This window comes from Sphingomonas sp. GC_Shp_6 (assembly GCF_026540835.1).
Classification (GTDB): Bacteria; Pseudomonadota; Alphaproteobacteria; order Sphingomonadales; family Sphingomonadaceae; genus Sphingomonas.
On sequence record NZ_JALNUO010000015.1, the window covers coordinates 1 to 57,671 of the forward strand.

Sequence of the window (57,671 nt, forward strand, 5' to 3'; positions counted from 1 at the left end):
GCGTCCACGTCCGCGGATCGAGTCCGACCGCTCGTGCCAGGCAGGTAGCGTCGTCGCTTACGGCGACGTCCGCCTCTTCGCGCTCGCGGGCGAGAAGGGCCTGCAGGTCCGTCTCCGGCGGGATGGCGGTCATCACGCGGGTCACGCTCGCGATGTGGTCGATGTCGAGATGTTCTGCGGCGGCAAATGCGAGTCCGGGCCATGTCGAGACCGGCGGGACGCCGAAATCGGCCTTGATCTTCGCAAATGCCGGCCCGGCCAGGAAACGCCACATCTGCTTCTCGTGCGGCCACAGATACACCGGCGCATACTGGTTCGCCTCGGCGCCGTATCGACCTCGCTCGCGGATCAGGAAGCATTTGAGCGCGAGACCGGGGAAGTCATCGAACGAAGCGCCGTGCTTCGCCACGCGGTCGCGAATGATCGCCATGTCGTAGTCGGCAGGAAGCGTGATCTCGTACTGCTTCAGGAACATGAAGGGACTCCGATTCCGGGTAAGTTATCGTTGGGCCAGCGCGGTCGCAAAAGCCCCGAGATTCGGTACGATCAGGTCGGGCTGAGGTCCGACCGCGATCGGTGCGTTTCCCGGTCTCGACACGAACGCAGCATGCAGCCCGGCCGACTTGGCGCCCATCACGTCGAACGCGTGGCAGGAAATCAACCACAGGTCTGACGGAGGGACCGACAGTGCCGCCGCGACGCCGAGATACGTTTCTCGTGCCGGCTTGTAGCGCTTCACCTGGTCGTCGATGCTGAAGAGGCGCTCGAAGTCGTCACGGATGCCGGCGCTGCGCAATTGCGTCTCGCATGCACTGGTCGGGCTGTTGCTGAGCGTGACGAGGCGATAGCCCAATTCGCGCAAACGCCTCAATCCGGCGGAGACATCGGGGTACGCGGGCATCGAGCCCAGACCGTGCTTCAGCGTCGCTAGATCCTGCGGGTGTATCTTGATGCCGCGGCTACGCGCCATCATCTCGACTACTGCGATCCCGAGGGTGCCGGCATCGGCATAGATGTCGACGATCGTCAGGGCTTCGGAATAGATGAAGAGGTTATCCAGCCAGGACCGTAGCGCCTGCCCATCTTGGAATATTCGATCGAAGACCGGCGCGAGCGATTCGGTATCGAGGATGGTCTCGACAATATCAAACACCAGAATCGGCTTGGGCCCGTCCGGCGGGGCCGGGAGGGCTGATTGCGATGTACCCGGCATTCCGATCATCCCAGCACCTGCGAGGGCTGCAAGGACCAAACGGCGGTTGGTCGCCGTTGAAAGCTGCGTCTGCGCCTCATTGCAATGGCAGCATGACTTCATCTGTGTAGGCTCCCCTGGACTTGAGCTGCTGATACCACTGCCGGACGTTGGGAAAGTCTGCCTCCGTGCCGAGAGCCGGCTCGAAGAAGGTATGAGCGTAGACACCCATGGGTATATCTCCGACGCCGAAGGCCTTGCCCGGGAGCCATGGGTCCTCCGCTAGATAGCCGTCGAGGATCCGCATCATGTCCGACGAGGCAGCCGCGGAACGGTCGATCGCGTCGTCGTCGCGCTCTTCCGGCGTCTTCCTGGCCAGGTTGACGAAGGCATCCAGTTGCGCGCGCGCGAAGCCCATCTGCCAGTCCATCCAGCGGTCGGACCTTGCCCGTGCACGCGGATCGCCGGGCCAGAAGCAATCGCCGCCATAATGGCTTGCCAGGTAGCGCAGGATCGCATTGGACTCCCACAAGATGAGCCCGTCATCCTCAATGGTCGGGATCAGTGCGTTGGGGTTGAGCGATCGATAATGCTCGCTCATGCCGAACTCGCCGCCGATATCGATGCGCTCGTAGGCGACGCCGAGTTCCTCCAAGAACCAGCTTACCTTCCGGACGTTATGGGAATGACGCCTGCCCCAAAGCCTTATCGACATCGTGTCAGCCGCCTTCCTGTGAGCGCGTATCTGGCCGGAGCCGGTCGACCTTGCTTCCGACCGCAACGATCGTGAGGCAGGCCGCAGCGATCGGCACGACCCCGAGCCAGGCCATGCCGGTCGTTCCGAGCAGGCCGGTGAGGGTCGCCACGACCCCGGCGATCGCGAAGCCGACCGCGAAGGTACCCGCGGACAGCGCCGGTACGGTCTCGTCGGTCGCCACCAACGGCTGAAGCGTGATGACGAGCGAGAGGAGCACGGCTGAACAGAACCCGGCCATGCTGGCTGCGATCGGCACGAGCGCCGCGGGACCGATGGCGAGGAGCACCGCGCCGAGCAGGAGCAGCGCTCCCGCTACGATGTAGGCCCAGATCGCGAACGCCAGGCGCTCCGCAAACTTCAGCATGAGTATCACGGCCGGCAGCTGTGCGACGTTGAGCGCGATCAGCGCCGTGCCGATCGCCGAGGCGTCGCCATTATGCCTGAGCCAGGCGGGAATGAAGCCGTTCAGCCCAAGATAGGCCGCGCCGACGGACCCCATCAGCATACCCACCCACCAGACCTCGCGCCCAGACCAGTCGGGCCACGGCGAAGCAGCGGGCGTTTTCGGGGAACGCGATCCTACCGTTGGCCGAAAGGCCGCGATGGCGACGGCCGTGGCGGCGACGGGAAGGGACCAGGCGAGGAGCTGGGACTGCCAACCGCTCTCCAGGCCCATGATCGGGCGCTGCAATGGCCAGACCACCGGGGCGATCTCGCCAACGAGCAGGCCGAACGTGTAGGTCGCACTGGCGAGCCCGATATGTCTCGCCGCCCACCCGCGGACGAGCGCCGGCATCGCAGGTTGCATGATCGCAACCCCCGCGCACATGACGCCGGTCGCGATCTCCAGCGCGAGCGGGCCTCCCACGAAACCTCTTCCCGCCGCACCTGACGCAGTAAGCCCGAGCCCGACGAGAAGGCATGTCAGCGCGCTGGATCGCTGGATCAGCACTGCCCCGGGGAGGGCACCGGCGGCAAAGACGAACGGCGGTATAGCCGTCAGCACACCGACATCCGTCGAGCCGAGCCTGAAGGCAGCGGTGATCTCGTCCAGCACCGGCGGCAGCGCGAGGACCGTCAGTCTCAGGGACGCACCGGCGCACCACAGCAGCAGCAATCGGATCGTGAGCCCGATCGCGCCCTCGCCATCGACCCATTGCCGGCTCGTCGACGTCCCGTCGGAGCCTGTCATCCTTCGGCGCCGCCATATGGCTTCGTGATAACCTCGAGATAGTGTCCGTCCGGATCGGGAAAGTAGATGCCCCTGCCGCCGTCGTTGCGGTTGATCTCGCCGGGGCGGCGCTGCCAAGGGTCGGCCCAATATTCGATGCGGCGCGCCTCGATGCGGCCCAGCACCTCGTCGAAAAGGACCTCGTCGATCAGGAAGGCGTAGTGCTGCGGCTGGACCGGACCGCTTGCCCGCGAAAAGTCGAGTGAGACGCCGTTATCGAGCGTTACGATGTCGAACGGACCGGTGCGTACCGGCTCCGGCTGGCCGAGTATGTCGGCGAGATAGCGCGCGGACTTGCCGGGATCGGTTGCGGACACGATCGTGTGATTGAACTGGACAGCCATGACGTTGATCCCGTTTTGCTGGGTGCGCTATCGCGACGAATGGCCGCGCCGGCTTTGGTGCAAATCACTCCGAGGCTGCTGGCCCCTTGCGTGATCTGCGGGCGGTTACTGATGCGCAGCCTCGCCGCCGCCTCGACCGGCGATCGCATCGAGCCCGGCCAATGCCTCGGACGTCAGGACGATATCGCCGACCGCGAGGTTCTCGCGGAGATGCGCCGGCGACGACGTCCCAGGGATGAGCAGGATGTTGTCCGCGCGGTGCAAAAGCCACGCTTGGGCCACCTGTAGAGGGGGCGAACCGAGCTCGACCGAGATGCTGTCCAAGGCTTCCACCTGAAGCGGGTTGAAGCCACCCAACGGGAAGAAGGGCACGTAGGGAATGCCGGCATCGGCGAGCTCGTCGATGAGGGCATCGTCCTTTCGGTAGGCCACGTTGTATTGGTTCTGGACGCAGACGACCGGCACGATCGAGCGGCCGAGCCTGACCTGCTCGGCCGAAACCGCGCTTAGGCCGATATGCCCAATCAGGCCTTCCACTTGCAGCTCCGCAAGGATGGACAGCGCCGCCTCGAACGAGCCCATGTCGTCGCGGGCGCGCAAGTTGACGACATGAAGCTGCTCCAGCCCGAGATTGTGGAGGTTGTCCTCGATTTGCTGCCTCAACTGGCTGCGCGAATAGGCGGGCGGCCATGAACCGTCTTCGCCGCGGATGCTACCGACCTTTGTGACGATGACGAGATCGTCGGGATAGGGGTGGAGAGCTTCCCGGATAAGCTGGTTGACGACGTGCGGGCCGTAAAAATCGCTGGTGTCGATATGGTCGACGCCGAGGTCGATCGCCTCCCTCAGTACCGCGATCGCGGCTCCACGGTCTTTGGGCGGTCCAAATACCCCGGGACCGGCGAGCTGCATGCCGCCGTAGCCGACACGTCGAACGTCCCACGGCGTTCCCGGGAAGCGATACCGCCCGGCGATACCCTCTTCGGTCATCTCGTTCTCCTGGAGTTGTGGCAAGCAATCGAAGCCGATCGCCGGTACATACTGCCGGCGATCGGTTTGCTTCGGTCGTTCAATCCTTCTTGAAATCCACGATCAGGCGGCCGGTAGTCCCACCCGCCTGGTTGAGATCCATCGCGTCCAGCAACTCGGCGCGCGAGAAGACGCGAGCGACCTTGGTCGTGATCGTGCCGTCCGCGAGTTGGTGGGCCGCCTCCTCTAGGACATCTGCCTCGGGAGCAACGGTCGGGAAGTAACCGTGATAGCCTTCCGGCACGTTGCTGAGGATCGCTGGATCCGCGAGCGACACAATGGTGCCACCGGGTTTCAGGACACTCCAGGAGCGATCCGTGGTGCTATCCGTGCCGCCCATCAGCACATAGTCGAGGACGACGTCGACGTCCTTGACCCGGTCCTCGAACTGCTCGGTGGTGTAGTCGATGAACTCGTCGGCGCCGAGGCTCGTGACATAGTCACGGTTCTTGGCGGATGCGGTGCCGATGACATAGGCGCCGGCCTGCTTGGCGAACTGGACCGCGAGCGCGCCGACGACGCCTGAAGCGCCATGGATGAGAATCTTGGCGCCCTCGGGCAGCTCTCCGGCCGAGCGGAGCGAAACCCGCGCCGACATGGCCGGGATGGGGAGGGTCGCGGCGTCTTCGTCGCTGAGATCGTCGGGCACCGCGGCCAGGACCGCCTCGTCGATCGCGATATGCTCGGCGAACGCACCGAGGCTGGTCGACATGGTCATCACCCGGTCGCCGACCTTGAAGCGCGTCGCACCCTCACCGAGCTCGACGATCCTGCCCACGAAGTCGACGCCCATGACATAGGGCAGGGGCAACGGCATCTCGTCCTTCACGTAGCCCTCGCGGATTTTCCAGTCGAACGGGTTGATCGCGACCGTGTTCACCTCGACCAGGACTTGGCCCGGACCCGGCGCCGGCACCGGCGCGTCGTCGAGCGTGATGTTTTCGCGGCCGCCATAACCGTGCAGGCGGTAGGCTTTATGCGTTGCCATGAGATCAATCCTTCAAATTACCGCCGGTGAAAGGTGCCGTGGGGAAGTCACGACGTTCCGACCTCAGATACAATACGCATCAGTAGCGTACTGTTCAAGAAGTGGGAGTAGCCTTTTTGAAGAAGCGCTCAGCCCCAGGCTGCACCGCTGGCGGCGCCTTGCGGCATGATCTCGTCGATGCGCGCAAGGTCCGCGGCAGTGAGCGTTACGTCCAGTGCGCCGACGTTTTCCTCGAGATACGTCCGGCGCTTGGTTCCGGGGATGGGAACGATGTCGTCGCTTTGGGCCAGCACCCACGCGAGTGCGAGCTGCGCCAGCGTACAGCCCTTGTCGGTTGCGATTACGCCGAGATCGTCGAGGAGCCGCGAGTTCCGGCGAATGGCATCGGCCTGGAAACGCGGGTTGTTCGCGCGCCAGTCGCCTTCGGCGACATCGTCGGCGCTGGAGAACCGACCGGTCAGGAACCCCCGTCCGAGCGGGCTGTAAGGCACGAAGCCGATACCCAGTTCGCGAAGTAGGGGCAGGATCTCGGCTTCGGGATCACGCGTCCACAGCGAATACTCCCCCTGGAGCGCAGCGATTGGGTGAACCGCATGCGCGCGTCGGATCATCGCCGCGCCGACGTTCGAGAGGCCGAGATACCGCACCTTGCCCACGGCGACGAGCTCTGCCATCGCGCCGACCGTTTCTTCGATGGGGACGTTCTTGTCGGGCGTGTGCTGGTAGTAGAGGTCGATCACGTCGACGCCGAGACGGGACAGGCTCGCATCGCAGGCCGATCGCACATGATCGGGCCGGCCATTTACCCCCTGGAAGCTGCCGTTCGGTCCACGCAGGACGCCGAACTTGGTCGCGATCGTCACTTCCTCACGATGGCGCGCTAGAAACGGCCGCAGCAGTGTCTCGTTCGCACCGGAGCCGTACATGTCGGCGGTGTCGAAGAAGGTAACGCCGAGTTCCGCCGCCCGCTCGAGCGTCGCCAGCGATTCCTGCTCGTCGCGACCCTCGTAGAACTCGGACATTCCCATGCAGCCGAGGCCGAGTGCCGAGACCTTGAGACCGGACGAACCTAGCGAACGTATTTCCATGTCGATTATCCCGTTTGGAGCTTCAGGTGGCTAGCCTCTCGAGCGACCGGTGCCTTCGTGACCGCAACCGGGCTGCCCACAGTCACGAGATCACACGCTTGACGAACCGCTGAGGCGCCCTAACTGATACGCACAAGTAGCGTATTGTTTCCGCGCGTGTTAGCGGCGCGCCGAGAGACTGGCCCAGCAGCGAGGTTGTTTATGAAATTCGCCTATACCCGGCTCGTTACCGACGACTTGCAAAGGTTGGTCGCCTTCTACGAACAGGTGCTCCGGACACCGCCCGAGGGTAACGCCGTGTTCCAGGCGTTCCGTCTCGATGGTGCCGATCTCGGTCTGTTCAGCCGCGCTGCCGCCGATCAGGTTCACGGAGGAGAGTGGAACCCGGGCACCAACCGGTCGGCCATCATCGAGTTTCTCGTCGACGACGTCGATGCGGAGTATGATCGTCTGAGCAGCGGCGCGGTCACCGACTGGCTGCATGGTCCGAAGGACATGCCGTGGGGCAACCGTTCCATGCTTTTCCGCGATCCCGACGGCAACACCGTCAACATCTTTCGACCGATCGCGCCGACCGCCTGACTACCATCGGAGTGGCATGGCGATCGTGGACTGACTATCGCCCAGGACGTTCCATCATGATCCCGACGATCGGGAGCAGGGGATGAGCATGTTGAAACTCTACACGTGGACGACCCCCAACGGCAGGAAGATACCGATCCTGCTGGAGGAACTCGGCGTCCCGTACGAGATCGAATTCGTCGATATCGGCAAGGACCAGCAGTTTGAGCCGGCATTCCTGTCGATCTCGCCGAACAACAAGATACCGGCGATCGTCGACGACACGCCCGAGGGGCCGTTGTCGATTTTCGAGAGCGGAGCCATCCTCACCTATATCGCCGACAAGCATGGCCGCTTCCTGGCGCCGGCCGGCCCGGCGCGTTGGAAGGCTCAGGAATGGCTCTACTGGCAGGTCGGCGGTCTCGGCCCGATGCTGGGGCAGGCGGCCTTCTTCGCCGTTCGTGCGCCGGAAAAGGTGCCGCTCGCGATCGATCGGTTCGTGGCGGAAGCCGGACGACTGCTGGACGTACTCGAGCGTCGCCTCGACACGGTACACTACCTGGCGGGTGACGACTATTCGATCGCAGACATGGCAGCGTATCCGTGGGTAGCCGGTGCCATAGAGATGATGACCGACGTCCTGGCCCGACAATTCGCGCACAAGCCTGCGATCGACCGATGGGTGAAAGCCATCGGTGATCGCCCTGGCGTTCAACGGGGAATGGCGATCTCGCCGCCCAAGGACGACCCACGCTAAGATGCGAAAGCTACGCCCTTTTAAGCTGCGGCGAGCCAGCCATTTCCCTTCGAAGGAGGCTTATAATGCCCGATAGGACGATCAAAATTCCAGGTCCCGACCATCCGATGACGATCAAGCCGAGCACCGAGCATATCGTTGTTCGAGCAGGAGGAAAGGTGATCGCCGACACCCGGCAGTGCCTGATCCTGCAGGAGGCCGACTATCCGGCAGTGCGCTACATCCCGCGCGCGGATGTCGACATGTCGGAACTCGTCCGGTCGGATACGCGGACCTACTGCCCCTATAAGGGTGATGCATCGTACTTCAGCATTCCAGCTGGTGGCGAACGATCGGTCGACGCGATCTGGACTTACGAGACACCGCACGACGCGGCGAGCCGGATCAAGGATCATCTCGCCTTCTACACGGATCGTGTCGATGGGATCGAGGTCGGCGACTGAGGACGCTGGCGCGCGGTCGACTACCGAAAAAGTGCATCACGTTCCCATGACTGAAGCCGGTCGGCGATCGAATGAAGGCAGAACAGGAGTCTCGATCATGGCAAAAGCCGCACTCGCCCTCACGCTTTCGCTTGTTTCAGCTGCAACGCCGATAGCAGCCGCCCCTCCGGCGAAACATCCTCAGCCGACCGTCGTCGAACTATTCCAAAGCCAAGGCTGTTCGGATTGTCCTCCCGCACAACTCAATCTCAACCGTATCGCCGACCGTCCGGACGTGATCGCCTTGTCGTTCGGCGTCACCTACTGGGATTATCTGGGCTGGAAGGACAGCTTCGCGTCGCCGGCATTCACCCAGCGGCAACGTGACTACTCAGCGCGCAACAACGGTGCCGGCGTGGCGACGCCGCAATATTGGATCAACGGACGAACAACGGTGCTCGGTGCCAATCCCGGTCGCGTTGCGCAGCTTATCTCTGCGGGCGGACCTTCGGGTGGTCCCATGTTCACCGTCTCGGGGAGCAAGGCGACGATCGGCGCGGGACGTGCGCCAGTGGGCGGCGCCGAGGTGCTGCTCGTCCGCTACGACCCAAGGACGATCCAGGTTGCGATCCGTGCCGGCGAGAACGGTGGTCGCACCATTCCCCATCGCGATGTGGTGCGCGAGCTCAGGCGTATCGGTCATTGGAGCGGCGCTCCGCTGACGGTCACCGTCCCCGCAGGCGATGGTAGCCTGAAGATTGTTGTTCTGCTTCAGGCCGGCCGTGGCGGTCCGATCCTGTCAGCTGCGAGAGGATGACGTCTCGTTGGTCGCTCGGCTGGAGGCCGGCATGATGGCCGCCGAAGAGCACGACCTCGGCGACGCAGGCCTAATCCGCGCCATACTGATCCACGCCGCGCGCGAACGACGGGTGATAAGCTATTCGGAGCTGCTCGGTAGACTTGGATACCGCTTCTCCCGGACGAAGATGCGCGTGCTTTGCCGTACGCTGGGAGCAATCGACCAGGCAGGGGAAGTCGCGGAAGAACCGCCGCTCGCGGTCCTCGTCGTACGCGGGAGCGACCGACTGCCCGGTCGGGGCTGGTGGATCGGCCGGGAAGGGCCGCAGGCTACTTCTCCGGATGCGGCGTCGTATGTCGCCGAACTGCAAGGCGCTACCTTCGCTTTCTGGTGCGGGGCGGTGACGGGTCGCGTCATGCTGGCAGTGGATAATTCGACCCGCGACTACTCGCTTTGATCGACGATTGGCTGGGTCAAGCGGAGGCAGGCCGATCCGTTGCGGGCTGGACGCGGCCGTCGAACACGATATCCGACCACGACTGAGGCGCCGATCGCGCGCGTTCGCGGTAGGCGACGCCGATCCGGCGCGGTGCTGTCGCGCGCACGCGCAGGCACGCCTTGACCAGACGGCGAGCCTGGCGCTCATCGTCGACGACATGGACGATCGTTCGTCCCGGCGCGCCGAGCCGCCCGAACGTGATCGTCACCAGCCAATCACCGAACAGGTCTTGGCCGGCTTCGACGCGGTAGCGTCTCCGGCAATTGCGAGCGGCGTCGATCGCCGCGAGTTCGATCCGGAAGCACATGGCCCATGCTATCAAGCGCGGCAGCGCGTCTCTAACGACTTGTCTGAATCACCCGGCACGAGTGATCGATCCCTTGAATCACCAACGATCGGGCGGCCCGCCGAGGGCCGCCCACGATTTTCGGGAGCCGCCCGTATAGGCGGCCCCGACCGGTCATCCGCCCTTGATACGCTGCATTCCCTCGGCCAGGGTCCACAGCGCACGATTGAGACCGACACCTTGATCGATGCCGTTGATCGGCCGCGTCGTACTGCGGCGGATTTGGCCGTTGGCATTCTGGCGGCATCCGGACAGTCCGCCGCGCAGCACGTTCTCCTGAATGACGTTGAACGTGGTCCACAGGCTTTGCCCGACATCCTCGCGGCGACGGGGATTGATGATCTGCTCGGGGCGGACGGGGCTGTCCTCTTCGCCGTAGCGGGCGACAAGGCTTGCCTCCGCCAGAACACGCTGCTCGGGTTCGGAAAGGCGGATTTCCTTCATCTGCTCGGATGCGTCGATCAGACGGGGGAAGTCCTCGGCGACGGTGAAAACGCCCTCGATGATCTGGTCCTGGATCTTGCCCTTGTGGCTGACGCGGACCTCCTCGAATCGCTCGCCCGCGATCATGCTGTTGGTGCAGACGAACCGCAGCATCCCGGCGAACATCTGATAGGCGCTGGTCCCGTCATGGCTGTTGACGATAATCACCTCGGCGGCCTCGGCCTTGCCGATCTGGTCGTCGCGGCGAAGGCGCAGCATGTGCTTGGCGTGGCCGTGGCGGCTGCCGTCGCGCGGCACCGACTGGACCGCGAAAAACGGCTGCCAACCCTCGCGGCGCAAACCCTCTACGATCTCGATCGTGGGGACGTAGACGTAGCGATCCGAACGGCTGTCGTGCGCCTCGCCCGCGAAGATCGACGGGACGTGGGCGCGCAGCGCGTCGTTGTCGAGCGGGGTGCGGCCCGTGATCTCGTGCGAGCGACGTCCGAACCGGGTGGCGAGCTGATGGTACATGACTGTTTCCTTTCTCAATCGACCGCAGGGCGATGGCCCCGCCATCAACCCTGCCTTCGTGGCGAACAGCCGGGGGCGAGGGGGGCAGCGAGAATCCGCCGGGGTGGTGCGGGCGCACCGAGCGGCACGCGAGGGAGCCACGGCCCGGCTGATTGTCGTTGCTGGGGGGAGGGGGCGGCGCGCCCCTTTCCCCGACGAGGCGAACGGATCCCGCCGGCGTCGCCGGCGTCCGTCATCCGCGTCGCGCCGGCGCGACGCCCACCAGCAACGCACCCTTGCGGCGACCGGCCGGTGCGGCGGCGTGCGCGCGAGTCTGGGGGCCAGCCGCCGCCGCACCCCCCGGGCAGAGCAAGAGTGCTCACGCGGTCACGATGACGCGCGAACCCTGTCTGCTTCGCCAGATGACGCAGTGTGCGCTCCGCTGATCCGCGTTCCTTATCGGCGCGGCGGAGCCAGGCGCCCGCGAGCGATCGTCGCCCGCATGGGACAAGACGCCGAAGGCGGCTCGGTCGGAGCGCAGTGGAGATAGAGCGCGGCCCGTCCGGGCGCGGCGTCACGAATCTACTGCCTTGACGAACGTAGCGAGTCAGTGAGAACATAGAGTGAACATATGAGTCGTAAAATCCCATGCTTGCGCCGTCGCCATCCCTCCCGTCCGTTGCCGAACTGCGCGCGCGCATCGCCGCGACCGCCGTTTCGACACGTCCGGGACTGCCGTTCGGCATCACCGATCTCGATCGGCATCTGGCGGGTGGCGGCTTGGCGACAGATGGCGTCCACGAGATAGCGGGCGCGTCACCGGGACTGTCGGACGATGCTGCCGCGACCCTGTTCGTGGCCGGACTGGCGGCACGGTTCGCGTCGAAGCGCGACGACGGGCAAGTGCTATGGGCGCTGACGCGATTCGATCTCTACGCCCCCGGTCTCGAACAGGCCGGACTGCCTGCGAACATGCTGCTGTTCGCGCAAGGCAGGGACGATGCGGAAGTGCTGGCGTTGGCGGAGGACGGCCTGCGCGAGGGCGCGTTGGCCGTCGTGGTCGCCGAAGTGAAGCGTGCGAACATGGTGGCGACGCGCCGCCTGCAACTCGCGGCGAGCGAGGGCGGCGTGCCGGTGGTGATCCTGCGGCGCTGGCGGCGGGCGGCTTCCTGTCCGCTGTCCGAGCCGTCGGCCGCGGTCACGCGGTGGCGCATCGGTTCGGTGCCGTCCGCGCGGCTCGGCCTGCCCGGCGTCGGCCGCGCCGGTTGGCAGGTCGAACTCGTCCGCCAGCGTGGCGGCGAGCCGTTTTCCCTCTTGCTGGAGGCTTGCGATGGCGAGGGTCGCCTCGCTCTTCCTGCCGCACCTCGCGATCGAGCGGCTGCGCAGGAACGAGCGGTCGCGCGCGCTGCCTGAGCGCGCCGCACCCCTCCTGCCGGTCGACGACGACCCCGGCGCTTGTTCCGTCCCGCGTGGCGGCGGCTGGCGGCCGGGCGCGCGCTGGGCGCAGAGCGGCAAGTCGCGCGCCGACGTGGATTCTGACGTCGCCGCGCTCCCCCTCCACCAGCGCCCGCCAGGGCGCGAGCTGGGGCGGCGATCGGAAGCGGCGCAGCATCCCTTTCGCGGTCCCCTGGCGCGGCTCGATGCCGTCGCCCTGCCGTCGGCAAAGCCGGCCATTCCAACCGCACCGCTTATTCTCGTCGATGCGGTAGGACAGCGCCAAGTCGTTACCGCCGCCTGTCCCGCTGCGCGGGCGCTCGGCTTGGGAGTCGGCATGGCCGCGACCCAGGCGCGGGCGCTGGTGGCCGATCTCGATGTCCGCCCCGCCGATCCGGACGCCGACCAGGCGCTGCGCGATCGGCTGGCGCTGCACGCGGTCCTGCACTGGACGCCCGTCGCCGCGCCGATCGGTGACGGGCTATGGCTGGACCTGACCGGCACGACCCACCTGTTCGGCGGCGAAGAACGGTTCTGCCGCCGCGTCCGCGCCCTCTGCGCGCGGCTCGGCCTGACCGCCCGGATCGCGATCGCCGGCACCCCAGGCGCAGCCCACGCACTGGCGCGGTTCGCACGCGAGCCGGTGGTGATCGTGCCGCCCGGTGGAGAGGTCGCGGCGATCGCACCGCTGCCGCTCGCGTCATTGCGAATCGAACCGGGCGCGCTGGCTGCCGCGGCCCGGTTCGGTCTGGAGCGGGTCGTCGATCTCCTGCCGATGCCGCGTGGTCCACTCGCGCGCCGGCTGGGGCTCGCGACCGTCGAGCGGCTCGATCAGGCGATCGGCCGGGTGGCCGAGCCGATCGTGCCGGTGGTGCCGTTCGAGGCGCCCACTGCCGAACGCCGCCTGCTGGAGCCGATCGGTACGGCAGACGCGATCGCGACGGTGATCCGCGATGTCGTCAAGGATCTCGTCGTCGTGCTGCGCGCGCGGGGCCTAGGCGCGCGTGCGGTCGAGCTGATCGCCGCGCGGGTCGATGGCGTCGACCAGCGTCTCGTGATCGGTGCGTCGCGCGCGACGCGCGACGCCGCGCATCTCACCCGCATGTTCGCGCTCCGCATCGAGCGGCTCGATCCGGGCCTCGGCATCGAGGCGATGCGGGTCGTCGTGACACGGGCCGAACCACTCGGCGCGACCGCGCTGGGGTTGATGCTGGCCGGCGGGAAGGGTGGGCCTGATCTTGCCGTCACGGTCGATCGCCTCGCCGGCCGGGTCGGCGAGGCGGGCCTGTTCCGCATGACGCCGGTCGAAAGCGACGTGCCGGAGCGCGCGGTCGCGCGGGTCGGCGCGTTGAATGATGCCGGCATCTGGCCGCGCTGGCGTCGGCCGGCACGGCTGCTCGCGCGCCCCGAACCTTTATGGGGCGTGGTCGCGCTGCTGCCCGACGCGCCGCCACGCCGCTTCTCGTGGCGCGGCGACACGCATGTCGTCGTCGCCGGCGACGGCCCTGAACGCATCTATGGGGAGTGGTGGCGCCGGGACGGGGAAGTGTGGGCGGTGCGCGATTATTACCGCGTCGAGGCGGAGAGCGGCGCGCGGTTCTGGCTGTTTCGCCGGGGCGATGGCGTCCAGCCCGCCACCGGCGATCTGAGCTGGTGGATGCACGGGCTGTTCGGGTGATGGCCCCACCCACGCCAACCTACGTCGAACTCCAGGTCACGACGCATCATTCCTTGCTGCGGGGCGCCTCGTCGCCGAACGAGCTGTTCGCGGCGGCGGCGATGTTCGGCTATACCGCGCTCGGCGTTGCCGACTGGAATACGGTCGGCGGTGTGGTGCGCGCCTGGGACGCGCAGAAGGCGACCGGGGTCCGGCTGATCGCGGGCAGCCGCCTCGTTCTCGACGACGGCCGATCGCTGCTCCTCTATCCGACCGATCGCGCGGCCTGGTCGCGGCTGACGCGCCTGCTGAGCCTCGGCAAGGGCCGAGCGGGCAAGGGCGGTTGCGCGCTCGGCTGGGCCGATGTCGCGGCCTCGGCCGACGGCATGATCGCCATCCTGCTGCCGGGTGAGGCGGACACCGCGACCGCCGATCATCTTACCGATCTCGCGCGCGCGTTCGGACCGCGCGCCTATTGCGGCCTGAGCTACCGGCGACGGCCTGACGAACACATCCGGCTGCACGATCTCGACGCCTTGGCGGCGCGGTCCGGCGTGCGCGCGGTCGCGCTTGGCGATGTCCTCTATCATGCGCCGGACGCGCGACTGTTGCAGGATGTCGTGACCGCCATCCGCGAGCGGACGACGATCGACGCGCTCGGCTTCCGGCGCGAGCGTCACGCCGATCGTAATCTCAAAGCGCCGCAGGAAATGGCGCGACGCTTCGCGGCCTTCCCCGATGCGCTCGCCGCGACCGGGGACATCGCCGCCGCCTGCACCTTCGACCTCGGCGAGCTCGCCTATCAATATCCGCACGAACGGGTGCTGGACGGCCTCACCGCGCACGAGGCGCTGGTGCGCCTGACCGACGAAGCGGCGCGGCGCATGTTCTCCGGCAACGTGCCGCAGGCGCACCGCGACCAGATCACCCACGAGCTGCGGCTGATCGAGGAGCTGGGCTATGCGCCCTATTTCCTGACGGTGAACGCCATCGTCGCGGAAAGCCGCAGGCGCGGCATCCTGTGCCAGGGCAGGGGGTCGGCCGCGAATAGCTGCGTGTGCTTCGTCCTCGGCATCACCAGCATCGATCCAATCCGCCACGAGTTGCTGTTCGAGCGGTTCGTGTCGGGCGAGCGCAAGGAGCCGCCCGACATCGATGTCGATTTCGAGCATGAGCGGCGCGAAGAAATCATCCAGTGGATCTACGAAACCTATGGGCGCGATCGTTCGGCGCTGACCGCGGTCGTGCAGCGCTACCGCGCCCGCGGCGCGGTCCGCGACGTCGGCAAGGTGCTCGGCCTCCCCGAAGATTTGACCAAGGCGCTGTCCGGCCTGGTGTGGGGCTGGTCGGTCGAAGGGGTCAGCGAACAGCATCTCGACCAGCTCAACCTCAACAAGGCGGATCGCCGGCTCCGGTTGACGCTCGACCTCGCGCGCAAGCTGATTGGCACGCCGCGCCATATGTCGCAGCACCCGGGCGGGTTCGTGCTGACGCATGAACGGCTCGACGATCTCGTGCCGATCGAGCCGGCGCGGATGGCCGATCGCCAGATTATCGAATGGGACAAGGACGACATCGATGCGCTGAAGTTCATGAAGGTCGATGTCCTGGGCCTGGGGATGCTCGGCTGCATGAACCGCGCCTTCAACCTGCTGGAGGATGCGAAAGGCGTGCGGGTTGGCATGGCGGACCTGCAGGACGACGATCCCGACGTCTATGCGATGATCCAGAAGGCCGACACGCTCGGCGTTTTCCAGATCGAGAGCCGGGCGCAGATGGCGATGCTGCCGCGCATGAAGCCGGCGCGCTTCTACGATTTGACGATCGAGGTGGCGATCGTCCGCCCCGGCCCGATCCAGGGCGACATGGTGCATCCCTATCTGCGCCGGCGCGAAGGACTGGAGCGCCCGGAATATCCCAAGCCAGAGCTGCGCGCCGTTCTCGAGAAAACGCTGGGGGTGCCGCTGTTCCAGGAACAGGCGATGAAGGTCGCGATCGTCGGCGCGGGCTTCACGCCGGCCGAGGCAGACGCGCTGCGGCGGGCGATGGCGACGTTCAAGGTCACGGGCGGCGTCAGCCATTTCTACGACAAGCTCGTGGAGGGCATGGTGACACGCGGCTATCCGCGCGATTTCGCCGAACGTACGTTCAAGCAGATCGAGGGGTTCGGCTCCTACGGCTTTCCGGAAAGCCACGCCGCCTCGTTCGCCAAGATCACCTACGTCTCGTGCTGGATGAAGCATCATCATCCCGACGTGTTCTGCGCGTCGCTGCTCAACGCGCAGCCGATGGGCTTCTATGCGCCGGCGCAGGTCGTCGGCGACGCCCGCAATCACGGGGTGGAAGTGCGCCCGGTCTGCATCAATGCGAGCCGCTGGGATTGCACGCTTGAACCTGGGCGGGGCCGCTATCTGGCGGTTCGGCTCGGCCTGAAACAGGTGAGCGGGCTGGCGAATGTCCACGGCGCCGCGATCGTCGCGGCGCGCGGAATCGTGCCGTTCGGATCGGTCGAGGAAGTCTGGCGGCGATCGGGCGTGCCGAGAAGCGCGATCGAGCGACTGGCGGAGGCCGATGCTTTCCTCCGGCTCGGCGAGGATCGCCGGCAAGGCTTGTGGAAGGTGCGTGGCTTGGGCGAGGCGCCGTTGCCGCTGTTCGTGGCGGCCGACGAGCGCGAAGCCGCGTTCAACCCGGAAGGGGTCGAGCCGGACGTCGCGCTGACGCCGATGACCGACGGGCGCGAGGTCGTCGAGGATTACCGTTCGCTCCAGCTCTCGCTCCGCGCGCACCCGCTAACGTTCCTGCGCGACGAGCTGGCCCGCGCCGGCGTCGTCCGCTGCGCCGATCTGGCGGGCTTGCGCGATGGTCGGCGCGTGAAGGTCGCCGGGTTGATCCTGGTGCGGCAGAAGCCGGGCAGCGCCAAGGGCGTGCTGTTCATCACGATCGAGGATGAAACCGGGGTCGCCAACGGCATCCTCTGGCCCGATCGCTTCGAGGCGCAGCGCCGCACCGTGATGACGGCGCATATGGTCACGCTATCGGGCCGCGTGCAGCGGGAAGGGGAGGTGATCCATGTCATCATCGACACCCTGACCGACAACGCACCCATGCTGTCGCGGATCGGTGGCATGGCAATGCCGCACAATACGGGCCGGGGCGACGGCGCGCGCCATGCCGCGTCGCCCGATCGCGGCGATCCCGGCTGGCGACCGCGCGACAGCTATTGGCCGCCCCACGCAGAGGGCATGGACCCCGAAGCCGTCGTTCGGGTGAAGACCCGTGATTTCCGCTGATCGGTGGCCGATGCCCTGCCTCGCCATCAGCGGATCGTCATCGGCCTGTCGATCCACGTCCTGCGCGGCGCGATGATCCGCGCCGGCAGCGTCAGGGTCGATGTCGTCGAGGTGCGCTTGGCGTTGCGCTGCCTGCTCGCGCATTGCCCGGAACGCTGGCCGCTGGAGCTGTTCTGGGATGCGGCGGGCCAGGACAACGAGATCGGTCGCGCCCAAGGAACGACCGCAGCGTTCAACGGCATCGTTCGCCAATTGCGCCTGGCAGGGCGTTTCGAGGACGCGCCGCCCCCAAAACGGGGTGCCTCGTGACGATCGGGCGGGTCGACGATCGCGATCATATCGGCCGCGCGTTGCGGACGATTGAGCAATGCGCGCTGCACCGGCGGAGCTTGCGGCTTACCTGCCGGCGCTGCCGTTCGGTACGCGTCCTCGATGCAATTCCGGTCTGGTGGCTGTTCCAACAACGCGGCTGGCCCGACGATCTGTCGGGGGCGGCGCGCAGGTTCGCCTGCTCGGCCTGTCGGGAGGCCGGTCATCGTTCGGAGCCTACGATCGAGGTCGGTCGCGACCGGCCCGAAGGGCCGCAGCCGCCATATCAGGACGAACGCGAATGGAAGAGGCTTGTATCGCGCTACCGCTCGTGATCGGATCGCGCGAATGTGTAACCTCTATAACATCAAAGTCAGCCGCGCCGAATTCAACGCCTACTTTCAGTCGAGCGACGACTGGCGGAGCGAGCTCACGGTCGAGAAGGATTACGTCTCGCCGTCGAAGCCGGGCTATGTCGTCCGCGAGGTCGATGGCGCCCGCCAGCTCGGCGTGATGAACTGGGGGTTCCCGCCACCTCCCGGCGTGAAGCCGCTGGTGGTCAACGTGCGGAACTATACGAGTCCCTTCTGGCGCACCGCGCTCAGCAAGCCCGATCGGCGCTGCCTGGTGCCGGTGACGGAGTTTCAGGAATGGTCGGTCGAGCCGGACCCGGTGACGGGGAAGAAAACCAAGCATTGGTTCGCGGTGCCCTCGCGGCCGATCTTCGCATTCGCAGGCGTCTGGCGGCCAGTGGGAGAGGGAGCGTCGTATGCCTTCCTGACCTGCGGCTATGATGGCGATCCCAGCGGTCACGTCGTCGGTGCAATCCATCCCAAGGCGATACCGGTAATACTTCATGAAGAAGGTTTCGATCGATGGCTGCGAGCGCCGATCGAGGACGCACTGCCGCTGGCCTGCGCCTTTCCGTCCCAGCTTCTGTCAGTCGGGTAGGACGTTGAATGTCTGACGGTAGCGGTAATTCCGGAAGATCTCTCATCTGCCACGCGGATCATCTGGCCTTCGGACAAGAAAAAAGGCCCGAACGAATGTCCGGGCCTCTCCCCGTTTTGGCGTTTTCTTATGCTGCCCTAGTCGGGAACTTGATGACGTTTCCGGTGGGGCTGACCTCCGGCGCATTTTCCGCGACGAGGCGGCGCATCGGGGAAAGGACGAGCTGATCCCAAAGGGTCTTGGTGATTTCCTCCAGCTTGTCTTTCAGATCGGCGCGCTCCTCGAACCACCTTTCCAGATTGACGGCGACGCGGCCCGTGAATCCCGGCCCCGCACCCCATTCGCCGGCGCACTGTCCCCACACAGGAGACTGCGAAAGCGGCTCGCGATAGACTTCCATGCCGGCGCGCTGCACCGCTTCAAGGAAGGCGGTGCGCGTGGCGATCGCGCTGCGCCCCATCTGGTCGATCGTCCTCGCGGCAAGCTGGAGCCCCTCATCCCCCTTCATCACCGCAAGATAATCCTTGAGCGATGCAAACCATCGTTCGCTGCGCTGACGCGCGTCCTTGGCGGCACCGACGCCGATATTATGAACGACGTTCAGACCAGACCATTCGCCATTGCGGCGGGTGGCCGCCCAAAGCGTCGCGGCATAGCGAACGCTGCGGATGGTCGTCAGCGCCTCCGAATAAGCATGACGCTCGCGGGCCGGGAGTGTCGGGTGAGTCTCAAGAAAGGAGTTAAGCCTTTCGGCTACTTCCTCCATCGCCGCGACGAGAGCTTGAGCCTCATGGTTTTTCATCACTTCGTCGGCCGCGGCGCAAAGGTCGAAAAGCCGGGTTTCGACAGTCGAGCGCATCCGGTTGAACTGGTTGAACAGCGCCTCGCGCACGGGCGCGGGATCGTCGGATTGCACGTTGAAGAACACCATCGGGACGCCCGCCAGATCCTCGCCCGCAAGCTCGTTTTCCACCTGCATCTGCTTGAAGGCATAGCCCTCCGCATCTTCCATCGCGACGTCGCCAGCATCGTCCTTCATCGCGCGCGCCTCATCGGCGCGCGGGAGCGCGAGGATCGAGACTTTGCCGGTATTCACGGGCTCGGAATATGTCTGCTGCATGTGCTGCAGCAGCGACCGCGTGGTGACGCCGGGCGCGTCATTGAAGCGGGTGCAGAAGACGACGGCAGTACGCGGGTCTTTCAGACGCAAGTCGAGGTCTTCGCGGACAGACACGTCATCGACGCCCTTGGTGTCGATGATGCTGATTTCCATTTCGCCAAAGCTGCGGCCGAAATCGGGGATAATCAGGTCGATGTTCGCCGGCAGGGAAACATCGGGCAAGCGGCCGTTATTCACCTCGCGGAACGTCTTCATGACCCATTCCATCGGATGTTGTCGCGTCGCGCTGTCATACCACAGCTCGCGACGAGTCCGCTCGGGGAGGTTCATCAATTCAAAGATGCGGGTGCGGAACTCGTCTTCGCTGGAACTGGCGGCAACGAGGTCGGTGACGGGATCGAAGTATTCGATCTTGCCTTCCTTCGTCGAACGGCGGCGCGTCAGGCCGGACATATTGCGGATTGCCCGATCGTGCTCGCGGCTGACGTTGGGCGTGTCAGCCGACTCTTTAAGTTGGTTCTTCAGCACGGCCCAACGAGCGGCGCAGAAATCGGATACCAGCTCGCGCAAATCGCTTTCGGGCAGCGGCAACAGCGAAATGCCGAACTCCGGCCCGCGCTTGACGTGAACCTCGCAAATCGTGGTGCCGCCTGCACCTGTTTCGAGGACAGGGCGGTCGATAGGCTTCGACGCGAGTGTCGGCGGCACGAGAAGGTCGAACAGGAAGCTCAGGCCGGTGGACTTGCCGACGCCTATCGGGCCGATGAACGCGATGTTGTGATTCATCTTCTGCAGGTAGCTCGCGCCCTTAATCAGGGTGTCTTTGTGGCGCTCAATCTGACGACGCAGCGGCCACGGGCGGCTTTCATCCGCAAGGAAAACCTCGATGTTGCCGAGCGCTTCTTCGGCGATCTCAAGGCAGGCACGCTGCGGGTTGAAAAAGCTCGGCGGCGGCAGATGCGCCCACTCGCGGGCGGCAAACTCCTTGTAGCCGCGGGCATGGGGCGATCCCAAGGCAGCCAGTGCGTCGAGCACCTTCTCGACCTCGGTCTGGGACGTGATCTCGCCCTTTTCGACACGCGACACCCGGCTCTGATCGAGTCCGGCTTCCGTCGCAAGGGCGGCTTGGGTGACACCTAGCTCGGATCGGAATCGGCCGAGCAAGGCCCCGTGTGCTGCGTTTTCAATCTGATCTACCATGTCAAACTCCCTTCATGCTGCATATATGCACACCGCGCGTTACATTGTCAACATACATGTATTCATGCATGTTGGTCGACCACGCGGACGGAGATCAGGCCGGGGCATCGGGGATTGTTTTCGCGCACGGCACCGCCAGTCACGCAACCGGCTTGGCAGCGCGAGAACGAACACGGGACTTTCAATGGGTTACGGAGCGCGTGAGGCTCGACCCCCCTTAGTTCAGCCACCGTGATCGCGGGTTCGGTCGGCCGCGTGGTCAGCAGCCGCACTTGATGGAGGCAGCGACCGACACAATGTTCGCAGGCATGCTGCCGCCCAAGCCTGCCGATACGACGATTCCCGATCCGCTCGACGGCGAAGCGCTTGCACACATGGCGGCGGCCGATTTCGAGTATTTCTTCCTGCCAGAACTCGGGCCGAGGGTAACCATCGCCGTCGGCAGCACGGTCAACGCGTGCATCCGCCGCCGAGGCGACGACGTCTGGATTGCCCTTCCGACCGATATGGCGCGCGAGCAGATCACTGACGCTGCGCGCATGTTCTTCCATCTGATCATACTCGGCCATGAAATCGCGCACCTCGTACATCGGCATCTCTACGCCGGTCAGCAAGAGACGGAAGATTATCGCGCGCTCGAGTATTGGGCGGACTTCTACGGCGCGAAAGTCATGATGACGCTGGTTACCTTCGGTCCGCGCGTTTCTCAGGTGTTCAAGCATCTCTCACCAGCGGGCGGCTCGTTCGTCAGCGCGATGGAAGATGTCGGGGCGGCGGCGGGCCGTTTGATCGAAAGCGTTTATGTCCCAAACAAACGCTACCCCGCGCCGCTGCTGCGCGTTGGTCTCGTCAACAACGGTGTCACGTCGTTCCTACGCCACGAGTTCGCCGGCACCAATATCGACCCGATCTGGTACTTCAGCGTCTACAAGCGGATTTTTTCGGCGCCGGCCACTCGCGAGCGGATGATTTTCCATCGGGAAGAGATGGAGTTCGACATGGATCCGGTCGATCGGGCGCGGCGGTGGCATCGTGACATGCAGGGCGACAAGCCGGCGATCGCTCCCTGGCTCAAGCCCGATGTCCTGGTCTACCTACATACCAGCTTCGACCAGACCGACGAGGAGCGCGCCGCCTCCGAACAGGTGCGCCTGAAAGAGCTTCAGGCGGGCGGTCTCCTATTTGACGAGCCTGATCCCGAGGCATCGACGGCCGACCCGACGGGCAGGGGCGATTAGCAACGTCCGTGCGATTGGAGGCATGAAGCCGTGCGGGCTGGCCGACCGATCTTAGCTAGGCTCGCTTACCCGTGGGCGGAGACCGCTCGCGTGCTTTGGAAGCGAAGCGGAATAGAGCGACGGTTCCGGCACCGCCGGGTGACGCTCCACACCCTCAATTCTGGTGTGCGGGACTCGCTTGCTTACGGTGCGCTCCACGCGCGAGATGCAAAAAGGCATACGCCGTTCAGGAGGAAGGCGGGGCGGTCAGTGCCCAGCCGAACGGGTCACCGTGCTCGACATCGTCATCGCGGAGCCGATAGCGCGTTGCCAAAAACCGTTCGAGCTCGGCAAAGTCGAGACATTCGGGCGCAAGCAGGTTCCGGCCGTTCAGGAACGCGGCGAGATAGCTCATGCTGGCTACCTCTAATTGCTCATCGTCGAAAAGTGCCGGATCGAGCGACGCCTCCGGCGCTTCGGGGGTCTTGAACAACAGCTCGCCCAATTCGCGAAGGCGCTCCGGGTTGACCTGACCGTCCGCCGCTAGCCGGTGGTTCAGCGCGACGTTGCCGAGAATACTAAGGATCTCCCAATCCTTCATGCCCCGGTCGTGCAGTCGCCAAAGACGCGCCATGGCCATGGGGTCGCGCTTGATCCGCTCTAACGTGTGTCGTAGCGAAAGAAGCGTGACTTGGTAGCGGTGTTCGATATCGAGTCGCGCCTCGACCCCGTCGTATGTCGGTCCCAGACCGTCAAACCACGGCACCTGGTTAGCATGTCGTGGCACGAATTCGAACGCCGGCTGAAACGGCCCTAAACTGCTACGCTCCGCCTCGGCGAAAAGGTCGAGCGGAACGAATTCTCGGTAGAGTTCGGCATAGGGCCGGGCAACGAAGATCGGATCGAACACCGACCGGTCGAACGTTGCTATCAGCGCGTCGTGCTTTAGCGCTGAGAATGAACGGCCAACCGTCAGGAACAGCATGACGCTGTCTTTCGAGTCCTCGGGCGGACGATCTGACGCCGGCAGCGTAACGTCGATTACGCAACGCGTATCTGGCACTATCGCAACGCTCAGCGCCGTTGCCGCATCGTCGGTTGCGATCCGAAGCGTGATCGTGCCGGGCACAATCCCAAGGTCGCGTCCGCCCATCGCGCACGCCGCTAACTGGAGCTCAGCGATGAGCTGCTCGGCGCTTGGGGTGGTCGCATAGTCATTGGCGAACTCGCACCGCCACTCGATCCCGAGCGCCCCCCACTGTACGCAGCGAGTTGGGCCGAGGTCACCGAAAGGGCGATCGAGGAAGGCTTCCTCCAAACTCGCCCAAGTCTCCTCCCAACTTCCCTTGTTCCAAAAGCCACTGCGCCGCTTGGCAGCCTGCCGGATCGGATCGCTGATCTCGCGCGGCCAAGGCGCCATCAACGCGTCGAGCCGCTTGCGTGCGTCAGCATCGACGCGGTTCAGTAGGCCGAGCAGGCCGGCGAGTTGCCCGAAGTTTTCCTGCAGGTGCGGGTGAGCTGTCATGTCCAACGGTTGATGGTCATGCTCAAGATGTGCCGCGAGCAGGACGGGAAACAGCTGCATGAAACCCAGCGTGTTCCCCGCCGCATCTTCTGCGTCAACGATACCGAGGATTGAACGAACGACCATGTCCGCGGTGCGATCGGGCCGCTCATGGCGAGCGATCTGAGCGGCAGCCATCGAATGGTACTTGGACGCGTAAGCCAATCCCAACCGACCGTAGCTTTCTGCCAACAGCAGCAGCAGCCGCAGGGCCCCACCCAGATGCTCGCCGCTGAACCATTTCGCCTTCGCCCGATGCAGTTCCCTGATCGCGGCGACCGGCTCGTCGCGTTCGAAAAGGGCGAATGCCCGATCGACCGCTTTCTCGCCTGCCGCAGCGTCACCCGCCCGCTGCGCCAGCAGTTCGTCGGCCCGAGCCGCGAGATCGAGGAGGCCGTCGGTTGCTCCCCGGACCTCGATTATCTGGGATAAATGATCGCTGAATTCTTCGATCGGCAAGAGCGGCGCCTGAGCGGCGTGGGTGAGCATCTCGCCCCACAACGCGAACGCTTTTTCGGGATCAGGTTGCTCGCCAGGCGCCGCGGGCGTGAACTCCAGCACGCCGCGCATCCGGAGCAGTCCGCTGCGGCGACCGGGCCCGATCGCCGGGTCAGCCAGCCATTCCTCGAACAAACTCACGAGCTCCCGACGACGCTGGAAGAGCGCGGCCTCGTCTGTCCGATACTGATGGAGGCGCGATCCGCTAATGGCATAGGTCAAGAGGACCACCGCGTCAGTGATCTCGCCGATCGCCGCATGCTCCCCGACATCGCCGAAATAGTCGGCAACGAGGTGATCCGCTGGCGTCATATCGCACCTGCCGCGCAGATTAGCGACCGCCGTCTCGTACATGGCATTTCGCGCCAGATCGCGTGGCGCCTGCTCCGAAAGGAAGGCTGCCATCTTGTCAAGCCAGAAGCCTAGATCGGGCTTCGCGGTCTCGTCAAAGGTCGCTCGGCGCAGCCCAACCTTGATTGCGAGAAAGTCTGCTCGACTGACCGGGAGGGGCATGCGCGTCCGCCACGCCTCGCGCCGCCCTTGATAGTCTTTATCGAGTTCGCCCGCCGGCGCGACCTCCGCGGGCAGATGCAGATATTCCTGCGCGATCCAGAAGATGTCGGGCTCGGCGAGCCACTCAGCGATCGCAGCGCCATCGAAGACCTGCAGCTTTACATTCTTGGCCTCGGCCTGCTTGATCAGCCTCAACCGCTTGCCGATGGCAAGGTTCTGCTCGCAAAAGTAGACGATTTCGTCGACACCGCCGTGCTTCCCGGCGGCGTCGATGTCCTTCCGGATTTTGGCCTCGATCTTGGTCTCGAGGCTGGATGCGAAGATCAGCGTGCGCTCGCCAGTCGACCGAGCCGCGAAGCCGCCTTGGGTTCCGCTCAGCGGTGCGAGGCGGCTTGCGAACGTTTCGAAATCCCGCCCGCCATCGCCGCCGCTGCTAACCGGCCCGGTAGCCGGCAGAATATTGCTGGCGATGCGCGCACGCGCGACATGGCGGGCTAGATGTTCGAACTCGTGATGCGCGTTACGCGCGCCCATCTCGCTCAAGTGAAACCGTATCAGCGCGGCGAGCCGGACCGGATTCAAGCGCAGCGGGTCGTTCCCTGACCCGCTTACGTTGTCGAAGTTGGATGTCACGCTACCCCCGTGCCTGCGCCATGCCGCTTTGCCGCAGGCAGCATTGCCATGGTATGCGGGGCCGATGTTCTGCCGGTCGAAACCATAGGCCTTCGTAGATGAAGATGCCGTCCGCCTATTCAACCATTCACCGCTGATATGCCGCAGTGGCGCTCAACGCTCAAGCCGCACCCTAGTGGGGGCCGCGCAGGTCGATCCATTGACCTGCGGCGTCTCGGCGTCTGGGCCGTTGCTGAAATCGACCTAGTACGCCGATTCTGCTCTGGTCCGCCGCAGGCCTACCGAGACCATCCCATCCTTGAGTCTATCCCTTCACGGGATGACGACAATTTTCACCCCGACATCGCTGGCGACCTCTCGCCAAGCCTTGTCGGCGGTATGCGCATTCGCCCCGAGGCGCTCGGCCAACGCCAGCCAGAAACGATCTCCGAGTGACAATACGGCCAACTTGGTCGCCCGCCGCACCCCACCCGCTTTCACGCAAGCGGCTCATCGACAGGTACGAAGGCATAGGTCAGATATTTCGGCTGGATGCGGACAACGGGCAGAGAACCACAGTCGATCGTCAATAAGGGTATACCCTGTCGGAACATACCGTTTAAGACAGTCTTTGCGTTCCATCAGGGTCATTCTTTGGGTTATTGAACACATCGCGGAACGGGTCTAGAGTCTGATTGAACAGATGAGGTCCGGATGTCTCTTTTTGGTTACGCACGCGTATCGACGTCGGGGCAGGACCTTGCCATTCAGGAATCAGCGCTGCGCGCGGCCGGATGCCAGACCGTCCGATCCGAGAAAAAATCGGGCACGCAGCGAGGCTCTCGGACCGAGCTGCAGATCTTGCTCGATTTCCTGCGGGAGGGCGACACGCTTGTCGTGACACGCATCGACCGTCTCGCCCGCTCGATGAAAGACCTGCAAGACATTGTCTTCGAGCTGAAAGGCCGGGGAGTTGCGCTAAAGGCGACCGAGCAACCCATCGATACGAGTACGGCCGCGGGCAAGGCGTTTCTCGACATGCTTGGTGTATTCGCCGAGTTCGAGACGAACCTTCGCAAGGAACGGCAGACGGAAGGGATCGAGGCCGCGAAGGCGAAAGGTGTATATAAAGGCGGCAAGCCTAGGATTGATCCAGAAGCCATTCGCAAGCTAGCGGCGGAGGGGGTGAAACCCGCTCACATTGCTCGCCAGCTCGGTATCTCCCGCGGCACTGTGTATCGCTCTATCCCCGCCAGCTCGTCTGCGGACGCTGGGAAGTGAGCCCTGCCAACCCAATACAACCATCGGACCGGGATGGTCTTGGCCGCACCTGTCGAGCCCGCTATGCTTCTTTCCGATCACTCCTACGGCCTTCAACCTCGCTGAAGCCAAGGGCGAGAACGGCAGGGGGGACGTCTATTGCTGGTGCTAGGAAGACGAGGGCATTCGGTCGCGTCATCAACGCGGGAAACGGCCACTCGATGAGCAGTGCCATTCAGAAGCATCTATGGGCCGACATCGTGAACGCGCCTGCGCTGCCAGGGGTGTACGCGTGGTATTACAGCCCTGAGATCACCGACTACGATCTCGAACAGACGATCACTCAGCTCAAGGCGTGCCGAGACACCGACCGTGCCGCTGCTGAGGCGCTCGTCCGAACGACGATGGATAATAGGGTTTTCAAGCACTTCCGCGAGGATCCGTATCAGGCACGGGTCGAGGGACCGTTGAAGCCGACGTACACAGGAACGCTAGAGCACACATTCGAGGTTTCCAGCGGGCTGGTGCAGCGCATCGTGGACGATCCTGACCGCCTGCGGACGATCAGAGATGTCTTGGACATGTCTGCGCCTATGTTCGCTAGTCCGCTCTATATGGGGATGGCGGGCGAACTCCGAACGCGCCTCGCGACGCACAAGGCGCTGATAGAACGATATCGCCGACTTCATCGACAGGGAGACGAGCCGGCGCGGAATAGTGATGCCGGCTTCGCTTGGCAGGTCGCGAAGCGACGAATTCCACCAGATCGCTTGATAGTGTTCACCTGCACAACGGCGGCGGACGATAATACGGCAGTCGACATCGAGAATATCCTCAACCGGATATATTACCCAATTCTAGGAAGAAACTAAAATGGCCCTCGGTCTCAGCGTCACCTCTGCACTCAATCTAACGCTCGAGGGATCGGTCGGCAGCTTCAGTGTCGGTGCGGGTGGCGAAATCCAGAAGTCCGTGGAGGTGAAATACTTCCTGACCCACGTTGGACTAGATTTCGAGAACGGCGCCAATGAGGAGGTGCTGAAGCACCTTGCGCCGGTGAGGGAAATCTTCCCGACGGCCGACCTCGAGTTTGACGAGATCATGCAGCGGGATATTGACGACGCGCGCGTCTCATCGGACCTGGTTCCTTACCTGCTCGATCATAAGTCACGCGACCTCGTGAAGCTCTTTCCGCCGATCATCGTCGTAGTGCTTCCAGTGAAGGCATACGAGAATAAGCCGGCTGACTTTTATCCTCCGGTCACCACGGATGTAGAGATGACGGCTGAGGGCCATGAGGCGCAGATCACCCGGTCTGGCATCAAGGGGCAGGAAGTTTTCGAGTTTGTTCAGCCTCTCCAGCATGGAAAGTTGTATGAGCATGACCTCGTGCGGCTGCGCCTAAACACCAACAAGTCGCGACTGGTTATCGTGGACGGTCAGCACCGCGCAATGGCGCTGTTGGCGGTATATCGCAACCTCAAGCAGGACTGGAATGACGCCATGAAGGCGCCGTACAAGGACTATTATGAGGAATGGACTCCGAACTACATCAAAAGGTTTGAGCTAAAGAACATAAGCCTTCCGGTTATGTTTTGTACATTTCCGCAACTTGATGAAAGCTTTGAGGGCGAATACAACGTCAAGATGGCCGCCCGGTCAATCTTCCTAACTCTAAACAAGACTGCGCGACAGGTTTCGGCATCGCGTAACCGCTTGCTCGACGACAACGACCTGATCGCTCTCTTTCTGCGAGACACGTTGTCAACAATCAAGAAGGGGGATCTGCACGCCGGGTCCACGCTTGAGATAAGCAATATTGAACTCGATCAGGCGCATGACCGAGTGAAGATTGAAAGCCCGATCGCGATCTCGGGTGTCAATCATATCTATTACATCATCGAGCACATTGTGCTCAACAAACTTGAGGACGTGAATGGCGCCAAGCCGCGTGCAGGGCTTTACTACCTCCGCACAGATCTCGAGAATTTCGGTTCGTTTCGCCGCTTGAACGGGCGAAACCTTCTCGGAGCCGATCTAGCAGACGCAACGTCGCGGCAGTATTACACTGCTGGGGCGGGCGATATCCTGACGAAGGAGTTCCGCGAGCGGTTCGGAAAGTACGTCGTAGCCGCCTTTCAGCAGTTCGCACCCTATCAGGCACATTCGAGCGCCGTCTTCTGGCTTAGCGAACAGCTGCGGGCTCAGGCCAACACGAAACTGCGTCCCATCTTGTTCGAGGGGCAGGGGATCGGCCGCACCTTCACCGCGCACACTGAAAATCTGGCCGAGAAAATCAGATCTAAGGAATTTGGTGCCGAAGCACCCAAGCTCCAGGAGATTCTCGATCGCCTCGTTGCGACGCAGAAACTGGTCGACGAGTTCATCGGCAAGCTAAAGCACGAACGCGCCGAAAGGTTCTTAGCCAAGGTTTCGGACAAGCGCGCTTTGAGGTCAGAAGAGGGCGGCACCCATCCCAGGGTGATTGACTTCGTCAACAAGCTTTATGACAATGTTCTCACGACGGTCGCGTTCCAGACAGCAATGATCGCCGGCTTCTTCGGCGAGGTGGAGCGAGCCAACCTTGATCGGTCCAAGCAGAGCTTGGAGCCGATCGATACGGAAGGCGCCTTCAACACGTTCATGGCGGACATCAACGCCTTCTTCTCGCCCACTAGCTCGCGCGATTTTAAGCGATTGGTCGAGGTGTTCCAGGACACGCTCGAAGGAGACGTCCGGGACTGGAAGATTACGCCGTCGAACTCTACCTTCCGCCGCGTCGTATACCGAGGCGAGATGCAGCCGGCGCAGTGGCCCAAGTACAAGTATCTTTTGTTGGAAATTTGGCGTGCTTCGGGGACGGAATTAGAAGCACCTTTGGCCGCAGAGCGTGAAAAGAGCCGTCGACAAATATTCACGTCCTTGGAGCAGGAATATCAGAAGGATTTCCTCACTCGCGTTTTGAAGCGAGAGGAAAACCTTACTCCGGCTGACCGATCCGAGATCACGACCACGGCGTACGAAGCCTTCAAGAAGTTCCTTCGGAACGTTGGCTGGCTGGCTCAAGAAGTGCCTAGCAAGAAGGCCCTGGTGGAAGCTCCGGTGCCGGAGGATGCGGCTGAGGCGCCACCTGTCGAAGACGAGGCGGAAACATGGGAAGCTCCCGTCGATCCGGGGTTTGAGTCAGACGAGAACCTCTAAGGCGGCACGTGCACGAGCCAGCTTATCTCGACGGATTTGCCACCACCCCTCTGGCGCCGGAAGCGCTCGGGGCGATGGTGCTTGCGTCATCGTTTCCCGGGAACGCTGGATCGCCTCACTCAGCAGGCGCGCGAGCGAGCGTGATCCTCGATAAGGCGCGCCGAGACGTGGCGTCACTGATCGGCGCGAGCGAGAACGAGATTGTTTTTACCTCGGGCGCAACCGAGGCCGACAATCTGGCCATTCGGGGCGCCGCCATGTGGGCACTGGAGTCGGGAAATTCTCGCCGAAAAATTGTGGTCTCAACGATCGAACATAAGGCCGTCTTGGAAGCTGCGGAGAGCCTCCGCGGTAATGGGTTCGACATCGTGCACGCTCCCGTCACGGCAGAAGGCGTTTTGGACATCGAGGCGATTGGAAAGGTCATCGATTTCGAAACCCTGCTGGTCTCGATCATGCTGGCGAACAACGAGACGGGCGCGGTGCAACCGGTTGCGGAAGTCGCCATGATAGCCCGTCAGAAAGGCGCGTTAGTGCATTGCGACGCGGCGCAAGCGGCGGGCAAGATTAGTATCGAGGTCGATGATCTCGACGTCGATTACATGTCGATATCCGCGCACAAGATGTACGGACCTATGGGGGCAGGAGCGCTTTATATCGCCTCTGGAGCACCTAAGCCGCTTCCATTGTCTTTTGGCGGGAAGCAGGAAGGCGCGTTACGTCCGGGCACCGAGCCGATCTTTCTTCTCGCTGGCTTCGGCGCGGCCGCTCGCCTTGCTGTCGACCGGATGTCGCAGGACATGGCTCACAGCCGTGCGCTTGCTGACGCATTCTGCAGCGGCCTAATAGACGAGGGGGTAAGCTTCACGGTCACTACGGGAAACGCTTCGGTGCTGGCAGGAGCGGTGAGCATCGCGGTAGACGGGATATCCGCGGATGGATTAGTCTCATCTTTGTCGCCGATTGCGAGCGTATCGACCGGTTCCGCATGCACGTCTGGGCAGGTAACGCCATCTCATGTACTTATCGCGATGGGATTCCCACCAATAAAGGCCGGTTCGGTTATCCGTTTATACTTTGGGCGCTATAACACTTTGGCCGAAGTTCGACAGGTCGTGCCTGCTCTTGCCGAAGCCGCGTTCCGGCAGCACTCCCCACTGGACGATCTCGCCAGTAGGATGTAATCGGGTGCGATGAGGCATGCGCTTTCCGATTCAGACGTCCGTGGCCAATTTGCAGGCCATGAAACTTTCCCGCTGCGCCTTCTGTGGCTGAAGAAAGCCTACGATACCGTTCGTGATGGAGTATCACCGGGAACATTCCAGGAACATTCCGCTATCGCACGGTTCGGAGTCGGTCGCAACATGGCTGTCTCGATGCGGTTTTGGGGTCTGGCGACGGGTTTCCTGGAAGAGCGCGACCGCATTATCAAGCCGACGCCGCTTGGCGACGCCATCCTCGCGGACGATGGCTATGATCCATATCTCGAGCACGCCGCGACTGTCTGGCTGGCTCATTGGGGGGTGGCGAGCAGTCCAGAATGGACGACGACGGCGTATTTCGCCTTCAATGTATTGTCCGCGATCGAGTTCGATACAGGGAGCCTCATCGAAGAACTGATGACCTTGGTTCGGACGAGAGGGTGGCGGGCAACTCCGAATACCCTCAAGAGGGACGTGGAAGTTTTTCTGCGAAGCTACGTCCGTCGTGATGCGATGGCTGGCGATGATGCGGCGGAACCGCTGCTCGCAGAGCTTGGATTGATCCGTGAGGCGCGAGTAGGCGGCTGGCACGAGTTCGTCCGAGGGCCGAAGCCGACATTGCCCGACGGCGTCTTCGCCTACGCGCTTGCCGATTTCTGGGAGGCACGTGGCGGCTCCAGTGCTATCACTGCCGAACAGGTCTGCTACGCGCCAGGATCGCCGGGTCGAGTTTTCAAACTCGACGAGGACACTGTCGTCACGCGGCTGATGGCTATCGAGGGTGTCACTGCGGGCGCGTGGCGCTGGACAGACACCGCAGGCCTTCGGCAGGTTCAACGGCTCGGTGACATTGAACCCATGAAGCTTATCGCACGTGCCTATGGGCATGTGATGCATGATCGGGTCGCCGCATGACGCCACTCTCTGAAACCGTGGAGATCAACCGGCGGTTCGCCAGGTCCGCGCGTCTCGACGCCGACTTAAAGGGCACGCCTCCGCTCGTTGGCTACGTGATGCAAGCCAGCGTCACGAAAGCCCTCACGACACTTGCGGATAGCCAAATCGAGAGCCGACAGGGCGCGTTTACCTGGACTGGACCGTACGGAGGCGGCAAGTCGAGCGCCGCGCTGCTCGTCGCAAACCTGGTTGCTGGGCATCCAGAAAACAGAGCGATCGCGCGCGAAATCGCAGGACCTGAGCTCACTGCCGTTTACGGACGGGCTTTCCCCGAAGCTGACGGCCCTTGGGCTATCGTTGCTGTTACCGGCAGTCGCATGGGCCTACGTCAATCGATCGCCGACGCTGCCGCCACCACGTTACAGTGGAGCAAGGCCGCCTATAATCGCGCGCTTGCAACTGATGACGCCCTTATCAACGCTCTCATGCTCGCCGCTTCGAGCAAACGCAGCGGCGTGTTCTTGGTCCTCGACGAGCTGGGCAAGCTGCTCGAACATGAAGCGTCTGCCGGAGGTGATATCCACCTTCTACAGGATCTTGCGGAGCGAAGCGCGCGATCCGAAGGGCGCCTCGTCGTGGTTGGCATTCTCCACCAGGCTTTCGACCAGTACGTCGCGCGCGCGGCGCGCGACGCTCGACAGGAATGGGCCAAGGTCCAGGGACGTTATCAGGATATTCCTTTCCTCGCCGGAGCGGACGAAACCGTCACGCTCCTCGGCAGCGCTATCACCGGCGCCCAGCCGCCGGCGTCCGCGAACGAACAAGCGTCGCTTGTTGCGGGAGCGATCGCGCGTCGGAAGCCGACCGATGAGGGGCTTCTGGCTAAGGCCCTCGCGGCCACATGGCCGCTGAACCCGCTTACGTCGCTGCTCCTAGGTCCGGTCTCCCGGCAACGATTTGCGCAGAACGAGCGAAGCGTTTTCGGCTTTCTGAGTTCGGCCGAACCATTCGGATTCCAGGACTTCCTTCGATCGACGAGGGACGTTTCGTCAACTTACGGCCCGGACAGTTTGTGGGACTATCTGGCCTCAAATTTTGGCATGGCGCTATCGAATGGTAGCGACGGGAGCCGTTTTAGCCTCGCGTTCGAGGCGATCGAGCGTGCAGCTGCCAAAGGTGGACAGCTCCACGTCCGTTTGACCAAAGCCGCGGCCGTCATAGAGTTCTTCCGCAACGGCTCGGGCCTAGCCCTTGCAGATGACATCTTCGGCGCGGCCGTGCCGAACGTGGCAGCTGCGGATCGTACAAGCGCGATTGCTGATCTCGTGGACTGGGCGGTACTGATCCGGCAGCCCCGCCTCGGCGGATACGCGCTGTTCGCGGGAAGCGATTTCGATCTTGAAGATGCGATAAATCGAGCGACGAGTCCCCTCGACTTCGAGCAGCTCGCCTCGATTCCGCAGCGCGTTGGTCTTGGCTTTGCTACCGCGAAACGGCACTATTTCCGCACAGGTGCGCTCAGGACGTTCGAGGTCGTTGTTCAGCTTCTAACGCGCGAAGACACAGCGGCGGATCTTGCGGCTCGACTGGCTGCGCGCCGCAGTCGTGGGAGCGGGATGCTCGTTCTCGCTCTGAGCGATGGCTCTTTGGACGTTTCCGAGGTCGACAGCCGGTGCAAGGCGATCGCGAAGCATCTTCACAAGGCCGGGACCGTCGCCGCGGTCGCCGGCGCGGCAAACAGCCACGCGCTGCGATCAAGCGCCTCCGACCTTTTCGCCGTGGAACGCGTATTTCGTGACCATCCGCAGCTCGAAGGCGATCGGATCGCTCGGCGCGAAATGGCGGCGCGCCGGTCTGGCAGTGTCGATGTTCTTTACCGAGAGCTTGAGGCCGCGCTGAACCGGGCGCGGTGGTGGCTCGCATCATCGCCGCCCAAGGCACTCCGCGATCCCGTTTCGATGGTGGCGACCGCTCTTGCAGATTCCGCCTATGACCTTGCGCCTGTTCTCAAAAGCGAATTGCTCCAGCGCGACCGGCCATCGTCGAGCGCGATGGCGGCCGTTCGTGAACTTGGGCATGCGATGGTTCGCAACACGCACGCTTGGGACCTCGGGTTCGAGGGATTCCCCGCGGAGATGGGCCTCTATCTAACGGTGCTGAAGCCTTTCGGAATTCATGGCCCAGATGCAGACGGTCACGTCGACTTCCGAGCGCCCCAAGACATGGGGGACGGGCCTAGTTTGCTGCCCGCCTGGTCGATCTTGGCCGACGCATCTGAAGTGTCTTTGGCGGATGTCTATGCGACATGGTCTCGTCCCCCCTTCGGGATGAAAGCGGGGATCATGCCGGTGCTGGCGTTGGCGATCTTGCTCGCAAACCGTGATCATCTCGCGGTCTACCTCGACGGCATATTCCAGACCGAATTCGACGACGTGTTCGTTGACAAGCTTCTTCAGAAGCCCGCCGATTTTCGGGTCAAGCGTGTCGACCGCTCAACCAAGGAAGCCGCGTTCCTCAGCGATCTGGCGCGCCATTTCGGTCTTGAGGGAGAGAGTTCGTCTCTGCCGGTCGCACAGGCCCTGTTTCAGCGATTCAAGGGACTGACCGTCTATGCGCAACGCACCGACACCCTGTCGGCCGATGCGAAGAAGATCCGTAGCGCGGTGCTGAAGGCGCGCGACCCCGAAGCCCTGCTCTTCGAGGCATTGCCGGAGACGTTGGGCGACCGGCTCACAGCGCAGGTCGTCATCGATGCGCTTGGGGAGGCCGTTGGGGCCTATCCAAAGCTGCTGGCGCACCTGCAAGCAACGCTAGCCAAAGCTCTCGCTGTTGATCCCAACACCTTTCTGGGGGCTCAGGAGCGAGCCACATCGATCAAGGATTTGACTAACGATTACGCGTTTGAGGGGTTTGCAATGCGGGCGGCCGCATTTGAACGCGGCGAAGGCGATATCGAAGGCGTCGCGAGTGTCTTGCTCCACAAGCCAGCCCATGGATGGTCTGACCGCGACCGCGAGCAGGCTTTGCTTGAGATGGCGCGGTTCGGCAGGCAGTTTCGCGAACTCGAGGCGCTGGCGGTCGTGAGGGACCGTCGCTCCAATACCGAGGCACTCGCCTTGGTGATTGGGGTAGATCCGCGTACACCGCCCCTTCTGCGGTCGTTCGTTCTAACGGAGCCCGAGAAAGCAGACGCCGCGCTGCTGGCGGAGAAGGTTCTGAAGACACTTCGAAAGAGCGACGGTCTCGATCGCGTGAGAATGGCCGCGCTTGCGCGCGCCGTCGCGACCTTGGCAGCCGACCAGGACATGGAGGTTGCATGACACAGGAACGCCATATCCTAGGCATCTCGGGTGGCCGGGATAGCGCGGCGCTAGCTGTCTACATGCGTCAGCACCGGCCCGAGTTGCCCATCGAGTATTTTTTCACCGACACCGGCAAAGAGCTTCCTGAGGTTTACACCTTCCTCGATCGGCTCGAGGGTTTCCTGGGAAAGCCGATCAAGCGCCTCAACCCCGATCGGGATTTCGATTTCTGGCTTGATGAGTACGGGAATTTCCTACCATCGCCGCGAACCAGGTGGTGCACGCGGCAGCTAAAGTTGCGGCCGTTAGAGCAATGGATCAAGCCGGCGCTCGAGGCAGGCACGGTTATTCATTCCTACGTCGCCATCCGCGCGGACGAACCCTCGCGTGAAGGCTATCAGGCCACGCACGAGAACATGCTTGTGCATCTTCCCCTGCGTGAGGCGGGGATCGATCGCGCTGGCGTCATCGAGCTCCTGCAGCAGGCCGACGTCGGCGAACCCGAATATTATAGCTGGCGGTCCCGCTCGGGGTGCACGTTCTGCTTCTTTCAGCAGAAGATCGAATGGGTGCGCCTGGCCGCGCACCATCCCGATGAGTTTGAGAAAGCGATCGCGTACGAGAAGACGGCTCTGGAGGGTGGATCTCCCTTCACGTGGAGCCAGGGCGAGAGCCTCACTGAACTCATCGAGCCGGAACGCGTCAAGGCGATTGAGTTGGACTACGATCGGCGTGTTGCGCGGCTAAAAAAGCGGCGACCCAAGAACCCACTCGCTGCTGAGACGGATGATTCAGTAGATGACGTTTACGGTGTCGATGAGGCCGATGCGGGTTGCGTGATCTGTCATAAGTAGATCAGGATAACAAAGACGTGACGATGGGGGCAGGCTGCGGATGAAGGTTGAACAGGGTCTATGGACGATTCAGACGCTGATCGACCAGAAAGACAGCATCAATCTGTCGCCGGCTTGGCAACGTGGGCCTGCATGGCGGGAGAACCGTCGCGTGCTGCTGATCGACTCCATCCTGCGCAACATGGACGTGCCCAAGATATATCTGCGGAAGCTACCCGCTGGCGGCTTGCATGCTTACGAGGCGGTGGACGGGCAGCAACGGCTCCAAGCGATTTGGGATTTCGCGTCCAAGAAGTCCGACGTCCATAAGGGGCGTGGCTTCACGCTCAAGAGTAGCGATGCCCTCCCGCCCATACATGGAATTACGGTAGCCGATCGTACATTCACGACCTTAAGCAGGACCCTTCGCGATCGATTTCTCGCATTTCAGGTAGGCGTAGGTGAAATCGTTGAGTCCACAAACGATGAGATCGCCATTCTGTTTGCGCGTCTTCAGATGGGCATGCCGCTAAATCCAGCTGAGTTGCGGAATGCCGATCTCGGACAGATGCGGAATATCATCCAGTTGATGACCAAGTCCCATGAGTTTTTTACATATACCAAGATCCGGGACGATCGCACGAAGCATTTTGATTATGCAAGCTATGCGTTTGCCGTAGCAGCGACTGGTGTAACTCACGATCTGAAGGCACCGGATCTTCGGGACTTTCAGCGCGAATACAACGCCAAACCGATGGAAGACATCACAGCCTTATCAGCGCGCGTCGGCGAAGCTCTGAATGTGCTAGGTGAAGTAGACCAGCGGACTAAGTATAACATAACACGAAAGTGGATCTTTGTCGACCTTCTCGCGCTTATCCTTCAGTATCAAGATGCCGGGAAAGCAATCGACATCGCCAAGTTTACCACCCGTTACGATGCGTTTGAAAAGCGTCGACGTGATTATACATCTAAGCAGGACATTCTGCTTAACTCTCGCAGAGCGGATTCTAAGTCCACTGACCGAGCTTTGTACGACTACCTTTTTGCGTTTCGGACCGAGGGAGCCAAGGCGGCGAGCCTATCGACCCGACGACGGTCACTGGCGAAGTTTTTTCCGGACGTGGAGGTTAAGTAATGGCGTTCAATCCGGCAGACATACCGCCCCCATTGATCGAAGAATATAGGAAAGATCGGGTAGGCCTGTTAGTGGGCGCCGGAGCATCGGTAGGAGCAGGACTTCCCCAATGGGGACAGCTTCTCCGGGATATGCTCGAGGAGACAAAGGGCAGCGTTGGTTTGGGTGCTCAGAAGGTCGCGGATTACGAGTCTCTCATCGATCAAGACCGATATCTCATGGCGGCATCAGGCCTGAAGGTCGATCTCGGCAGCTACTTCGCGGGCTTCATCCGAAAGGTATTTGTTGATTCAAAGCCCGCACCTACCAATCTGCATCGAGCCATGCTCGGGCTTAAGAGATTACAGTTTGTTCTCACGACCAACTACGATACTTTGATTGAGAGAACGTACCGTAGCCAGGACCCCGATGTAACAGTTTGCACGTATAAGGACTCGGGTGAAGTCCGACGGAGCCTGTCGAGCCGCGAGTTTTTTATCTTGAAAGCTCATGGTGATGCTACGCGCAGCGGCGACGGTATTATCCTCACTGACCAAGATTACCGTAATATCTTGTTTCGGGAGTCTGCATACCAACACATGCTCGCAACGATGTTTTCTATGTACACGGTTGTATTTGTTGGCGCCTCTATGACCGATCCGGAAGTCAATCTAATGCTGAACTATGTTGCGAGCACGTTCGCACCTGACTCCGGCCCGACACACTACGCTCTTTTGACTAAGGAAAAAGTCAATGAGGTTGAAAAGGAGCGCTGGTTCAAGGACTTCAAAATACGTGTTGTTTCAGTTAGTTCTGCCGATGAATATGCTGAACTAACTGAGTTCGTAGCTCTGTTGGGAGCGGCCTAGAGGCGGGTCACTGCTGAGAGGGGTTAACCCATCAGCTGTTCTCCAGCGTCGGCTCCTCACAGGCAATGTCAATTGCACCCTGAAGCGCCGCAGCTGCATCGCTCGCGCCAGCATGATCCAACAATGCGACTGCGTTTTTCATAAGGGACACCGCGATATCGAGTGCCGGCAGTTTAGCAACGTGGTCGTTCATTGCGATTGCACCTTTCGTAGCCGGCGACACGCCCACTGGGCGTGTCGTCGCTTCGGAACCGGGTGCTGAAAACCTAGAGCAAGCTAGGCGCGAACGCCTTTGGCCGAGTGGCTTGGACATACGCGTCCGCCACCCGGTCGACTCGAACCGGCTCTTGCTCTTCGGCGTTTTCAGGCACCGCCCGTGTCTCCACGGGTTCGGTGATCGTAGCTTGCTCCCGTCGCTGGCGACACCCTCTTTCGGTCAACGGTGTTTTCGCCAGCACAAGGTACCGGCCGGATTGCCCGGCCGGCGGTCGCCTCAGCGGGACCAGATGAGATTGAAGCTTCCGTCCTCGCCCTCGACTAGGTTGGCGTAGATCGGGGCGGGAAAGCTGGGATCGTCGAGCTTCACGGCCATGTAGGGCCGATCCTCGCGCGATGTCTTAGACCAGGCGGCGCCGAGTTCAGTGGTGCCGGCGTAAACCCTCGCGTCCGGAGCCTTCTCGCTGTCCTTCTGGACGCGGACGATCTTGACCTTCGCTTTGAGGGTGAGGGTGGCGAGCGTCCCGGTGAACCCGTCGTCGGTCGCGGTGAAGGTGCCGATGGTAGCCATGTCTGATCTCCTTGCTTCGATCCGCGTCCGTCGCGGCCTCGATGGCGATCAAGTGCCGGGGGCGATCGGCGATGCACCGCTTGCGGCCGCAGCGCAGCGAAGGATGGGAAAGGGGCCTTTTTTGGCTCGCGATGCAAAGCCGCAGGCGGCGGAAAAAAGGTCGCCTTCCCCGTTGCAGCTAGACGATCGAGGCGCAGCCGCCCCCCGGTTAGATCAAGCCAGACAGAGGCCGTGTGGCGCGGATGGACCAAGGGCAGACTGTAATCGGAACTGACCCGTGATCTCGGTCATCGCGGTCCTGCATACCCACCCCGGCGAAGGGCATAGGCCAAGCCCTCATAGGAGGACGGATGAATCCGGTCGCGGGTCGCCAGCCCTGCCAAGTCAACCACGTTGTCGCCATGCTGCGCTGCGGTCCATCGAACGAGTTGGGCTGCTCGACGATCATAGGGCACGATCCACAGCACGTATCGCGCCGACACCGAGAGGCGAAGGCGATCGAGGCGCATACCCAGGTCCGTCCTGCCGCCGTCGTTGGACCCGGACGATAACACGGCCGTGTAGAATAGCGCTGCGGGGGCAATCAGCGTGATCGCTGGGGTGTTCGCACCCTTGCGAGCGACGATCGCACATCGATCCTGCAAGGCGGCGCGCAACCTCGCCGCCGTATCGGCCGCGATGCTATCTCCAAGAAACAGGCAGGCGAGCATTCGGCCACCCCGACTGTGCGGCGTTAAGCCGCCTGGGCTTCGAGAGGACCGGACGACGTGCGGCTACGCGGCGTCAATACGACGATCGTGTCGAGGTTCGACACCCGACGTCCCCGCGTGTCGATGCGCGGTTCGTCAGGAACGACGTCCTTTAGGGAAAGCCGATATTCGGGCAGGTCGTCACGAGCTTCGACCGCTTTCAGATGCTGCTTGAACTTCGAGTGGTTGGCCGTCGAGCCGACCTTGCGCGACAGGAGTTCCATCGGAAACTCGATCTCTTCGCCTTCGCAATGGCAGTGCGCGATCTCGTAGATACGGCGCTCGATCGTACCAAGACGGAAATAGTCGTGGTGATAATGGTAGATATGGCCGTCGAGCTGGATGGCACGGTGAAGCCACGGGCAAAGCCTGACCTTCACGACCCTCAATTGCTGTTCGCCGCTTGGAAGCACGGCGTATTCGGCCGTGGCTTCCGAAAGCCACGAGAACCAACCCTTTTCGATCTTCGACCCGGTTTGAATGTTGGTCTTGATCTGCGTGCCCTGCAGCCGCTCCAACGCATCGGTGAAACGGTCGTAATCGCGCTTCGATGGGCGCGCGACGCCGGTGATGCGGAAAAAGTCGTGCGCGGTGAACGTGAAGTTCTGGTCGACCTCCTCACCCCGCTGGATGGCTTGGTTCATCAGCGACGCGACGTAGAGGATGATCTCCTTGTCATACATCGTCGCAATGCCGGTTGCGCTCGGCCTGATCTGGATGCTGAGCTTCCCGATCTTGAACTCGAGCTCCTTCTCGACCGGCACCTTGGACAGGGCGAAAAAGGGAAAGTCCATGACGCTGCGCTCGCCGCGGACCTTGCCGTGGAGCGGGCTGTCCGGCTCGAACAGGTTGCCCTGACGGAGAACGATCTGCTGCTTGCTCGTCATGGCGGTCCCTCGGCGCCTGATTCTTCTGAGCGTTGATCGTAACGGCATTTTAGGTGAAGCGCACCGCTTCACGACGACGATCTGCCCGAAAGCACGAGTCGAGCCGACCCCCGGTGCTCCAACCCGATGCTGTAAAGCTTAATGAGGGGTCGGGGAGGGGAGGACGACTCGTGCTTTCGGGCAGACCGTCCAAACCCGACGAGGCGACGAGCAGAAACGGGGCCGATCATGACGACCTGCCCGAAAGCACGAACCCACGGCCCAGCGCGCGGCGGGCCAGCTCACCGACCGAGCTTGGATCGCCACCGGCCTGCATGGCCCGCATCGCTCCGGCCTGACGAAGATCCTTCAAGCCGTGGAAGGTCCGCCCCAGGTTCAATTCGCCCTTGGCGGCGCGCCCGCTCATGCCGCGAAGATAGGCACCCGGCCTCTCCACCTCGCCGGCCTGGTATTTGCGAACGGTGGCGATGACCGATGCGGCCGCACCGCGCTGCCCCATGACGCGGCAGGCTTCGTGCCAGGCGTGGCGATGGATATGGTGCTGGTCGGCGAGCTTCTCGGCGAGATGAACAAGCTCCCCCCATCCACGTCGGCCGAGACCAAGGGAACCGCACAATTCGGGCGTGACCGACTCGATGAAATCTGGATCGACGCCGTGCTTCGCCAGGTCTTCCTCGACTTCGGACTGCGGTAGCGCCGACCTCACGTCGTAATCCCTGCTACTTCTTTCCGCCAAGCCTCTACTCGTAGCTGCTTTAGCAGTTTGGGGTTGAGTTGTAGTTGTAAAGTGGATGCAATCATTCGCATCCGAGGGTGCAATATCATTTGAATCGACATGCTGATTGAGCGCTTCGCGCTCCAGTAGGACAGCCGCGACCTTCGCCTCCAGCGCCCTCCCACGCTGTTCGATCTGCTCGACGCAGCCCGTCAGCAGCCCGATGTCGCGCACATTCCGCATCTGACGCGAGGCGCTCTGCGCCAAAGCCAGTTCCTCGTCGGCGCCCGTGCCGGCCACCATGCCGTCCACCACCGCCTGGGCGAGGCTGGCGGTGCGGCGGCGTGCCGCGGTGAGGCGGCGTTTCAGGGCGTCGATCTCCTCGTCCTCGCGCGCGCCGCGCGCCGCGATCGCCCGGAACTCCTCGAGACGGGTGCCGATGGGGCTGAGCACGATGCCATAGGCCCATTTGATCGTGCCGTCGGGCGCTCTCACGCCCCCGCGATGTCCGTTGGGGCTGTCCCTATGGCTGATGAGACGCAGCGCGATCGCGCGGTCGAGCAGGTTCTGCACCTGCCGCACCTTCAATCCCAACTTGCGCGCGAGCTTGTCGTTGCGCGGCCAGACGATCGGGGTCGACGCCGATCGCCAATCCTCGGGCTTCGTCCAGGCGAACAGGACGTCGACGAGCTGCACGACGCTGGGCGGGACCGCCATATAGGCAGCAGCGCGCTTGAAGGCGGCGAGTGCCTGCCCGGGGCCGCTGCCTTCGGGCAGGCCGCGAAATGCCTGTGCGAGCTGGTCGGCGTCGGCCGCCGCGCCGTCGAAACGACGAAAGCCCGCTCCGGGATGATAGGCATAGGTCATCGTTCGGTAACTCCCCCTTTGGAGCTCGTGCGGACACACAGCGACGTGGCGCGGAACGCGCGTTTCGCTTGCGGTTGTGGGGGGTCTCGGCTAGGAAGTGACTTCCACCTCGCTCCTAGTGAGCACCCCGAAAAGCCCGGCCTCGCGCCGGGTTTTTCATGTCAGCACGGCGTCTCCCTGCACATTCATGGCACCGGCGAGACGTGCGGTTTCGGCCGGCGGCGCGTCGCATCCGCATCGCCGGACCCAGGCGGGCCGAATCGAGGGATGTAGCGCAGCTCGATTGTTAACCGCGGGGGAGGGGACCGACGCGGCCCGATCCTCGTGCTATCGGGCAGACCGACCGGCGAATGTTCGTGCTTTCGAGCAGATCGTCCCACATCGGCGCCGGTGCCGACTGGGCGGGGACTCGTGCTTTCGGGCAGACCGTCTCGATTCTCGTCTTATCTGGGCCGGAATCCGAGGCAATCGGACGCGCCCGTTCGCACCCGCCGCCCTATCTCTGATCGTGGCCTGAATGGCTTGGAGATCAGTAGCATGCGCGTGACAGCGGGATTGGTTGCCTGCAACAGCCGCCAAACGTCGGGGACGGGGATGGCGGTGCCGTGATCCTGTCGCTCGCCGTTGCCGCAAGCCTTGCCGACAAATGCGCGCCGCGCGTTGCCCGGGAAACCCTGCTCTCCGTCGCCTACCACGAAAGTCGCCTCGACACGCTGGCGATCGGGGACAACACGACCGGGCGGCGCTTCCATCCTCGATCCCGGCAGGATGCCGTCCAGACCGCACAGACGCTGATCGCCCGCGGTCACAGCATCGACATGGGGATCGGCCAGATCAATTCGCGGACGGCGCCCGGCCTCGGGCTGACAGTCTTCGGCGCGTTCGACGCCTGCCAGAACATGGCGGCGGCCGGCACGATGATGGAGCGGAGCTACCGCAGGGTCGCGGGCGCGGGGTCCGCGCAGCGGTCGCTCGCGGCGATGCTGTCCATCTATAATACAGGCAACTCCTGGCGAGGGTTCGGCAACGGCTATGTCGGCCGAGTCTATCGCGCCGCCGCGACCATCGTCCCCCAGCTCGGTCGTACGGCCCCGGTAGCTGTGAATCTTGCGTCGATAGATCCGGTCCTCAGCACCGGCTTGGTGCTGGGCGCGCCGGCCTCGGTCGCGTCGCCGGCAGCGGTGCGCGTGCCAGCGGCCGACCTATCGGAGCGGCCCGCGCCGCCGCCCTGGGTCGCGTTCGGAAATCCCGTCAACGTCATGGTGTTCGCAAACGACCCGGCGGGCGCGGAGCCGTTTAACCGCAAGGAGAAGTCCGAATGAACAGCTCTCGACACAGTGCATTGCGCTCGCCGGCGTTCTGGGCGCTGGCGATCGTCGCCACCCTTACCCTCACGAGCCCTGCGATGGCGCAGGGGACGACGGACATTCAGGGGTTCGTCGACAACATCAAGGGATGGCTGACCGGCAGCATCGCGAAGAGTGTCGCCGTCATTGCTGTCGCCGTCTGCGGATACAGGTTCTTCTCGGGCCGGGCCAGCGCCGGGCCGCTGGTCGCCGTCATCGGCGGCATCTGCCTGATCTTCGGTGCCTCCTGGGTGCTGACGCAAATCACCGGCGGGTAATGAAGCCTGACGAACCCTTGATCGTCGAGCCGGTCTATCTGGCGCTCAGCCGACCGCCGATGTGGCTCGGCGTCCCGCTCGACGCGGCCGTGCCGCTGGCGATGCTCGGCGTCCTGGTGCTGCTGCTCGCCAACCCGCTCTACGCGCTCGCCGTGGCTATCGTCGGGTTCGGCGCCGCACGGCTGATCGTGCGGCACGAGCCTAACGCCTTCCGGCTGCTCAATCTCGCGCTGCGAACGAAGTGGACGAACCGTGATCGGCGATGGTGGGGCGGCAGCTCCTACTCGCCGCTTCCCGTGGCACCGCTCAAGCGCAAGGGGTTCGGGTGGTGAGGGCGGATAAGCTCGACCATACCGGCGGCACGCCGTTCTCGATCGCGCGCCGCGAGAAGGAGCCGACCGACTTCCTCCCTTATGCGCGGCACGCCGACGCCGGCACGATCGTCACGGATGGCGGCTCGCTGATCGCCGTGGTGCAGCTCCAGGGCGCCTCGTTCGAAACGCTCGACCAGAGCGATCTCAACGGAATGCACGAGAAGATCAACAGCACGCTCCGCAACCTGTCGGACGAGCGGGTCGAATGGATCACGCACACGATCCGCGAGCGCAGCGACACCTATCCCGGCGGCGAGTTCCGATCGGATTTCGCGCGCAGCTTCGACGCCGCCTATCGCCGCCGAACGGCTGGCGAGCATGGCTTCATCAACGAGCTGTATCTGTCGATCGTCGAAAAACCCGCGGTCGGTGCTGCCGACAAGATCGCGGTCGCCGTCGCCGGCCTCTTTTCCAAGCGGGAAAAGGTCGACGCCTACATTGATGTCGAAACCGAGCGGTTACAGCGGTTCAACGAGCGGGTCGGCGAGACGATCAAGCTGCTCGGCCGGTTCACCCCGCGCCGGCTGACCCTTTACGACCACAACGACCTGACGTTCTCGGAACCGCTGGAGGTTTTCGAGCTGATCCTGATGGGACGCCGGCGCCGCGTGCCGCTGGTCCGCGGTCATCTCGGCTCCGCTCTTTATGGCGACCGTCTCATCTTCGGACGCGAGCTGGGCGAGGTCCGCGCGCACGACCGAAGCCAATATTTCGGCATCTTCGGCATCCGGGAATATCCCGCCGCGACGCGGCCGGGCCAGCTCGATGCGCTGCTGAGCGCGAATTACCAGTGCTGCATCACACAGAGCTGGGCGCCGATGGCGCGCGCCGACAGCGCCGATCGCGTCCGCAAGCGCCGGCGACAGCTCATCTCCACCGACGACGACGCGCACAGCGCGGCCGACGCGCTCGACGAGGCGGCCGACGATCTCGCCAGCAATCACTTCGTGATGGGCGAGCATCATTTCAGCCTCGCCGTGTTCGGCAATACGGTGCGCGAGCTGAACGACAATCTTTCGGCCGCGCGAAGCCTGCTCGCGGATGCGGGCCTGGTCGCAGTGCGCGAGGAAAGCGCGAACGAAGCTGCTTGGTGGGCGCAGCTTCCCGGCAATTCCCGCTGGCGCGCGCGACCGGCGATGGTGACGTCGCGCAACTTCGCAGCGCTCTCGCCCTTCCATACCTATCCGGCGGGGAAGCCGGACGGCAACCATTGGGGGCCGGCGGTGATGATGTTCCAGACCACCGCGCTGTCCTCCTACTATTTCAGCTTCCACGTCCAGGATGTCGGCTTCACCGGCGTCATCGGCCCGACGGGTTCGGGCAAGACGGTCGGCCTCAATGCCCTGATGGCGATGACCGAGAAAACCGGCGCACGACAGATATTCGTCGACAAGGATCGCGGCGCCGAAATCTACATCCGCGCTTCGGGCGGCACCTATCTGGCGCTGAAGAACGGCCATCCGACCGGCTTCGCGCCGCTCAAGGGTGGGGATTATTCGCCGTACTACCGCGCGTTCCTCGGTCGTTTCGTTAGGCAGCTCGTCAAACAGGACGGCAAGCCGCTGACGGTGAGCGAGGAACGCCTGATCGACGAGGGCTTGGTGGCGCTCGGCCGACTTCCCATCGCGTCGCGCACCTTCGGCGAGCTGCGCGAGGTGCTCGGCTTCCGCGACGCCGAGGGCATCGGCGCCCGTCTCGAGCGTTGGGGGCAGGGCGGCGCGCTCGGCTGGGTCTTTGACAATGACGAGGATCTGGTGAGCCTCGAAGGCCGGTTCGTCGGCTTCGACATGACCGACTTCCTCGACAATGCCGAGGTCCGCACGCCGATCATGATGTATATGTTCGAGCGTATCGACGCCCTGTTGGCGCGCAAGGAGCGCCTGGTCGTCGTCATCGACGAGTTCTGGAAGGCGCTCGGTGATCCGCAGTTCGCCGGCTACATCGAGAATGCGCTGCTGACCTGGCGCAAGGCGAACGCCTTCCTGATCTTCGCCACCCAGAATCCGGAACACGCGCTGCGCTCGCCGATCGCGAGCAGCATCATCGGGCAAACCCCGACATGGATTCTGTTTCCGAATCCCCGCGCCGATGAACAGGATTATCGCGTCGGACTGGGGCTGACCGCCAAGGAATATCGCCTCATCCGTTACGAGCTGGTCCCGGAATCGCGACAGTTCCTCATCAAGCAGGGGCAGGATTCGATCGTCGTGAAGCTCGATCTCGACGGCATGGACGACATGCTGGCGATCCTCTCGGGGCGCGCCTCGACCGTCGGCCTGGTCGACGAGCTGCGCGCTGAACTCGGCGACGATCCCAAGGATTGGCTGCCCGCGTTCCATGAAAAGCGGCGGGGGCTGCGGTGAGGAGAATGGCGATGCGAAACCTGGCGATGCTCGCGGGATCGGCGCTGGCGCTGGCGGTTTCGACGCCGGCAACGGCACAGATGGCCGTGTTCGACGTGAAGAATTACGCTCAGATCGTGCAGCAGTTGAAGGCGGCGCAGGAGCAGCTCACCGTCGTCACCAAGACATATAACCAGGCGGTCGACGCCTATAACGACGTCCACGGCCTGACGAACATCGACGGCGTTGCCCAGCTCCTCAATAGCGATGCGGCGAAGAAATGGCTGCCGAGCGGCGCGCAGGACATCGAGCAGCTCGTGTCGAGCAGCAGCAGCAGCCTCGGCTCGCTCGGCCAGCAGGCGGCGAACATCCGCGCCGGCCGCAGGGTCAACCTGCCGGCGCTGCCCGCGACGGCGACCGATGCTGACCGCAGCCGGCGGGCGGCGCTGGATACTGCCGGCGACACGGCCGCCAAGAACGCCGCGATCGCCGACGCCGCCTATGGTGCGACGACCACGCGATCGGCGGGACTGGACCAGCTCCAGCAGGCACTCGCCAGCGCCACCACCGACAAGGACCGGCAGGCGATCCAGGCGCGGATCGCGATCGAAGTCGCCCGTATCCAGAACGACACGATGCAGCTCCAGGCGATCCGGATGCGGCAGGAGGCGGAGGATCGGCTGGTCGCGCAGCAATTGCGCGAGCAACGCGCCGCCAACATCGCGGCCGATGCAGCGAGGACGCGCTAATGGCGCGCGCAATCGTCGTCGTCGCCGTTGCGGCGCTTTCGCTCTCAGCGTGTCATTCACCCGTGGCCGAACCGCGCACCATGCACTTTTTCCAAGAGCATGAAGCCGAGCGCGCCGATGTCATCGGCAAGTGCAGGCAATCCGATCGCCAATACCAGCCTGCCGAGGAGTGCGCCAATGCGCTTCGCGCCCAGCGGCAAGTCAACATGGACCATGATGCCGGGACAGGATCTCGCTAGTGGCGGACGATTCGACCTTCGGTGGCCACTTCTTCAGCGATTCCTACACGTTCTTCGACGGGCAGTTGAACTCGTTCCTGAACGAACATTACCAGGACGTCGTCGATGCCGTGAAAGGGCCGCTGACGGCGGCCCTCGTCATCTACATCGCCATCTATGCCTTTCTCATCATGCGCGGCGTCGTGAGCGAGCCGTTGCAGGATTTCATCTGGCGGATGGCGAAGCTCTGCCTGCTGTTCGTCGCCGCGACGACCGTCGCCTACCAGGACTGGATCGTCGGGCCGATTTTCAACGCCGCACCTAGCGCCCTGACGCAGGCGATCTCGGGGAAGGACTATAAGCAGGCCGGCGCGACCTTCGATCAGCTCGATCGCCGCGCTGCCGAAACCTACAAGGCATTGCGCGACGACGCGAACGCTCAACCGATCACCAATATCGGCGCGGCGCTGGAAGACATCGCGGCGTCGCTGGCGCTGGAACTCGCCGCCGCGATCGCCTGCATCGTCGGCTTCGCGCTCTCGATCTTCGCGCTGGTCGGGCTGGCGATCACGATCGCGCTCGGCCCGATCTTCATCGCGCTGGCGCTATTCGAGTGGGGAAAGGGGATGTTCCAGGGCTGGCTCCGCCAAGCCTTTTCCTATGTTGTCCAGCTCGCGGTCATCACGACGATGGCGGCGCTCATGATGTCGCTCGGCGATAGCGTGCTGGCGAGCAACACGGCGGCCGATCCGGTCAATCACGCGATATTCCTGATCGTCTATTATCTGCTCGGCGCCTTTTTCTTCTTCCAGGCGCCCAGCATCGCGTCGGGGATCACCGGTGGGCATGGCCTGTCGGCCGGCGAGCTGGTCGCCGGCGCCGCAGGCGCCGCGCTCATCGGTGGACGGCGTGCGGCTCTCTTCGCCGGCGGCGCCGGCAGCAGCGTGGCGGCAACGGGACGCGGGGCCACGCGGGGCGCCCGGTGGGTGGGCGGCCGATTTCGCGGCGGCAACAGCATTTCAACATGATCGGGGGTCTTATGCAGCGGTATTTCCTCGCTGGGTCGGCACTGGCGGCATTGGCGTTGCCGCTGGCGGCCTGTGCAACGTCCAAGCCGCCGAAACTCGCCGTCTGCGACGGCAAGGTGAAGCATCGGCGGAACGCGAACCCCTACGGCTCGGTTCTTCCCGGCGCGCCGATCGTCGCGCCGCCGACCGACGATCAGCATCCGGGAACGCTACCGCCCCCACCGCTGCCGCCGAAGACATCGGCGATCGCCGCCCCGTCCTACTTCGCGAGCTGCTGAGATGCCGGGGGAAGGGGTCTTCACCGCGGACATCAAACGCTATTTCGCGGACGCGAAGAGCTGGGACGAGGAGAAGCTGCGCCAGGTCAAACGCTCGCGCCGTGTCGCCTATGCGATCGGCGCGGTCGGCGCGATTGTCGGCATCGCCGGCCTCGGCACCGTGGTCGCGCTGTTGCCGCTCAAACGCATCGAGGTCGTCACGGTGCGGATCAACCAGCTCACCGGCGCGGTCGATGTCCAGACGCAGCTCACCGGCAAAAAGCCGGTCGCTTATGATGAGGCTGTCACCAAATACTTCCTCGCCAACTATGTCCGCGATCGGGAGAGCTGGAACCCGGCCGCGGCGAAGGAAAACTTCGATACCGTGGCGATCCTGTCGACGCCGATCGAGCAACAGCGTTGGAACAGCTTCTATTCCCCCCACAACCCGGCGAGTCCGCGCATCGTCTGGGGCGATCGCGCCTTCGCCGACGCGCGCATCACCAACATCAGCTTCATCAACACCCGCGTCGCCAATGTCCGCTTCACCCGCACAGTGCAGACGGACACGGCGCAGCAAGCCTCCGATTGGATCGCGACCGTGACGTTCGGCTATACCAATGCCCCGATGTCGGAAGGCGACCGCTTCCGCAATCCGCTGGGATTCCAGGTCCAGACCTATCGCTCCGACCCCGTGGTGGCGCCGTGATGCGCCGGGTATTGATCGTACTGGCAGCGGCCAGCCTGGGCGGGGCGCCTGCGCTGGCATCGGAGACACCGCGGCCCGGTGCGGCCGACGCGCGCGTTCGGCAAGTCGATTACAGCGCCTCTCAGGTGTATCGGATCGTCGGCGCGTTCCGCGCCGCCACCGAAATCGTGTTCGCCAGCGACGAGACGATCGTCAATGCCGCTGTCGGCGACACCGTTTCGTGGGAGGTCCAGCCGCGCGGCTATATGATCTTCATCAAGCCGCGCGAGCGCGCGGGGCCGACCAACCTTATCGTGACGACTTCGCGCGGTGGTGAGCTGCGCGATTATACATTCGAGCTGGTCGCGCGATCGGGCAGCATCGGCGCTGGCTCGGCCGAGACCTTCTTCCGGGTCCAGTTTCGTTACCCGGAAGACGAGCGCCTGAAGCGCGAGCGGCTGAAGGTTCTTCAGGTGGCGCTACAGCTCGGCGCGCTCCAGAAGGAAGCCGTCAAGACCGCGCTCGATACCGGCGTCGTGGAGGGTGCGCGCAACATGCATTACACCGTCGAAGGCGCGTCCGACCTCCAGCCTTCGGAAATCACCGACAACGGGCAGTTCACGGTCATGCGCTTCCCGGCGAACCGAGAGATTCCATCGATCTTCCTCGTGCGCGACGACGGGAGCGAGACGCTCGTGCCGTATGATGTCCGTGACGATTTCGTCGTCGTCCACCTGGTCGCGAAGCAGCTCCGCCTGCGCCGCAACGGCGAGGTGCTGTGCATCTTCAACGAAGCGCCCCAGCCCTATGGGGTCAATTACGGTTCGGACACCGCGTCGCCGCATGTCGAGCGCACGATCAAAGAGGAACCGAAGTGAGCAGCATTCCGCCCGTGGGCGATGGCCCGGTCGAGACGGGCGCGCCGATCGTGCGCGATCGCACGCCCGAACGCGAGGAAGTCGAGCGCACGATCACGCCGGTCGGCGGCGGCCGGTTCGGCGGAAACCGCACCGGCGCGATCGTCGGCGTCGCCGCCGTCGTTGCCGTCCTCTTCTTCATCAACATCGGCAGCGGCAAGCGCGACAGCGCCGCGACCAGTACGATCGCGATGACGCCCGACGCGAAGGTCCGCCCGGATCAGCACGCGGCGCAGACCCAGCAGTTCGACCTCGGCGCGGGTCAACCGGGCGGGCTTCCCAATCTTTCCGGCACGGCCGGGGGACGAATGACGACGATGCCGGACGGGACGGTCGTGCCGGCGATCACGCCCGGCGCGATGCCGCCCGGTGGCGGAGGCGCGCCAGCCGATGGCCGCACGTCGGCCGAGTCCTTCGCCGATAAGTCCAGGCGTGCGCCGCTGCTTATCAGCGTCGGTGGGAGCGGCGAGGGGTCCGGGCCGGGGGCATCGACACCGCAGGCCGCCGATGCACCGAGCGGCCGATCCGCAGCGCCAGCGGAGGCGGGTGAGCTGGATCGCCTGCGGCAGGTCTCGGCGATCGGCAGCTCGCACGCTGCGATGCTGCCGAACCGCAACTATCTCGTGACCGCCGGCACGATGATCCCGTGCATCCTGCAAACTGCGATGAACTCGACCCAGCCGGGCTACACGTCCTGCATCATTCCGCGCGACGTCTACTCGGACAATGGGCGGGTCGTCCTGATGGAAAAAGGCACGAAGGTGCTCGGCCAATATCAGGGCGGCATCAACCAGGGTCAGAACCGCATCTTCGTCCTGTGGACACGCGCCGTCACGCCGCGCGGCGTCGCGGTGGATCTTGCGTCACCGGCATCGGACGCGCTCGGCCGCGCCGGCATGGCTGGCGCCGTCGATACGTTCTTCTGGGCGCGGTTCGGTGCCGCGCTGATGCTGTCGCTGGTCGATGATGCCTCCTCGATAGCGTCGTCGCACTTCGCCGGACAGGGGACGAACACCACGCAGGTGCCGTCCAGCACCGCCAGCGTGGCGCTGCAGAACACGATCAACATCAAGCCGGTGCTGAAGAAGAATCAGGGTGAGGAAGTCGGCATCTTCGTCGCGCAGGATTTCAATTTCTCCGACGTGTATAATCTCGAACTTCGCCGCTGATGTCGGGGCAGCGCCAGCTTCTCGAACATCATCTGGCGCCGGTGCGAGCGTTGATGGAGCCGGTCGATGTGACCGAGCTGGTCATCAATCGCCCCTATGAGGCGGGGGTCGAGCAGGGCGGCAAATGGACTTGGCACGAAGTGCCGGAAATGTCGTTCGACTGGCTGATGACGCTCGCACGGGCCGCAGCAGCCGCGACCAAACAGGACATCCGTTCCGACGCGCCGCTCGTCTCGACGGTGCTGCCGACCGGCGAACGGTGCCAATTCCTGATCCCGCCGGCGACCTTGGAGGGCATCGTGTCGGTAACGATGCGAAAACCTTCGGCGGTTACGCTCAGCCTCGATGACATGATCTCCGGCGGCGTCTTCGCGGACACCGCCGTCGCCGGCCGGACGGTCCCCGCCGTCGATCGCCGTCTGATGGAGATGCTCCAGGCGAAGGATTGGCGCGGCTTCCTCGAACTGGCGGTGGTTTCGCGCAAGAACATCCTCATCAGCGGTGCCACGGGGTCCGGCAAGACGACGATCTCGAAGGCGCTGATCCAGCTCATCCCCGATCACGAACGCCTGCTGACGATCGAGGACGCGCGCGAGCTGAGGGTGCCGCACCGCAACTGCGTGCATATGATCTATTCCAAGGACGATCAGGGCCAGGCGAAGATTGGTCCGAAACAGCTTCTCGAAAGCGCGCTGCGGATGCGGCCCGACCGCATCCTCCTGCAGGAGCTGCGCGACGGCACGGCGTTCTTCTATCTCCGCAACGTCAACTCCGGGCATCCCGGCTCGATCACGACGGTCCACGCCAATTCGGCCGAGGGCGCATTCGAGCAGCTCACGCTGCTGGTGAAGGAGTCGGAAGGGGGCCGCGATCTCGGCCGCGACGATATCCGCGGGATGCTCAAGAGCCTCATCGACGTCGTGCTGCAAGCCGAGAAAATCGACGGACGCTGGAGGGTAAAGGAGGTTTATTTTGATCCGTATACCGGGGAACAGCCCGGCAGCTAAGGCGGCCGTGGTCACGGCCGCCGTCTTGCCCGTAGCCGCGGTGTGGACGGCGATCGCGGTGCTGATCGCGCTCGGCGGACTGCATCAGATCACGATCCATACCAATTGGCGGGTGCTTCCCGAATGGCTCTTTTATTACCGGCACGCCCCGATCCTTCATGCCTGGCTGCTGCGGGGCTATTTCTTCGGCGGTCTGATCGTCGCCTTCGTGCTTCTGCTGCTCGTGTGGGACCGGCGCGGGAAATCGCAATATGGCGAGGCGCGGTTCGCAAACGAGCGCGAGATCGAGGCGGCCGGGCTGCGTGGCGGTAACGGCATCCTGCTCGGCAAGCTGCGGGGCCGGTTCCTCACGACGGGGCCGGAAGCGCATGTCATGCTCGAAGCACCGACCGGATCGGGGAAGGGCGTCGGCATCGTCATTCCCAATCTGCTCAACTGGCCCGGCTCGGTCGTCAATCTCGACATGAAGCGGGAAAACTTCGCCAAGACCGCCGGCTTTCGCGCCCGGCACGGGCAGCGGGTGCATCTGTTCGATCCGCTCGATCCCGATCGGGCCGCGTCGCGCTACAATCCCTTGGCCCATATCGACCGCGGCGACGACGTGCTGGTCATCGACGAATTGCAGAAGATCGCCGGAATGCTGTTCCCGCTGCCCGAACGCGGCGAAGCCTTTTGGGCGGAGGCGGCGCGGACCGCCTTCATCGGCGTGGGTGCCTACGTCGCCTCGACGCCCACCTTGCCGTTCACGATCGGGCAGCTCTACCGCGACATCACCGAAGGCGATCCGAAGACGCGCCTGCCGGCGCTGGTGGAGGCGCGCGTGGCGGCCGGCACGCCGCTTTCCGCGCCGTGCGTCACCGCGTTGACCGACTTCACCTCGGCATCCGACAACACCTTCTCTGGCATCAAGCAGACCGTCACGACCAAGCTCGGCCTGTGGCTGAACCCCCACGTCGATGCGGCGACGTCGGCGAGCGACTTCGATCTTCGGCGACTTCGGACGGAGCCGATGACGATCTATCTGGGAGCCTCGCCGAACAATATCGACCGGGTGGCGCCGCTCTACAATCTGATCTTCCAGCAACTCGTCGATTTGAACACCGACCCCACGATCGGCGAGTTCGATCCCGCCAGTCAGCATCGCGTGCTTGTGCTCCTCGACGAGTTCGCCCGGCTCGGCAAGGCTCCGGTGATCGTGTCGGCGATCTCCTATGTCCGCAGCTTCGGCCTGAACTTCCTGATCGTCGTCCAGACGCGCGCCCAGCTCAGGCGGCTCAATGGTGACGACGGTGCCGAGGAGCTTATCACCAACTGCGACGCCCAGGTCGTCTACACGCCGGGCAACCTCAAGGATGCCAAGGAGATTTCCGACCGTCTCGGCACGCATGGGTTGGCGGCGCGCTCGAAGAGCCGCGCCCTCGGCTGGTTTGCGCGGGCCAACAACAGCGTCTCGGAATCGCAGCAATCGCGTTCCTTGATGTTGCCGCAGGAGGTCGAGGTCATGCCGCTGACCGATGTCCTGATCTTCAAGCGCGGCATCCCGGCGGTCCGCGCGACGAAGATCCTCTACTACAAGATGGCGGAGTTCGCCGGGCGGCTGCTTCCCCCGCCCAAGATCGTCGCTGCAGGCGCCGAATCCCTGCCGCCCGTCGCATGGAACGACAAGGTGCCGGTCGCGGCGGGCGCGCAGGCCGCGCCGGCGATCACGCGGCAACTGACCGACGCGCAGCTCGACGGTCTGGAGGAGCTACCGGTCGATGCGCTGCAATTCGATCCCGACATCGATCCGTTCGCCGCGATCCAGCGCGGCGACGATCCCGAAGAGGCGACGCGGCGCTGGATGATGGCGACCATCAACGGCGGTGATGACGGACGGGTGATGGCGTGATCGGAGCGGAATGATGCCATCCCCCAAGCGCGAATATCTGGCCGTCCCCTACGAGCAGCGCGAGGCCGCGCGGGCCGCCGGCGCACGCTGGGACGCGACCGCGAAGTCCTGGTATGTCGGCAAGCGTGCGGACCGCGAGGCGCTGGCGCGCTGGGTGCCGAGCGCTGGCGAACCCGAGTTCAAGTCCCGCGAAGAGTTCATGGAAGCGATGCACGAGCACGGCTTGCTCGTGATCGGCGCGCATCCGATCGGCGACGGCAAATCGCATCGCGTCCCGGTGGACGGCGACAGAGGCGATGCGCGGGGGCGCTATTCGCGCCCCTCCGGCCAATACGCGCTCCACCTCGACGGACATCCCGCCGGCTTCCTCAAGAACTTTCGCAAGGGAACCTACGCAGCCTGGAAGAGCAGTGGATTCCGTCTGCCGCCCGAGGAAATGGCGGCGCTGCGTGCCGAAGTCGCGCAGCGGGAACAGGAACGTGCGGCCGAACGAGCGCAGGCGACAGAGGCCGCCGCGCTGCGGGTGCAGGAACAGGCTGCCATGCTGCGCCCAGCGACGTCAGCAACCGGCTATATGCGCCGCAAGGGCATAGCGCCGACGATCGGCGCCCTGACCGACCAGAGCGGCGTCACCACCTACCTTCCGGCGATCGACATTACGGGCAGGCAATGGACGATGCAGACGATCCGGCGCGATGGCTTCAAGCTGTTCGAGGAGGATAGCCGCAAGGAAGGCACCTTCCATATCGTCGGCGGCGATCTGGCCGCACTGGAGCACACGCCAAGGCTCGTCATGGCCGAAGGCTACGCTACGGCCGCCATCGTCGCCGAAGCGGCCTCACAGCCCGTCGTGGCGGCGTTCGACGCCGGCAACCTGCTGCCCGTTGCCGAAGCATTGCACGCTCGCTTCCCCGACAAGCTGATCCTGATCGCCGGCGACGACGATCGCGGCGTCGAGCTGAAGGAGGGCCATAATCCCGGACGCGACAAGGCGACCGCCGCAGCGGTCGTCGTCGAAGGACTTGCAGTCTTTCCGGAGTTCGCCCCCGGCGAAGTCGAAGCCGATCCGAAGCGGTTCACCGATTTCAACGATCTGGCGACGGCGAGCGTGCTCGGTCGCGATGCGGTCGCCGCACAGATTTCGGCGGCGATCGACCTGCTCGCGCGAAAACAGGCGGCAGCGGGCGGCGGCGACATAAAAGAGGAAATCGAGATGGCAAATATCGAGCACGACGACAGCGCCACGCCCCCCAGCGAACCACCGGGCGATCGCGATCGAATGATGGACGCCGCCGCCGACCAAGCGCCCAATCAGGTCGCCTTGTTCAGCGGCGAGGTAGGGCGCCTGACCGGCGGGGGAGAGGCATCGGCAAAGGCTAGGGCCGGACAGCAGTCGCCATCGCTCGACGCCGGCGACGTCCCACCCGCCATCACGGCACGATACCTCGTCGAAACATCGCGTTGGACCGGCCGACGCGGCTATTTCGAGAGTAGTAGCTCCCCTGATGCGGCGTTCCACGATCGCGGTGCCGCGCTGGTTTCGCAGAGCGAAAGTCCGGCGGTCATTGCCGACATGGTGGCGATCGCACAGCATCGCCGGTGGGAAACCCTGGAGGTTGCGGGTTCGGAAGCCTTCCGGCGCGAGGCGTGGCTTCGAGCGCGCGAGGCGGGCCTCGCCGTCAATGGCTATCGCCCAACCGAGCGGGAGGTGCAGGAAGCGGCACGCCGCTCGGGCCGCGTGGAGTCGCCCGCGAGCGATCGTCCCCCGGCTACACCGGCGGGTCGGTCCCTGGCCGGTGACGCCGAGCCGGCACCTCGCCAATATCTGTCGGTGCCGTTCGCCGACAAGGACGCAGCGCGCCAAGCGGGCGCCAAATGGGACGGGAAAGCCAAGTCCTGGTATTTCGATGGCCGTGACACCTCCGCCGTGGAACGCTGGGTGCCGAGCGAGAAACAGGCTCGGACGGAAAAGGTGATAGCCGCCGATCCGAACGCGCGGGCGCAGCTTCGCGCGATCGAGGCGGTCGTAGGGGCCACCCTCGCGGACAACCCGGAAGCGCGGCGCAGGGTGCTGGACGCGGGCCGTGAATCGCTAGCCGAGCGGGTTTCGCAGGACAAGACGGTGCTCTCTCCCCAGCTCCAGGCCGGCGAGAGGTTGCGCGACCCGGAGGGACCGAGCACGTCGTCGGTCAAATCCACTGAGCCGGCGCTGCCACAGCGGCGCCCGCCTGAACGAACGCGAGGTCGATGATCCGTCCTTTCCTCATCATGGCCCTTGCCGTCGGTGTCGGCACCGTGACGGCGTTGCCATCGCCCGCGCGCACGTCGGGCGGCCAGTCCCACGATCCGCGTCCGTTCTCCTGCCCGGTCGTGCGGGTCCATGACGGCGATACGTTCACCTGCGCGAGCGGCGCGCGTATCCGCCTCCAGGCGGTCGACGCGCCCGAAATAGGCGCGTGTCGCGGTCATGGCGGTCGGTGCGTGTCGGGCGACGGCTACGCCTCGCGCGATGCGCTGCGCCGATTGGCGCTGGGTCAGACCGCGCTTTGCCGCCCATCCGGTCGCTCCTACGATCGGATCGTGGCGTTGTGTTCGGTCGGCGCAGTCGACCTTTCCTGCGCGCAATTGCGGTCGGGCCAGGCCGTCGAGCGTTATGGTCGTCTGAGGTGTCGCTGAGCGGTGCCGATCGGCCTTCAAAGTTTGTCTGGACAAACTTCCGCTATAAGGCTCGCGGCATGAATGAGATGACCCGCCTGGCGCCCGCCGACACGTCCGACCTTTGGCCGGTGATCGAAAAGGGCCTTGCGCGCGATGGCGAGTTCGCCGTGCGCGACCATCTCGCTGCCGGGTTTCCGGTCTATTACAGCGAGTCCGACACGCCTGCCGGCCTCCTCGTCAAAGAGCATCCCGACGGTCGGCGTGAACTGGTCCGCCATAACCGGAAAGCGGACGAAGTTATTCGTTCGCTTTGACGAGACGCCGGCAGCTTTGAGTGTTTCCGAGCCGAACGACGCCGGCAAATCCACCCTCGCATAACGTACGCGAGCGCGTACGTTATGCGAGGGTGGATAAAGAACGGCTATGATTGGGACTTTCCGGTCATTCCAGTCGGGCAGCGCCAACGGCTACTTGTATTCGAACCAGATATTCCGCGTTCGTAGCGTCGTTGGCGAAATCTGACCAAGGCTGCCAATTGCTGTCTGGCAGCGATGCCATCGTGGCGCTTGCCGGCTAGATACTCGGGTGGCAGAAACTCATGCCGGCGCCACGGCGAAAAATGCTAAGTGGCGAAAGATGACCGATAAACGACTGTTCGTCACGTTCGACACGAATACCTACAGCAGGATCGCCGATCCGCAGCCGCGCAAGCTGCTCCAGAAGTGGTGGCCAATGACGCGCGACCGGTGGAG

At 63.7% G+C, this 57,671-nt stretch carries 54 protein-coding genes (1 of these 54 running past the window's edge); 37 read left to right on the plus strand and 17 right to left on the minus strand.

The features are described 5' to 3' along the window. The 8 genes from OXQ95_RS14870 to OXQ95_RS14905 all read right to left on the minus strand — a co-directional run. Positions 1–475, minus strand: a 475-nt coding sequence (locus OXQ95_RS14870) for a DUF4865 family protein (protein ID WP_267382172.1), incomplete at its 3' end; no start/stop codon positions are given. Positions 476–499: 24 nt separating this feature from the next. Next, a complete protein-coding gene (locus OXQ95_RS14875) occupies positions 500–1,153 on the minus strand; it encodes a haloacid dehalogenase type II (RefSeq protein ID WP_267382173.1) in 654 nt (217 codons plus the stop codon). Positions 1,154–1,289: 136 nt separating this feature from the next. After that, a complete protein-coding gene (locus OXQ95_RS14880) occupies positions 1,290–1,907 on the minus strand; it encodes a glutathione S-transferase family protein (protein ID WP_267382174.1) in 618 nt (205 codons plus the stop codon). 4 nt (positions 1,908–1,911) lie between these two features. Then, on the minus strand, positions 1,912–3,141 hold the full coding sequence (locus tag OXQ95_RS14885; RefSeq protein WP_267382176.1) for a hypothetical protein: 1,230 nt from the start codon (positions 3,139–3,141) through the stop codon (positions 1,912–1,914). Continuing rightward, a complete protein-coding gene (locus tag OXQ95_RS14890; RefSeq protein WP_267382177.1) occupies positions 3,138–3,524 on the minus strand; it encodes a VOC family protein in 387 nt (128 codons plus the stop codon). The genes OXQ95_RS14885 and OXQ95_RS14890 overlap by 4 nt, the downstream gene beginning before the upstream one ends. A gap of 105 nt (positions 3,525–3,629) precedes the next feature. Then, positions 3,630–4,514 (minus strand): oxidoreductase, encoded by an 885-nt coding sequence (locus tag OXQ95_RS14895; RefSeq protein WP_267382178.1) that lies wholly within the window; start codon positions 4,512–4,514, stop codon positions 3,630–3,632. 79 nt (positions 4,515–4,593) lie between these two features. Continuing rightward, entirely contained in the window at positions 4,594–5,541 is a 948-nt protein-coding gene (locus tag OXQ95_RS14900) for an NADP-dependent oxidoreductase (RefSeq protein WP_267382179.1), read from the minus strand. 128 nt (positions 5,542–5,669) lie between these two features. Beyond that, positions 5,670–6,629, minus strand: coding sequence for an aldo/keto reductase (locus OXQ95_RS14905; RefSeq protein ID WP_267382180.1), 960 nt, complete (start codon positions 6,627–6,629; stop codon positions 5,670–5,672). A gap of 201 nt (positions 6,630–6,830) precedes the next feature. Between OXQ95_RS14905 and OXQ95_RS14910 the strand changes: the two genes are divergently transcribed. From OXQ95_RS14910 to OXQ95_RS14930, 5 genes are all read left to right on the plus strand, one after another. Then, a complete protein-coding gene (locus OXQ95_RS14910; RefSeq protein WP_267382181.1) occupies positions 6,831–7,211 on the plus strand; it encodes a VOC family protein in 381 nt (126 codons plus the stop codon). Between the two features lie 88 nt (positions 7,212–7,299). Beyond that, entirely contained in the window at positions 7,300–7,947 is a 648-nt protein-coding gene (locus OXQ95_RS14915; RefSeq protein WP_267382182.1) for a glutathione S-transferase N-terminal domain-containing protein, read from the plus strand. A gap of 107 nt (positions 7,948–8,054) precedes the next feature. Next, positions 8,055–8,390, plus strand: coding sequence for a DUF427 domain-containing protein (locus OXQ95_RS14920; protein WP_267382183.1), 336 nt, complete (start codon positions 8,055–8,057; stop codon positions 8,388–8,390). A 97-nt stretch (positions 8,391–8,487) separates the two neighbouring features. Next, positions 8,488–9,186: a DUF1223 domain-containing protein gene (locus OXQ95_RS14925; protein WP_267382184.1), complete on the plus strand. Its 699-nt coding sequence runs from the start codon at positions 8,488–8,490 to the stop codon at positions 9,184–9,186. Between the two features lie 31 nt (positions 9,187–9,217). Continuing rightward, on the plus strand, positions 9,218–9,625 hold the full coding sequence (locus OXQ95_RS14930) for a ribose-phosphate pyrophosphokinase (protein WP_267382185.1): 408 nt from the start codon (positions 9,218–9,220) through the stop codon (positions 9,623–9,625). A 16-nt stretch (positions 9,626–9,641) separates the two neighbouring features. On the opposite strand, the gene OXQ95_RS14935 is transcribed toward OXQ95_RS14930, so the two are convergent. Together OXQ95_RS14935 and OXQ95_RS14940 are read right to left on the minus strand one after the other, a co-directional pair. After that, complete coding sequence (locus OXQ95_RS14935; protein ID WP_267382186.1) at positions 9,642–9,974, minus strand: WGR domain-containing protein; 333 nt, start codon at positions 9,972–9,974, stop codon at positions 9,642–9,644. Between the two features lie 153 nt (positions 9,975–10,127). Further along, positions 10,128–10,970 (minus strand): DUF932 domain-containing protein, encoded by an 843-nt coding sequence (locus OXQ95_RS14940; protein WP_267382299.1) that lies wholly within the window; start codon positions 10,968–10,970, stop codon positions 10,128–10,130. A 627-nt stretch (positions 10,971–11,597) separates the two neighbouring features. Between OXQ95_RS14940 and OXQ95_RS14945 the strand changes: the two genes are divergently transcribed. The 5 genes from OXQ95_RS14945 to OXQ95_RS14965 all read left to right on the plus strand — a co-directional run bounded on the left by OXQ95_RS14945 (position 11,598) and on the right by OXQ95_RS14965 (position 18,590). Next, the gene (locus tag OXQ95_RS14945) at positions 11,598–12,362 is read left to right on the plus strand and encodes a protein ImuA (RefSeq protein ID WP_267382187.1); all 765 of its coding nucleotides are present in this window, start codon (positions 11,598–11,600) and stop codon (positions 12,360–12,362) included. Beyond that, positions 12,280–14,061 carry a DNA polymerase Y family protein gene (locus OXQ95_RS14950; protein WP_267382188.1) on the plus strand — a complete coding sequence of 594 codons (1,782 nt, stop codon included), beginning with the start codon at positions 12,280–12,282 and terminating at the stop codon, positions 14,059–14,061. Before OXQ95_RS14945 ends, OXQ95_RS14950 begins: the two co-directional genes overlap by 83 nt. Next, positions 14,061–17,330 carry an error-prone DNA polymerase gene (locus OXQ95_RS14955; RefSeq protein ID WP_267382190.1) on the plus strand — a complete coding sequence of 1,090 codons (3,270 nt, stop codon included), beginning with the start codon at positions 14,061–14,063 and terminating at the stop codon, positions 17,328–17,330. The genes OXQ95_RS14950 and OXQ95_RS14955 overlap by 1 nt, the downstream gene beginning before the upstream one ends. A gap of 3 nt (positions 17,331–17,333) precedes the next feature. Continuing rightward, entirely contained in the window at positions 17,334–17,639 is a 306-nt protein-coding gene (locus tag OXQ95_RS14960; RefSeq protein WP_267382192.1) for a hypothetical protein, read from the plus strand. Between the two features lie 312 nt (positions 17,640–17,951). After that, positions 17,952–18,590 (plus strand): SOS response-associated peptidase family protein, encoded by a 639-nt coding sequence (locus OXQ95_RS14965; RefSeq protein ID WP_267382194.1) that lies wholly within the window; start codon positions 17,952–17,954, stop codon positions 18,588–18,590. A gap of 127 nt (positions 18,591–18,717) precedes the next feature. Here the strand turns inward: OXQ95_RS14965 and OXQ95_RS14970 are convergent, their stop codons facing one another. After that, positions 18,718–20,910, minus strand: a complete 2,193-nt coding sequence (locus OXQ95_RS14970; protein WP_267382196.1) for a helix-turn-helix domain-containing protein — start codon at positions 20,908–20,910, stop codon at positions 18,718–18,720. A 275-nt stretch (positions 20,911–21,185) separates the two neighbouring features. On the opposite strand from OXQ95_RS14970, the gene OXQ95_RS14975 reads away from it, so the two are divergent. After that, on the plus strand, positions 21,186–22,148 hold the full coding sequence (locus OXQ95_RS14975) for a hypothetical protein (protein ID WP_267382198.1): 963 nt from the start codon (positions 21,186–21,188) through the stop codon (positions 22,146–22,148). A gap of 226 nt (positions 22,149–22,374) precedes the next feature. Here OXQ95_RS14975 and OXQ95_RS14980 read toward each other — a convergent pair whose 3' ends face one another. Next, complete coding sequence (locus OXQ95_RS14980; protein ID WP_267382200.1) at positions 22,375–25,335, minus strand: hypothetical protein; 2,961 nt, start codon at positions 25,333–25,335, stop codon at positions 22,375–22,377. Between the two features lie 693 nt (positions 25,336–26,028). Here OXQ95_RS14980 and OXQ95_RS14985 point away from each other — a divergent pair. The 9 genes from OXQ95_RS14985 to OXQ95_RS15025 all read left to right on the plus strand — a co-directional run bounded on the left by OXQ95_RS14985 (position 26,029) and on the right by OXQ95_RS15025 (position 37,995). Beyond that, positions 26,029–26,595, plus strand: a complete 567-nt coding sequence (locus OXQ95_RS14985; RefSeq protein WP_267382202.1) for a recombinase family protein — start codon at positions 26,029–26,031, stop codon at positions 26,593–26,595. A 200-nt stretch (positions 26,596–26,795) separates the two neighbouring features. Further along, a complete protein-coding gene (locus OXQ95_RS14990; protein WP_267382204.1) occupies positions 26,796–27,446 on the plus strand; it encodes a hypothetical protein in 651 nt (216 codons plus the stop codon). Position 27,447: 1 nt separating this feature from the next. After that, complete coding sequence (locus OXQ95_RS14995; protein WP_267382206.1) at positions 27,448–29,775, plus strand: DNA sulfur modification protein DndB; 2,328 nt, start codon at positions 27,448–27,450, stop codon at positions 29,773–29,775. Positions 29,776–29,783: 8 nt separating this feature from the next. Next, positions 29,784–30,959, plus strand: coding sequence for a cysteine desulfurase family protein (locus OXQ95_RS15000; RefSeq protein WP_267382208.1), 1,176 nt, complete (start codon positions 29,784–29,786; stop codon positions 30,957–30,959). Positions 30,960–30,968: 9 nt separating this feature from the next. Beyond that, positions 30,969–31,892: a DUF4007 family protein gene (locus tag OXQ95_RS15005; protein ID WP_267382210.1), complete on the plus strand. Its 924-nt coding sequence runs from the start codon at positions 30,969–30,971 to the stop codon at positions 31,890–31,892. Continuing rightward, positions 31,889–35,194, plus strand: coding sequence for a hypothetical protein (locus OXQ95_RS15010; RefSeq protein WP_267382212.1), 3,306 nt, complete (start codon positions 31,889–31,891; stop codon positions 35,192–35,194). The genes OXQ95_RS15005 and OXQ95_RS15010 overlap by 4 nt, the downstream gene beginning before the upstream one ends. After that, positions 35,191–36,030, plus strand: a complete 840-nt coding sequence (locus tag OXQ95_RS15015) for a phosphoadenosine phosphosulfate reductase family protein (RefSeq protein ID WP_267382214.1) — start codon at positions 35,191–35,193, stop codon at positions 36,028–36,030. Before OXQ95_RS15010 ends, OXQ95_RS15015 begins: the two co-directional genes overlap by 4 nt. A 40-nt stretch (positions 36,031–36,070) precedes the next feature. Then, a complete protein-coding gene (locus tag OXQ95_RS15020) occupies positions 36,071–37,147 on the plus strand; it encodes a DUF262 domain-containing protein (RefSeq protein WP_267382216.1) in 1,077 nt (358 codons plus the stop codon). Continuing rightward, the gene (locus OXQ95_RS15025; protein ID WP_267382218.1) at positions 37,147–37,995 is read left to right on the plus strand and encodes an SIR2 family protein; all 849 of its coding nucleotides are present in this window, start codon (positions 37,147–37,149) and stop codon (positions 37,993–37,995) included. Before OXQ95_RS15020 ends, OXQ95_RS15025 begins: the two co-directional genes overlap by 1 nt. A 31-nt stretch (positions 37,996–38,026) precedes the next feature. On the opposite strand, the gene OXQ95_RS15030 is transcribed toward OXQ95_RS15025, so the two are convergent. The 5 genes from OXQ95_RS15030 to repC all read right to left on the minus strand — a co-directional run bounded on the left by OXQ95_RS15030 (position 38,027) and on the right by repC (position 42,000). After that, complete coding sequence (locus OXQ95_RS15030) at positions 38,027–38,188, minus strand: hypothetical protein (RefSeq protein ID WP_267382220.1); 162 nt, start codon at positions 38,186–38,188, stop codon at positions 38,027–38,029. Between the two features lie 300 nt (positions 38,189–38,488). Then, positions 38,489–38,782: a DUF736 domain-containing protein gene (locus OXQ95_RS15035; protein ID WP_267382222.1), complete on the minus strand. Its 294-nt coding sequence runs from the start codon at positions 38,780–38,782 to the stop codon at positions 38,489–38,491. A 287-nt stretch (positions 38,783–39,069) separates the two neighbouring features. Beyond that, positions 39,070–39,492 carry a hypothetical protein gene (locus tag OXQ95_RS15040; protein ID WP_267382224.1) on the minus strand — a complete coding sequence of 141 codons (423 nt, stop codon included), beginning with the start codon at positions 39,490–39,492 and terminating at the stop codon, positions 39,070–39,072. 23 nt (positions 39,493–39,515) lie between these two features. Continuing rightward, entirely contained in the window at positions 39,516–40,418 is a 903-nt protein-coding gene (locus OXQ95_RS15045; RefSeq protein ID WP_267382226.1) for a replication initiator protein A, read from the minus strand. Between the two features lie 226 nt (positions 40,419–40,644). Beyond that, positions 40,645–42,000, minus strand: coding sequence for a plasmid replication protein RepC (gene repC, locus OXQ95_RS15050; protein WP_267382228.1), 1,356 nt, complete (start codon positions 41,998–42,000; stop codon positions 40,645–40,647). Between the two features lie 605 nt (positions 42,001–42,605). Here repC and OXQ95_RS15055 point away from each other — a divergent pair. From OXQ95_RS15055 to OXQ95_RS15135, 17 genes are all read left to right on the plus strand, one after another. Then, complete coding sequence (locus tag OXQ95_RS15055) at positions 42,606–43,322, plus strand: lytic transglycosylase domain-containing protein (RefSeq protein WP_267382230.1); 717 nt, start codon at positions 42,606–42,608, stop codon at positions 43,320–43,322. Continuing rightward, on the plus strand, positions 43,319–43,624 hold the full coding sequence (locus OXQ95_RS15060; protein WP_267382232.1) for a TrbC/VirB2 family protein: 306 nt from the start codon (positions 43,319–43,321) through the stop codon (positions 43,622–43,624). The genes OXQ95_RS15055 and OXQ95_RS15060 overlap by 4 nt, the downstream gene beginning before the upstream one ends. After that, the gene (locus tag OXQ95_RS15065) at positions 43,624–43,956 is read left to right on the plus strand and encodes a VirB3 family type IV secretion system protein (RefSeq protein ID WP_267382234.1); all 333 of its coding nucleotides are present in this window, start codon (positions 43,624–43,626) and stop codon (positions 43,954–43,956) included. Before OXQ95_RS15060 ends, OXQ95_RS15065 begins: the two co-directional genes overlap by 1 nt. Beyond that, positions 43,953–46,361 carry a VirB4 family type IV secretion/conjugal transfer ATPase gene (locus OXQ95_RS15070; RefSeq protein WP_267382236.1) on the plus strand — a complete coding sequence of 803 codons (2,409 nt, stop codon included), beginning with the start codon at positions 43,953–43,955 and terminating at the stop codon, positions 46,359–46,361. The genes OXQ95_RS15065 and OXQ95_RS15070 overlap by 4 nt, the downstream gene beginning before the upstream one ends. Before the next feature lie 11 nt (positions 46,362–46,372). Then, on the plus strand, positions 46,373–47,089 hold the full coding sequence (locus OXQ95_RS15075; protein ID WP_267382238.1) for a type IV secretion system protein: 717 nt from the start codon (positions 46,373–46,375) through the stop codon (positions 47,087–47,089). After that, positions 47,089–47,328: an EexN family lipoprotein gene (locus OXQ95_RS15080; protein ID WP_267382240.1), complete on the plus strand. Its 240-nt coding sequence runs from the start codon at positions 47,089–47,091 to the stop codon at positions 47,326–47,328. Before OXQ95_RS15075 ends, OXQ95_RS15080 begins: the two co-directional genes overlap by 1 nt. Further along, positions 47,328–48,335: a type IV secretion system protein gene (locus tag OXQ95_RS15085; protein ID WP_267382244.1), complete on the plus strand. Its 1,008-nt coding sequence runs from the start codon at positions 47,328–47,330 to the stop codon at positions 48,333–48,335. The genes OXQ95_RS15080 and OXQ95_RS15085 overlap by 1 nt, the downstream gene beginning before the upstream one ends. After that, positions 48,332–48,613 (plus strand): hypothetical protein, encoded by a 282-nt coding sequence (locus tag OXQ95_RS15090; protein ID WP_267382246.1) that lies wholly within the window; start codon positions 48,332–48,334, stop codon positions 48,611–48,613. Before OXQ95_RS15085 ends, OXQ95_RS15090 begins: the two co-directional genes overlap by 4 nt. A 1-nt stretch (position 48,614) precedes the next feature. Further along, complete coding sequence (locus OXQ95_RS15095) at positions 48,615–49,301, plus strand: VirB8/TrbF family protein (RefSeq protein ID WP_267382248.1); 687 nt, start codon at positions 48,615–48,617, stop codon at positions 49,299–49,301. Beyond that, positions 49,301–50,158, plus strand: a complete 858-nt coding sequence (virB9, locus tag OXQ95_RS15100; RefSeq protein ID WP_267382250.1) for a P-type conjugative transfer protein VirB9 — start codon at positions 49,301–49,303, stop codon at positions 50,156–50,158. Before OXQ95_RS15095 ends, virB9 begins: the two co-directional genes overlap by 1 nt. Then, complete coding sequence (gene virB10 / locus OXQ95_RS15105) at positions 50,155–51,366, plus strand: type IV secretion system protein VirB10 (protein WP_267382252.1); 1,212 nt, start codon at positions 50,155–50,157, stop codon at positions 51,364–51,366. Before virB9 ends, virB10 begins: the two co-directional genes overlap by 4 nt. Next, positions 51,366–52,373 carry a P-type DNA transfer ATPase VirB11 gene (gene virB11 / locus OXQ95_RS15110; RefSeq protein ID WP_267382254.1) on the plus strand — a complete coding sequence of 336 codons (1,008 nt, stop codon included), beginning with the start codon at positions 51,366–51,368 and terminating at the stop codon, positions 52,371–52,373. Before virB10 ends, virB11 begins: the two co-directional genes overlap by 1 nt. Beyond that, positions 52,339–54,261, plus strand: a complete 1,923-nt coding sequence (locus tag OXQ95_RS15115; RefSeq protein ID WP_267382256.1) for a type IV secretory system conjugative DNA transfer family protein — start codon at positions 52,339–52,341, stop codon at positions 54,259–54,261. Before virB11 ends, OXQ95_RS15115 begins: the two co-directional genes overlap by 35 nt. Positions 54,262–54,274: 13 nt before the next feature. Further along, on the plus strand, positions 54,275–56,512 hold the full coding sequence (locus tag OXQ95_RS15120) for a DUF5710 domain-containing protein (RefSeq protein ID WP_267382258.1): 2,238 nt from the start codon (positions 54,275–54,277) through the stop codon (positions 56,510–56,512). Beyond that, positions 56,509–56,937 carry a thermonuclease family protein gene (locus OXQ95_RS15125; protein ID WP_267382260.1) on the plus strand — a complete coding sequence of 143 codons (429 nt, stop codon included), beginning with the start codon at positions 56,509–56,511 and terminating at the stop codon, positions 56,935–56,937. Before OXQ95_RS15120 ends, OXQ95_RS15125 begins: the two co-directional genes overlap by 4 nt. 59 nt (positions 56,938–56,996) lie before the next feature. Then, positions 56,997–57,233, plus strand: a complete 237-nt coding sequence (locus OXQ95_RS15130; RefSeq protein WP_174292551.1) for a hypothetical protein — start codon at positions 56,997–56,999, stop codon at positions 57,231–57,233. A 322-nt stretch (positions 57,234–57,555) separates the two neighbouring features. Next, a protein-coding gene (locus OXQ95_RS15135; protein WP_267382266.1) for a hypothetical protein crosses the window boundary here: on the plus strand, positions 57,556–57,671 show its start. It continues 784 nt past the right edge of the window; 116 of the gene's 900 nt are visible here — the first part of the coding sequence; it begins with the start codon at positions 57,556–57,558; its stop codon lies off the right edge, out of view.

Bases quoted from the DNA above. Each gene is read 5' to 3' on its own strand.
- OXQ95_RS14935 (WP_267382186.1), bottom strand. From the start codon at position 9,974: ATGTGCTTCCGGATCGAACTCGCGGCGATCGACGCCGCTCGCAATTGC.
- OXQ95_RS15095 (WP_267382248.1), top strand. From the start codon at position 48,615: ATGCCGGGGGAAGGGGTCTTCACCGCGGACATCAAACGCTATTTCGCG.
- OXQ95_RS15090 (WP_267382246.1), top strand. From the start codon at position 48,332: ATGATCGGGGGTCTTATGCAGCGGTATTTCCTCGCTGGGTCGGCACTG.
- repC (WP_267382228.1), bottom strand. From the start codon at position 42,000: ATGACCTATGCCTATCATCCCGGAGCGGGCTTTCGTCGTTTCGACGGC.
- OXQ95_RS15060 (WP_267382232.1), top strand. From the start codon at position 43,319: ATGAACAGCTCTCGACACAGTGCATTGCGCTCGCCGGCGTTCTGGGCG.
- OXQ95_RS14930 (WP_267382185.1), top strand. From the start codon at position 9,218: ATGATGGCCGCCGAAGAGCACGACCTCGGCGACGCAGGCCTAATCCGC.
- OXQ95_RS15040 (WP_267382224.1), bottom strand. From the start codon at position 39,492: ATGCTCGCCTGCCTGTTTCTTGGAGATAGCATCGCGGCCGATACGGCG.
- OXQ95_RS15030 (WP_267382220.1), bottom strand. From the start codon at position 38,188: ATGAACGACCACGTTGCTAAACTGCCGGCACTCGATATCGCGGTGTCC.
- virB11 (WP_267382254.1), top strand. From the start codon at position 51,366: ATGTCGGGGCAGCGCCAGCTTCTCGAACATCATCTGGCGCCGGTGCGA.
- OXQ95_RS14890 (WP_267382177.1), bottom strand. From the start codon at position 3,524: ATGGCTGTCCAGTTCAATCACACGATCGTGTCCGCAACCGATCCCGGC.
- OXQ95_RS14905 (WP_267382180.1), bottom strand. From the start codon at position 6,629: ATGGAAATACGTTCGCTAGGTTCGTCCGGTCTCAAGGTCTCGGCACTC.
- OXQ95_RS14945 (WP_267382187.1), top strand. From the start codon at position 11,598: ATGCTTGCGCCGTCGCCATCCCTCCCGTCCGTTGCCGAACTGCGCGCG.
- OXQ95_RS14970 (WP_267382196.1), bottom strand. From the start codon at position 20,910: ATGGTAGATCAGATTGAAAACGCAGCACACGGGGCCTTGCTCGGCCGA.
- OXQ95_RS15130 (WP_174292551.1), top strand. From the start codon at position 56,997: ATGAATGAGATGACCCGCCTGGCGCCCGCCGACACGTCCGACCTTTGG.
- OXQ95_RS14940 (WP_267382299.1), bottom strand. From the start codon at position 10,970: ATGTACCATCAGCTCGCCACCCGGTTCGGACGTCGCTCGCACGAGATC.
- OXQ95_RS15015 (WP_267382214.1), top strand. From the start codon at position 35,191: ATGACACAGGAACGCCATATCCTAGGCATCTCGGGTGGCCGGGATAGC.
- OXQ95_RS14915 (WP_267382182.1), top strand. From the start codon at position 7,300: ATGTTGAAACTCTACACGTGGACGACCCCCAACGGCAGGAAGATACCG.
- OXQ95_RS15045 (WP_267382226.1), bottom strand. From the start codon at position 40,418: ATGACGAGCAAGCAGCAGATCGTTCTCCGTCAGGGCAACCTGTTCGAG.
- OXQ95_RS14920 (WP_267382183.1), top strand. From the start codon at position 8,055: ATGACGATCAAGCCGAGCACCGAGCATATCGTTGTTCGAGCAGGAGGA.
- OXQ95_RS15025 (WP_267382218.1), top strand. From the start codon at position 37,147: ATGGCGTTCAATCCGGCAGACATACCGCCCCCATTGATCGAAGAATAT.
- OXQ95_RS14955 (WP_267382190.1), top strand. From the start codon at position 14,061: ATGGCCCCACCCACGCCAACCTACGTCGAACTCCAGGTCACGACGCAT.
- OXQ95_RS15010 (WP_267382212.1), top strand. From the start codon at position 31,889: ATGACGCCACTCTCTGAAACCGTGGAGATCAACCGGCGGTTCGCCAGG.
- OXQ95_RS14985 (WP_267382202.1), top strand. From the start codon at position 26,029: ATGTCTCTTTTTGGTTACGCACGCGTATCGACGTCGGGGCAGGACCTT.
- OXQ95_RS14990 (WP_267382204.1), top strand. From the start codon at position 26,796: ATGAGCAGTGCCATTCAGAAGCATCTATGGGCCGACATCGTGAACGCG.
- OXQ95_RS14895 (WP_267382178.1), bottom strand. From the start codon at position 4,514: ATGACCGAAGAGGGTATCGCCGGGCGGTATCGCTTCCCGGGAACGCCG.
- OXQ95_RS15120 (WP_267382258.1), top strand. From the start codon at position 54,275: ATGCCATCCCCCAAGCGCGAATATCTGGCCGTCCCCTACGAGCAGCGC.
- OXQ95_RS14885 (WP_267382176.1), bottom strand. From the start codon at position 3,141: ATGACAGGCTCCGACGGGACGTCGACGAGCCGGCAATGGGTCGATGGC.
- OXQ95_RS14975 (WP_267382198.1), top strand. From the start codon at position 21,186: ATGGAGGCAGCGACCGACACAATGTTCGCAGGCATGCTGCCGCCCAAG.
- OXQ95_RS15075 (WP_267382238.1), top strand. From the start codon at position 46,373: ATGCGAAACCTGGCGATGCTCGCGGGATCGGCGCTGGCGCTGGCGGTT.
- OXQ95_RS14950 (WP_267382188.1), top strand. From the start codon at position 12,280: ATGGCGAGGGTCGCCTCGCTCTTCCTGCCGCACCTCGCGATCGAGCGG.
- OXQ95_RS14925 (WP_267382184.1), top strand. From the start codon at position 8,488: ATGGCAAAAGCCGCACTCGCCCTCACGCTTTCGCTTGTTTCAGCTGCA.
- OXQ95_RS15035 (WP_267382222.1), bottom strand. From the start codon at position 38,782: ATGGCTACCATCGGCACCTTCACCGCGACCGACGACGGGTTCACCGGG.
- virB9 (WP_267382250.1), top strand. From the start codon at position 49,301: ATGCGCCGGGTATTGATCGTACTGGCAGCGGCCAGCCTGGGCGGGGCG.
- OXQ95_RS14880 (WP_267382174.1), bottom strand. From the start codon at position 1,907: ATGTCGATAAGGCTTTGGGGCAGGCGTCATTCCCATAACGTCCGGAAG.
- OXQ95_RS15020 (WP_267382216.1), top strand. From the start codon at position 36,071: ATGAAGGTTGAACAGGGTCTATGGACGATTCAGACGCTGATCGACCAG.
- OXQ95_RS15125 (WP_267382260.1), top strand. From the start codon at position 56,509: ATGATCCGTCCTTTCCTCATCATGGCCCTTGCCGTCGGTGTCGGCACC.
- OXQ95_RS14995 (WP_267382206.1), top strand. From the start codon at position 27,448: ATGGCCCTCGGTCTCAGCGTCACCTCTGCACTCAATCTAACGCTCGAG.
- OXQ95_RS14900 (WP_267382179.1), bottom strand. From the start codon at position 5,541: ATGGCAACGCATAAAGCCTACCGCCTGCACGGTTATGGCGGCCGCGAA.
- OXQ95_RS14910 (WP_267382181.1), top strand. From the start codon at position 6,831: ATGAAATTCGCCTATACCCGGCTCGTTACCGACGACTTGCAAAGGTTG.
- OXQ95_RS15065 (WP_267382234.1), top strand. From the start codon at position 43,624: ATGAAGCCTGACGAACCCTTGATCGTCGAGCCGGTCTATCTGGCGCTC.
- OXQ95_RS15080 (WP_267382240.1), top strand. From the start codon at position 47,089: ATGGCGCGCGCAATCGTCGTCGTCGCCGTTGCGGCGCTTTCGCTCTCA.
- OXQ95_RS15005 (WP_267382210.1), top strand. From the start codon at position 30,969: ATGAGGCATGCGCTTTCCGATTCAGACGTCCGTGGCCAATTTGCAGGC.